Below are 57,671 nucleotides of genomic sequence, written 5' to 3'. Positions count from 1 at the left end.
TCTTTGAATCATACAATTTCTGGACTTTAATGTATAACACCTTATCACTGAGTGTGTTGCAGTTGTTAATTACATTCCCGCTGCCAATTGTTGTGGCACTCATGCTCAATCAATTGATCTTTAAGCGGTACAAAAAATTTGTCCAGACCATCATTTATGCACCTCATTTCATTTCCGTTGTTGTTCTTGTCGGAATGGTGTATGTATTCTTTTCCAATAACGGTCTGATCAACAATTTTCTTATGATTTTTGGCTTGGATAGCATCAACTTCCTGGCCGATGCGAACTGGTTTAAACCACTGTATGTCGGTTCAAGCGTATGGCAGGAAACCGGCTGGGCAGCAATCATTTATCTGGCAGCCCTCGCTGCGGTCAATCCGGAACTGCACGAAGCGGCCATTGTGGACGGAGCGAGTAAGTTCCAACGAGTCCTTCATATCGATATTCCGGCGATCCTGCCGATCATGATTATCCTACTCGTTCTTTCAGTCGGAAACATCATGAACATTGGTTTCGAAAAAGCTTACTTACTGCAGACACCACTCAATCAGAGCTCGTCTGAAATTATACCGACATACGTGTATAAGGTCGGACTGCAGCAGGCTCAGTACAGCTTCGCGGCTGCCGTGGGACTCTTTAATGCCATGATCAACTTGATCCTGCTCTGGTATGTCAACCGGATTGCCAAGCGTATCTCAGGACAGGGACTATGGTAGGGGAGGAGTGAAACGATGGATTTGTCATCTATAAACCGATCAAAACAAGATAAGATATTCGATTTTTTCAACATTGCCCTGCTTACTCTCCTTTTAATTGCGGTTATGTATCCGCTCTATTTTGTCATTATTGCGTCGATCAGTAATCCGGACCGTATTTTTGCAGGAGATGTATGGTTGTTTCCGCGGGACATTACGTTTGAGGGGTACATCCGGATTTTTCAGGACGGTAAGATCTGGACGGGGTATAAAAACACCATCATATACACCACGCTTGGGACTGCACTTAATATTGCTCTCACGTTGACAGCCGCCTATGCATTATCTCGAAAGGACTTTTACGGACGCACGTTCTTCATGGTTATGTTCGTATTCACGATGTTCTTTTCCGGTGGTCTGATTCCAACTTATTTGGTCGTAAAAGACCTTGGGATGGTCAACACGATGTGGGCACTGATCATTCCGAAAGCTGTGGCAGTGTGGAACATCATTGTAGCCCGGACGTTTTTTCAGGCAACGATTCCTAATGAAATGCATGAAGCGGCAAAAGTGGATGGCTGTTCGAACACAAAGTTCTTCCTCAAGATCGTTCTGCCGCTGTCTAAACCGATTATTGCCGTTATGGTTCTGTTTTACGCAGTGAGTCACTGGAACTCGTACTTTGACGCTCTGATTTATCTGAATGATGAGAGTCTTTACCCGCTTCAGATGGTACTACGTAACATTCTGATTCAGAACGAGGCGGCGGCCACGATGGTTGGCGATCTCGATTCATTTGCTGCCCAGCAGCGGATCGCTGAACTTATTAAATACGGGGTCATCATCGTCGGGAGTCTTCCCCTTCTCATTGTATACCCGTTCATCCAGAAGTATTTTGTTCAGGGAGTCATGATTGGCGGGATCAAAGGATAATGGCTGTTTGATGTTTTGATTTGGTTATTCCACCGATGAGCGTTATTTTACCTCGCTGGTGTTAGCAAGATAAATTCTTAAGGGGGTTTGCAAGGTGAAGAGAAACGTTTCGAAAGCATGGTTAGGGTTATCTGCAGGGATTGTGGCACTTGGGTTGACAGCCTGCTCCGATGAGAGCAGCGGGGAAGAGAAGGAGTCAGCGGAGTTCAATTCAGAAGGGCTTCCCATAGTAGAAGAAGACGGGTTTACGCTTGAATTTGTGTCACCAAAAGCACCACTGGCACCGGACTTTGATGAGATGGTGATTTTTGACTGGCTGGAGGAAGACACAAACATCACCATCGACTGGACCAATATTCCGGCTGATGCCTATGAGGAGCGGAAGAATCTCATGCTTGCCGGCGGTGAGCTGCCTGATGCCTTTTATAATGCGTCGTTTTCTGATAACGACTTGGTGACATACGGGCAAAATGGGACGATAATTCCACTTGAGGATCTAATTGAAGAATATGCACCAAATTTATCGGCACGAATGGAAGAACGTCCGGAACTAAGAAGTGTTGTAACAGCGCCGGACGGACACATTTACTCCCTGCCATCAGCAGAGGAAGCAGGAATTGGGGACTTCCCGAACTTTTTGTCCATCAATACGAAATGGCTGGATGAACTAGGTCTGGATATGCCAGAAACACTTGACGAATATGGTGATGTGCTACGTGCATTCCGTGATGAGGATCCAAACAATACCGGTAAGGATGACACGATCCCACTGAGCTTTATGTACAACTTCTGGACCGGGAACATGGGGGATCTATACGCGTCATTTGGTGTGCCAAACAATCCGGATTACCGGATTGTAAGAGACGGTGAAGTTCTTTTTACAGCCGTGCAGCCTGAGTTTAAAGAAGCGACAGCCTACTTCCACGAGTGGGTAGAAGAAGGTCTCATTGACGAAGAATCGTTCACGCACGATGTGAGTCAGTATTTTGCAAAAGGAAAAACAGAAGATGCCCGCCTCGGTTCTTATATCTGGTGGGAAACAGAAGAAATTGTCGGACCTGACAGAGCAGGGGACTATGCCCTTCTCGGACCGCTTGAAGGGCCGAATGGTCATCACATGGTCGGACGTGCGAACGCTTCTGACATGGGGCGCGGCGCATTTGTCATTACATCTGCCAATGAAAACCCTGAAATTACGATGCGTTGGGTAGACCAGCTGTACGATCCGGAAATGTCCGCCCAGATCAACTGGGGCCCGGAAGACGATGTGTTTGAGCGTGACGAAAACGGCACTCTTGTATGGGCGGAACTTGAAGAGGGTGTTTCCATGGGTGAATACCGCCAGCTAGTGGCACCAAACGGTCCGTCTGTGATCCTGGCAGAGCATTTCGGAACGGTGGTGGAGATGGATCCTCGTGCCAAGCAACGTCTCCTTGATATTCAAGAGTACTACGAGCCGTACGCGGTAGATGAAAAGTATCCAAACATTTTCTTTGAACCTGAAGAGCTTCAGCGGATCAACCGTCTTCAAACAGACATTATGAACGTGGTGGAAGAGAGACAGGCGCTCTGGCTTATGAATGGCGGGGTTGAGGAAGAGTGGGACGATTTTGTAGCCCAGCTCAACCAGATGGGACTTGAAGAGCTTATGCAGATTTATCAAGACGGCTACGATCGCTTTTATGAGAACCAGTAGAGCAGTCTGAGTTTGGGGGCCGGATGAATATGACCGGCCCCAAATTATATAAACAGAAGAAGGTGATGGTGATGGGGTTTCTCGATTCAAAGCTCTACCAATTTCTTGAACATATCGCGAATTTTTTCTTTCTTAACCTGGTCTGGATTGTTTGCTGCCTTCCTTTAGTGACGGCATTTCCTGCCACGACAGCGATGTTTGGCGTTCTTCGGGACTGGCATAAGAACGATAACAGGGCTGTGGTCGTACCCTTCTTGCGGTATTTCAGGAGAAACCTTAAAACAAGTATGGTGGTGTCGCTGCTATGGACAGCTGGGTTTGCCGTTGTTTACGTAAATATGCGCATTATCGACCCTTTTGCATCCTTATTTGAGTTTGTTCTTATGGCGCTCATCGGCCTTGTTATCATTGGCTTCGTGTTTACGACAGTGTATTTATTTCCGGTTCTTGTTCACTTTGAGCTGCCGTTCCGGTTCAAAGTCAGAAATGCTTTTTTCATTTCGGTGAGCCAGCTTCCGTATACTCTTTTGGGAAGTGCGGTTATGCTTTTTACTGCTTATTTTGTTTACCATTGGCCGGTGCTTTTACTCTTTATAGGTACATTGAGCGGTTATCTCATGTACTTGATTTGCTACAAGGCGTTTGAAAAGATCGGAGCAGCGTATGAGTATGAAGCACAACTTGCTGGAAAGGCGTGAGGAGATGGGAAAGCAGAATGGAATGTTAGCACGATGGCGGTTTGAAGAAGGTAATGAGCGTTATGTCACAGATGAGATAAAAGGTCTCAAAGACAAACTTTCCTATGTTTTTCATGATGCTCGGTTTCAGCCGGATCGTGTCTGTAAACGAAGAAAAGGCATTCACGGACAGGCGCTTTGGTTTGATGGTTTTTCTACGTTTATCACGCGTGAAAAAGAGCAGATCGCTCTTCCGGCAGAAGGCTTTACCCTATCAGCCTGGGTGGCACCGAGCTCTTTTGGAGGTATTGAAGACGAGCGGCTTTCCGCAATTGTAAATCAACAGAACCGGGCTCGTGGAACGGGGTTTATTCTGGGGTTCCATAAACACGGACGATTAGGTTTTCACGTGGGGCTCAACACCGGATGGCAGGAGTTGACCTGTGAACGAACCTTTCTAAAGAAAAACGAATGGTCGATGGTTACAGCGGTCTTTGACGGGGCTCTGGGAGAGATCAAGATTTTAGTAAACGGACAGACAGCGGAAAGAAAACATGTGCTGCAGGGAGCAACATTGAAGCTCGCAGATGTGGATTTATACATCGGAAAGAATAACGATCCTTTTATGGTGGAAAACACGTTTTCCTTAAACATGTTCAGTGGATTGATGGATGAGGTGGCGATCTACGATTCGGCATTATCAAATGAAGATGTTGCGGATCTTTACCAGGAATATCTTCCCGCAGGGAGACACCCGGTGCTGGAAAAAGAAACGATTGCGATTCAGCGCGACGAATTCACGAATGATGTCCACCGTCCCCGTTTTCACGCATCGCCTCCGGGGCACTGGATGAACGAACCTCATGCGCCGTTTTATTATGAAGGAAAATACCACCTGTTTTATCAGCACAACCCACAAGGCCCATATTGGGGGAACATTCACTGGGGTCATTGGGTAAGTGACGATTTAATTCACTGGGAGGACGCCCCTGTGGCACTGGCGCCTGAACTTGGGGCGGTGGATCCTGACGGTACATGGTCAGGTTGTGCTCATATGGATGAAAATGGAGAGCCGGTGCTGTTTTTTACGGCAGGCAATCATCAAAAACTGCCAAACCAGATGGTGGCTCTGGCGAACCCGGTGGACGTTGCCGATCCGACACTCGCAGAGTGGAACAAGCGGGATGAGCCGGATCTGGTCCAGCCGGAAGGGTACGATTTATATGATGATGGGTTTCGTGATCCTTTTGTTTGGAAAGAGGGCGGAACGTGGTTTCAGCTAGTGGCCTCGGGTATTAACGAAAGAGGGGGCACGGCTCTTCTATTCAGCTCAGAGGATTTAAAGGAATGGGCGTTTCACGGTCCCCTTTACGTGAGTGAATATGAACGTTTCCCTTATCTGGGGATCGTTTGGGAGCTGCCCATTCTCCTTCCACTTGGTAAAGATACAAAGGGGGAGGAAAAGCATGTCTTTATTATCAGCCCTGTAGGTGAAGGTGCGGACGTGGAGGTGTTTTACTGGATCGGAAAGTGGGATCTGGATACGAAACGTTTCCTCCCTGATTTTGAAGAGCCGCGTCTGTTTGATTACGGTGACTTTCATTTTACGGGACCGAGCGCCATGGCGGACCCTGTGAAAAACAGGCTTGTCTTGTTTACGATTGCCCAAGGGGAGCGGCCTATTGAGTATGAATATGCTGCGGGATGGGCACATAACGCAGGGATGCCGGCAGAAATCTTTTTGAATAAGGACAATGATATGGGAATAAGGCCGATCGAAGAGGTGAAATCTCTTCGTGGAAGACAGCTCGTGGATGTACAGGGAATGACCCTTGCTGAGGTGAATCAAAAACTCGAAAGGGTGAAGGGCGATATGCTGGATATTGAGTTGGAAGTTGAGACGGTTGAGTCGCCCGTTGGAATTTATGTCCGGCAGGCTCCAGACCGTAGTGAAGAGACACTGTTTTATTACGACGGTAAACATGAAGCGTTTTATGTAGACCGAAACTCTTCCACTCTTGATGCTTCGGAAAGAACCGTGGGTATTCAAGGAGGAAAAGTGCAGCTTAAAGATGAACTATTCTCTCTTCGTTTGATTCTTGATCGGTCTTTAGCAGAAGCGTATGTCAATGAAAAAAAGAGCCTTACTACAAGAATATATCCGGCACTGCTGGAATCAAAAGGGCTTTCCCTTAAAGGGGATGAGGATGTGTATGTCCGCTCTCTAAAAGTGTGGGAGATGGACGGAATTTACAGGAGTGAGGAGTGTTAGCGTGACGTTGGATGATAAACTAGCCAAAAAAATAGAAAAAGCAACTTACCAGGAGCCTTACCGCCCACATCTTCATTTTACACCCGAAAAGAAGTGGATGAATGATCCAAATGGAATGGTTTTCTACGAAGGGGAGTACCATTTGTTTTACCAGTTTCATCCCGATTCCATGCAATGGGGCCCCATGCACTGGGGGCACGCGGTGAGCAGGGACCTTCTTGAATGGGAGCACCTCCCTGTTGCCCTTGAGCCTGATGAACTGGGAATGATTTTTTCAGGAAGTGCCATAGTGGACTGGCATGATACATCCGGACTTTTCAATGGTGGCCACGGCTTGGTAGCCATTTATACAAGCGCTTCTGAAAGCACTCAGCAGCAGAGTATAGCATACAGCACCGACCGGGGACGCACGTGGGTGAAGTACAATGGCAATCCGGTGATTCCAAATACAGAGCTAAAGGATTTTCGTGACCCGAAAGTGTTCTGGCATCATGAGACGAACAGATGGGTGATGGTGCTTGCTGCTGGGCAGGAAATAATGATCTATTCTTCACCGAACCTGCTAAATTGGACGTATGAAAGCTCATTTGGAAAATGCGAAGGCGCTCACGGCGGTGTCTGGGAATGTCCGGATCTGTTTGCCATAGAGGTAGAAGGAACCAAAGAGTTAAAATGGGTTATGCAGGTGGACATCGGAGACGGTGCTATTGCCGGGGGATCGGGCGGACAGTACTTTGTCGGTGAGTTTGATGGACGGACGTTTGTAACGGAACCGAAAGTAACGGGGACACTTGACGGTGGTAATGCTGTCCGCTGGGTGGATTATGGGAAGGACTTCTACGCGACCCAGTCGTTTTCCGATATGCCCGTAAAAGACGGTCGACGGATATGGATGGCGTGGATGAGCAACTGGCAGTATGCCAATGATGTTCCGACAAGCCCTTGGCGAAGTGCCATGTCACTTCCAAGAGAGGTTTCACTGGTACAGGAGGAACACGTGTATGAGCTGATCCAAAAGCCAGTGGCTGAACTGTTTAACCGCTCCGAAAACATATTTGTAGACCGCACAATAAGTATAGAAGAAGAAAACACGTCAATTATCCCTCAGCCGGATGGCCCTTTTGTGCTTGATTTGATGATGAAAGGTGTTAATGGAGGTGAACCGGAACAGGGGCAGATGGTCGTTACGCTGTTCCAGTCGGACAGAAAAAAAGGCTGTAGTGTCACGGTAGACTTCGAACAAGGAGAGGTGGCTTTTGACCGTGCCGGCATGAAGAACAGTGAGTTTCATGAACATTTCCCGGCAGTTACAACAGCTCCTTTCAGTGCCAAAGCTGGTGCGTTGCACCTTCAACTCGTCGTGGATCGTGGATCTGTAGAAATCTTCATCGATGGGGGACGAAGGACGATGACCAACCTCATTTTGCCGGAACAAGCTGACAGCTATGCCATTACAATTTCCGCATCAGGTAAAAAACCAGAGGTTGACTGCTTGGGGTTTACGATAAAGTCAGTGTGGTAGGTTAGTATTATCTCACTTGGCTCCAATCCGTAACTCCAGTTACACATTCTTCGGGTGGGCCGGCGATCACTCCGAAAGCAACAGATCGGCAACCATCACAATGGGCGGAAACGGAAGTCTAACGGTTATCTTTGAAAGTTGATACAACCTTTTGGGAATAAAATACACACAAAAAAGGAGAAACAGCCAACCTGGCCGTTTCTCCTTTTTCATTAATTTATATTGGCGTAACATCTTATCAATTAAACAAACTCACCAACCAACCTAACAGAATACCTACAACCCCAAAGTCCGAATCTCCAAATGTCGTACCTTCGAATCCAAGCGTACCTAGGACTGGCATGAGTAGGGCTGGTAAGAAGCTGATTAGGATTCCGTTTGTGACGGCTCCTAAGATCGCCCCTCTTCGTCCACCCATAGCGTTTCCGAATACGCCAGCCGCTGCACCTGTGAAGAAGTGAGGCACAAGGCCTGGTACGATGAGAGCTAGACCGAACATCGGTAGGAAGAACATGCTTCCAAGTCCCGCGAGAAAGCTGAAGAAAAATCCGATAATAACAGCGTTTGGTGCGAAAGGAAAGACGATTGGTGCATCCAATGCTGGCTTCGCATTTGGTACGAGCTTGTCGGCAATTCCTTTAAAGGCTGGAACGATTTCAGCAAGTAGCATACGTACCCCGGCAAGAACCACATACACACCGGCAGCAAATGTAATACCCTGCATTAGTGAGAAGACGATGAAGTTCATCCCTTCACTTAGTTCAGTTTCAATGAATGGTGCACCTGCAAAGAGGGCGACGACGATAAACAGAATTGCCATCGTAAGAGATACGGCTACTGACGTATCTCGCAAGAATCCGAGTGACTGAGGTACTTTAATGTCTTCAGTCGTTTTTTCTTTGTTACCAAGGTATTTCCCGATTGTACCTGAAACGAAGTAACCGATAGAGCCGAAGTGACCAAGGGCAATGTCATCGTTTCCTGTAATTTGTCTCATGTACGGCTGCAATAGAGCCGGGAAGAGAGCCATCACAGATCCTAAAATGAAGGAACCAGTAACAATCAACGGAATGCCTGACATGCCACCTGTACTTAAGATAACTGCGATCAAACATGCCATGAAAAGCGTGTGGTGTCCGGTTAAGAAAATATATTTAAGTGGCGTGAGTCTAGCAATGACGATATTGGCTACCATACCGAACAACATAATCATGGCGGTCTCTGTACCGAATGCTTGCTGCGCTACCGCTACAACGGCTTCGTTATTCGGAATAACCCCTCGAATGGCAAACGCCTGCTCGAACATTTGGGAGAAGAAGTCGAGAGACGAGATCAAAACCCCTGCTCCCACTCCCAGAATGACAAAGCCCATGATCGTTTTCAAAGTCCCGGATACGGTATTGGCCACGTCTTTTTTCTGTAAAAGAAGACCGAGTAAAGCGAAGAGACCAACGAGAATGGCCGGTGTACCCAGAATGTCATTCATAATGAGTTCTGCCATGACTTATCCCTCCTGAATGTGAGTTTGTAACGCTTCCTTCAGTTCATTTTGATCTAGCAAGTTTGTAAGGGGAATGATCTTTTTGCTTCCATCGTCCAAGTTCGTAATGATGTCACGAGATCCAATGTAATAATCAGCCGATTCTGTTCGTGCTGTAGCAAGGTCCGTATGTGACACCTCTGCATCAATCCCTAGTTCACTGATTGCCTTCTTCACGTTCATCTCCACCATAAAGCTGCTTCCTAGTCCATTTCCGCATACAACTAATAATTTCATTTCAAATTCCTCCTAAGTGTTTTTGTTTTTTACTCACTATATTGATCAATAATTCCTTGAATCTCGCTAATCTGTGTAGCTGCTCGTAACTTTTCAATGTTGTTTTCCTCAGACAGCATCGTTGATAGTTGTGAAAGTGCCTTAAGGTGTGTCTCGTTATCAACGGCTGCCAAGACGAAGAATAACGATGCTTGGTGACGCTCTTCATCTGAAAACTTCACCGGTTCGTCTACTTTCATGACGCTCATTCCAAGCTTCTCCACCCCGTCTTCAGGTCTTGCGTGTGGGATCGCCACTTGTGGAGCGATAATGACGTATGGGCCAAGCTCCTTGACTTTCTCGATCATGGCAGACACGTAGTTTGGAGTAATGGATTGATTATCGACTAAAGGCTGTGCTGCCCGTTCGATCGCTTCTTCCCACGTCTCTACGCGATCGACAATTTGAATCGCGTTCGATTGGATGATTTCATTTAGCATCGGTTTATACAGCTCCTTTACTTGAAGTGGTTTATTTGAAAGAATATCCTCAATCTCTTTTTGTAACAGTGTCTGATCGTGAATGGTCGCGTGTCTTTCAACGACCCTAAGGATTTCTTTTACATTCGGTTGTGTTGGATTAATTTCTTTCACATGTAGGAGACGATTGACATTCGTCAAAATTCGTTCTTTTTCCGTTTCCGTTAAGACGGCATTCACGTGAAAGGTCGGTACATTTCTATTTTTTAAAGGAATGGTCGTAAAAATAAGGTCTGGATTGATCGTGGCTTCTTCAACAGAGGTGACGACTTCAAAGTCAATCGTTGAAAATAGTCTCTCGAGTTGGGTGCGTAACATTTGAGACGTCCCGATTCCGCTGGAACAAACAATCAAACCTTGTTTCCTCTCAGCCGCCGTTTGGCCCTCTTTTCTCATCCACCCGCCAAAATGCATCGTAATGTAGGCGGTTTCATCTTCGTCAATTGCCTGCCCCACAAAGCGTTCTAAATGAGGAACGACTTTTTTTGTGAGCTGAAAGATATCACTGTACTTTTCCTTAACAGACTCTGTTAATGGATTTCTCGCAGGCAACCGGTATTTCATCCGGTAATAAGCAGGGTAGATGTGAATGAGTAAGTTGTCTTGAACCTCCCTGTAATTTCGAAATTGCATACAGGCATACCGCTGAAAATCCACTACCATGGTACGAACAACCTCGTCCAACCCTTTGATAGTATAATCATTTTGTTCTGAATTAATCCGATGACTGACTAGGAGGATCGTAATGAATGCTAATTCCTCGTCAGGGATGTTGACTTGAAGAGCCTCGCTCAAGTCATGGCTCACACGCTTGGCATCTTCATACAGGGAACTTCGTCTAAGGGAATGAGCTTCTTCAATTGCATCGATGTTCTGACGATTCATCATACGGTGAAGGGAAAAGGTCATGTACCAAATCAATGGATGATAACGGCCTGACTCCCCGTGAGCCCCGGTGTGAGGAAAGTGCTTTTTCATTACCTCTTCAACCAAGTCCATGCGCTGCGAGATCTCAGGACTAGCCTCTTCCCACAAGCTCATCATCTTCTTGAGTACTTCAACGTCCAAGTCTTCGTGAACGGTCGTAATAAACAGTCTTCTAATATCGAATTCTTTTCCCTTAATCTTGTAGCCCTCAGAGCGTGAGGAGGTGAGATCCACTCCATAGTCATTGGCTCGTTCTCGGATCTCCTTTACATCGCTTAAACAAGAGTTCCTGCTGGCACTTGTCGTTTCAATCATGTGTTTCAAAAAAACGTTACTGTTTTTGGTTAACAAGAGAAACGTTGAAATGGCCCTTCGCTCATCCGATGAAAAGTAGTAGTCATAGGACTGGTTCAATGTGAAGTGTTTGGGCAGCTCGTCTTTCGTCGTTTGAGTCAAATAAATCCCAACCTCTTTCACTCGTTGAACCTTATCGAGGTTCTTGTCCACTAACCAATCATCCACTTTGTTCAAGTTGTAATAAACAGTCCGGCGAGAGACCTTTAAATGTTCTCCCAGTTCCTTGGCTGAAACCGGATCGGCTTTCAGTGCAAGAAGGTCTAATAACTGAGCGCTCTTTTGATCTAATATCAATTTCACCCACCACCTTTCCTAACAATGTGCTAGCTAGCTGAATCAAAATCAGGAATACTGTGGAATGACTTAACTCCATGATAAGTAGGATAAACAAAATTCGGAAGTCCGAAACATGAACATGGGTGTGTGCAAAGTTGGACTGAAGGGCCGGGTGGGGGCCAAATGGGGACGGTTCTGCTGCTTCCTTGGCCAAGTGGGGACGGTTCTTTTGCTTCATTTGGCAAGGGAATTAGTGATTTGTAATTCAAGAGAACATGAGTTGGTTGCTTTATTCCACAAGGTTATAAGTAGATCTCGAGGCAAATATTGTTATGTTGTTTTGTTTCTATGAAGGGTGGTAAACGAGTGGGGATAAGCACCAAAGACGATTTAATTAGGATATAAGTCAGTCTACTCCTGCACTTTGGGAGCGAAGAGGTGAAGTTTTTTCGTAGGAGCGGAACAGAAGTGAAAGGAGAGTGTCACGATTTTCTTATTTTCCCTGTTGAGTAGTGAGATATAGTGGGAATAATAAAAGAAAGAGTAACCATGGTTAGGGGGATGGATTGTGCTTATTCAGTGTACACAAAAGTTGTTAAAAGAGATTAAAGTGAAGCCGAGTGAAGTGTCTGAAGAGGAGCGGTTGTATTGTTGGCATGCTAATGTGATGATGATGGGTCGTAGAAAAGCGCTTGTTCTGATGAATGACAGTAGTTCATCGAAATAGGTCATGTTGAACATATCTCTGATCTGTTTGGACCGTTGAGAGGTCGTACTCTGTTTGGTGTCGAAAAACTCATAAATATCATTTGCAGAAACGTAAGGGTGTTCTTCTTGTCAAACAATAAATTAACACTTCCCAATGCATGGATCATGGCTGCCGCCCAAATTTCAATTCTGCCCAAGAGAAAGGGAACCTCTCTTTTACGAGCCATTTTTGAAATGAACTTTTCAATGATGTGATCATATTCATCGTTTAGATATTCTTGACTGAAAAGGCTTGTTAAACGAATTAACTCCTTTTTTCTTTGCTCTGTTTTTTCCTTCTTATCCTTCACAATTAGCCACTCCTTTTGATGGACAGGATTTTGAGATTATACAAAAAATGAAATGATTACGTCTTCTTTACAAGGTGTTTTTTCCGGTTAATTGTAAGATTAATAAAGGTGTTTATCAAGGTGGTGAATTGGGGACAGTTCTGTTGCTTCATTTTGAAGAAAAGAGCAGAAGCGAACTTTTATTTGTCGGTCTTTGTCTTGTTAATTAAACGTTTATTTAAACGGATGACGTTCGACATGGAATGAGGGATTATAGCAGTGGTAGATCATTTTTACGTGCGGATTTGATAAAACGCTTAATAGATTAATAGAAAGGACAATGATGATATACAAATTAACCCTTTGCTACTGACACTACTTACCGATGAGGTGGCTTATTGGCGTACCTACCAGGAAGCTTCGCATTTTTTTAGAAAGAGAAAAGCGATCACTGAGAAGACAGGGAATTGGCTGCGATGGATCTAACGATCATACCGGATGACGTGGAGTCGTTCTATCCATTGGCGGAGATGTTTATGGGCGAGCGGGCGAAGGAGCTTCCGTCGAGAGAGCGGGTGCTGAGTGGGTCTAAGTAGGGACGGTTCTAATGTTTCTCAAGGAAGCGAAAGTACCGTCGCTGCGCTTATGAAAAAAGTACGTAAAATAAGTGCATAAACAGAACGAATGTTCCGTCATTTGTGGTACACTATTTTTAGAATACTCCTCTAGGTTTTCATCGTTAACTCCTCTGTTATTATCTCTGCCCCTGTTGACATTTTCCTTATTGTACGCTTGTTTACGTTTGGTTTTTTATCTATACTTTTATAAAAGCTGAAAAAATGTGAGGAGGTAAGAAAGTGGAGAATAAAAAGTTGGATTTGATTGTAGCAAAGTTAATGGGCATAGAAGGACAACTTGATCAGCATAGCGATCGTTTTGACACGATGGAGAATCGGTTTGGTACGATAGAGAATCGATTCGATACGATGGAGAAGCGATTCGATTGGGTTGAAGAAGAGCTGAAGAGATTTGATGAAATGGAAAAGCGATTTGATGAAATGGAGAAGCGATTTGATACGGTTGAAGATACCTTAGTCAGAGTGGAAGAAAGTCACATTAAGGATATTGAAGCCATTTTGCACCAAATTGACAAGAAGATGGACACGCGCGATTATGACATTCAAGTGTTGAACAAGCGAATGTTTAAAGTGGAAAGTGACATTGAGCGATTAAAAGAGAAATGATGATCCCCTTATTTCCTACATTCCTAAAGCATTAAATCCACCTTTCATCCCCTATGGTCAGCCTCACATTTGAACCATTCGCTTATTTTACTAAATAAAACCAACTTTATTTTTAGTGAGGCGGATTAGGATGAGCATGGAGGAACAGTTGCGTCAGGCACTTCAAGAATGTGAAGAGTTACGAAAAGAGAACGCCCGTTTAAGAGCGTTGTTGCAAGAACAAGATATCGCCCCAAAACCACGCCAACCTTTAAAGTCCAATGCTGAAGTGATCCAAGAGAGACTATCTATATTTAAGGGTCTTTTCAAAGGAAGAACGGACGTGTTCCCAAAGCGTTGGGAATCTAAATCCGGTCGGACCGGGTACTCTCCTGCCTGTGATCATCAATGGCATCCTACCTTATGCAAGAAACCTCAGATTAAATGTATTGATTGTAAGCGTCGTAAGTTAACTCCTATGACTGATAAAGTGATTTTTGATCACCTCAAAGGGGAGCGGACGATCGGAATTTACCCATTGCTTGAAGATGACACGTGTTATTTCTCGGCTTTTGATTTTGATAGAAGGAGCTGGAAGGAAGACGTGCGTGCTCTTTTATCGATGTGTAAAGATAGTGTTCCGGCATACCCGGAGATCTCTCGTTCCGGTAACGGATGCCATGTATGGGTCTTTTTCTCCGAGCCCGTCCTAGCCAAAACCGCGCGTAAACTCGGCAACAATATTCTTGAGCAGACATTATCCGAGATTTTTCAAGTGGGTCTCGATTCCTTTGCCCGCATGTTCCCGTCTATGTTGGGGACGTTTCTTTTGCTTCCTAGGAGACAAAAGAACCGTCCCCACCTTGCCGCTAGTAAATCCTAAAAGTCTCAATCACTCTTGGCAGCTCATCCTGTATCATACTTTGAATTTCCATTAACTTATCCTCGTTTTCCGGCTCCAAGATCTCAGGTGTGGGTTCTGGGGTGATGTTGTAGGAGAACATGTATTGTTCAGTTGAACCGAGGTAGATCCATGGTGACCCTTCGAGGTATTCGGGTCCATAATCTGCTGGGAGTACATCGATGGAAAAGAAGAATTGTTCGATAGTATGGTCAGGTGTATAGAAAATACTGAATGACCTGATGGTGTCCGGTGCATCGTTGCTTTCTGTGATTGTCGTGATGTCTCTCCATGATTCAAGAAGGTCTAGGGAAAAGCCGTATTCAGAGCTCTCTAACACGTAGTTATCGCCCTCTACTTCCAAAACTCTGTCGACTACTTCCTCTGTAACATTCTCTTCTATTTCTTCCTCTTCATCTTCAGAGGTGACGTCCTCATCTATTTGCTCATCGGAGTGTTGTTCTTCTTTTTCAGGAGGAGGTTCTTCTTCTGCCTGCGAGGCGGAGCCATCATCATTTTCATTTGTTTCTTCTCCTGGCTGTGGTTCATTCTCTTCCGTTCCACTCGTTTCTTCTCCTGCATTGGTACAAGCAGTGCAAATAAGTACCAGTAAAGCCGTTGCTACTAAAAGCTGGCGTTTCCTCATCTGATCACCCTCCATCGGAACAATGTCTTTATACTCTAAATTTTACCATACTAACCGTGTCGGAAAACGTCTAAATGAGAGTAAGGTGGGGACGGTTCTGTTGCATCCTTTGGCAGTGGGGGAACCGTCCCTATCTTGGCGTGCCGAGGAAGCGGAAGAACCGTCCCCACATGGAACCCCACCTTTACGCAGGGTGTCAAAAGATGTAGGTTTATGGTATGTTTTATTTATAATTCATAATTTTTACAGGTTGCGGGAGGTGGGGGACCGATGGATAAAGTTAAGATCTTGATTATAGCCGTTAGCGTGCTTCTTTTGATAGGAGTGGGGACATTTACGTTTAACGCTGCCCAGTCGGAGGATCCTGATCATTTACTTTCACAAGCGAATGATTACTTTGAATTAGAAGACTATGAAGCTAGCATTCACTTTTATCAGGACTATTTGAGTGTGGACCCTGGGCACCTAGAGGCACGCTTAAATCTTTCAAAAGCATACTTTATGCTTGAGAGGTGGGACGAGGGGGAAAGTACGCTTCTCCAAGGTGTTCGGATCAAACCGAGGGAGTCGGCTTTTTATATTACATTGGCAGATATGTATTTTCAAAGGGAAGAGATTGAAAAGGGGATCCACATCACATTAGATGGACAAGATGCTGGTCGCTCTAGTGACTTCGAGCCATTGGTTGAGGAGATAACAGAACGTCTATCCGTCCAGTCCACTCGCTCTCGCCTTCAACTTAACTATGAAAATTCCCTTGCGTTGATTTGGGACGAAGATACCTCTCTTGATATGGAAGTAGTGTGGTCATTGGAAGACGGAGAAGGGGAATTTATTGTCGATGAAGAAGACCGTATTTTTATCTCACCTGAAAAGGTTGGTGAAGTAACGATTGAAGGGGCAATTGGTTCACTTGTAATTATAGAAGACTTTGAAATTGCAGAACAAGTGTTGGATGAGCTTGAGGTCACGCCTCGATCAGTAAACATGAGCAGGGGAGAAGAGGTCTCCTTTACGGCGTCCGGGCTTGATTTAGCAGGAAAAGAAATGGATGTTATGCCTGATTGGGTATTGGAAAAAGAATTAGGTACGCTATCGGAAGCCGAGGATGGTGAATTTTCTTTTACTGCTGAAAAAAGTGGAACGGAGACGCTAACGGCAGAAGTAGATAATGTGATAACAGAGGTCACGATCGTTATAGATGATGACCAAGTGTACGTTTCTTACGAAGTTGAGGGCGAGGGAACCGTTAGCCTCAGTCCTCTGAAGGACGGATTTCCTTATGGCACAGAGATTACCCTTCGAGCTACACCGGCTGAAGGTTGGGAGTTTTCTGGCTGGTATGGAGATGTGCAAACTATGACGAACCCTCTGTCCGTGACGTTAGAAGAGGACCTCGCTGTGACAGCTGTTTTCACCGAAGTATCCTTTGATCTTATTGTAGGGGTAGAAGGCAGTGGAAGAGTGATTCAAAATGCTCTCGAGTATTCCACTGGTGACACAGTAACGTTGACAGCTGTGCCTAACAGTGGATGGAAGTTTGAACGTTGGGAAGGTAGTGTAAATGGATCCGAGAAGTCCGTCTCTGTGACCATGAACAGAAATCACAACGTACAAGCCATCTTTTCAAGAGAGCAAGTGGAAGCGGATGAAAGTGAATCTGAAAATACAGAGAGTAGTAATGAGGAAACGAGCATGCCTTCAGAGAGTAGCTCCGGTTCTGACAGTAGTTCAGGAAGTCACTCTGGCTCAGGTAGTAGTTCAGGAAGTCACTCTGGCTCAGGTAGTAGTTCAGGAGGGACGTATGGTGGTAACCAGGGGCAACAAACAGCAACTTCAGCGCCTACAAGATACACCCTGAGCACGGAAGTTTCGGGAGAGGGAAGAATTGCAAAGAGCAACTCCAAATCTAATTACAGCAAAGGCACAGCCGTTTCTCTAACAGCAGAGGCAGCATCGGGGTATGAATTTGTTCGTTGGGAAGGGTCAGTATCCGGGTCGTCACCGTCAATCACGGTTACAATGGACGCAAATAAAAGTGTCAAAGCCATCTTTACCAAGGTGACTGTATCAGCGCCAGTTTCGGAATTTACTCTTTCTACTGGTAGTCAAGGAGGAGGATCCGTCACGGTATCTCCATCAGGATCCACATTCCAGGCCGGCACAGGCGTCTCAATTACAGCTGTTCCAGAGTCGGGGTATACGTTTGGAGGATGGTCAGGGGACCACACGGGGAGTAGCAGCTCGGCGACAATAACAATGGATAGAAACAAAAGCGTAACGGCGATTTTTGAAGCGATCAAGGAAAGTTTGGATGATTAATAAATGAAGACTGTCTCTTTGGAGGCAGTCTTCACTTTTTGGAATGAGGGGTTTGGACTTGCGGTTTAGTTTTTATTCATAAATCTCTCCACAACCTCATTAAACTTCTCACTATGCTCCCAGAACATCATGTGGCCTCCGAGGACTTCGACTTTTGTTTTAGGGGTCAACCTATTTGAGTACGCTACCGCAGTTTTAGACCAATGCTCTGCCACGATATTTAACGTAGGCACAGCTTCACTCGCCTGTTTCGCTTCCTCTCGGTAATCGGCAAACATGCCTGATGCAAATAGGTTGCCGGCGATATAAAAGGGAGTCTTTAGGGATTGTTCGACAAGCCATGTTAATTCTTCGGGTTTAAGCTCTCTTTGAATCATCACTTGGTAGATGTAACTAGCGATAAATTCTCTTTGCCCTTTGGAGTCTAGTAAATACGCATTGTAAATGCCTGCGATGTCGTCGAGTGCTCCCTCAGCCCAATCTTCTGTTTTCGTGGATAAAGATTTCGGTGGCATATCCACAAAAATCATCGCTTTTACTTTATCAAATCCCTGCTGTTTCACATACTCCCATGCAGTCAAACATCCGAATGACCAACCTACAAGAGTGGCCTGCTTTACGTCCAGTGCCTCAAGTACTTCGTGAAGGTCCGTGCCATGAGTGACATAATCGTTCCCGTGAAGAACCACCGTAGATCGCCCGTGACTCCTTGGATCGACCACAATTACCCGGTTGGTTTTTGCAAAGTGCGTCACCTGTTTTTCAAACACTTCTGTCGTAAACGTAAACCCCGGTATAAAAACGATCGGTTCACCCTGCCCAGCCTCTTGAACAAACAGTTCCACACCTGAATCGACCTTGATGTACGTTTCCTTTACTTTAGTCATCTGTTTCCCTCGCCTCGTTAGAAGTTTTATTACATGGATATTCCAAGTGGAGGGCGTTGATTCATTAGCATGAAGGATCGTTCTCCTTCTTCCAAAGTAGGAGAACCGTCACTGCATTACCAAACTATTTCAAAAGTAAAGGGTTGAATTTCAACTTCCCAATCATCTGAAGATCCTTCAATAACGAATGTTAACTCACCACCTTCATGATCAAGCGGTGCAAAGGTGAAGATGCCTTCTGATTGAATACCAGGGTTGATTGTTGATTGAATCTCAGGATAATCGGCATCGTAATTGTATTCTACATCAAATTGCCGAGAGCCTTGAATGAGCTTGGTATCATATATCCAGACGTTGATCTTTTCATTGGAGTCGTTTTCTACTTCAACGTACACTCGTGTTTCGTTTGCTGCGAATTCGATCTTTTGAACCTTAACAATGTAGCCGTGTTGACTAATTTCTTCGTTTATTTCTACTTCTAAAACTGTTGGGGCTATGGCTTCTTTATATGTGAGAACGTTAATTTCTTCAGCTCTTATGACTGGTGCAGTGACCACTCCACCAAATGCATTTTCTCCCTCAAATTCATCTGCTATAGTACCTAAAACTTCTACGTAATCGTCTTCTTTCACGTCTAAAGTTGAGTCAGTGTAACCAATAATCGTGTTGTTATTAAGCGCATCAGGGTCCTGCCAAACTTGAAGATAAACTCCATCAGCGTCTTTTTCAACAGAAAATACTCGCCCTGTAAAGTGCACGTCTCGGCCCATATAGCTCTTAACATCACTAAACATAAACCTTAATTCCTGTTCTGAAAGTGGAGCTTCGTTAGAGGAAATATCATCTTCTTCACCTTTAACATGACTTGTTTCTCCCGCGTGATTTTGTTTCTCCTCCTTTAAAATCGTTTCTTCTGAGCAACCGGACGACAAGAAGAGAAGTGTGACTATTGAACTTAGCACTACACGCTTCAACTCTTCACCTTCTTTCGTTTATGATAGGAGCTGTTTCGTTCCGGACTATTTTATACAATTATTGGATGGGCTAGAACTGAAATCGTTGTGTAGAAGGGAGATGGGTGAGGAGAACCTTACGTTTCTTACCTCGCTCCAACCCCACCTTCCCCCCACACAAAAAATACGATACGATTATACTAAGAAGAAAGAAGGGGGTGGTCCGGTTGAGGATAATCATCATGGTTTTATGCTTCATCATCATGGCAAGCACGATAAGTGTGACGCCAACGAGTGCCGAGACGGATGGACCTCTTCGTGTCGGGTATGACCCGGAGCTTCCGCCACTTCATTATTATGATGGTCGAGGGGAACGGGGATTTGCGATTGACTTGATGGACGAGCTGGCAGAGAGGATGGACAGGTCGATCGTCTACGTGGAAGTGCCGAGACGGGAGACGGTGGCCTATCTTGAAAACGGTACCATTGATGTGATGCTTAGTGCTTTTTTCAATGACCAAGAAGCTAGAGAGATGGAGTTTACGGATTCTTATATGAGTACGTCTGTTGGGCTATTTGTTCACAAAGACAATGATGAGGTGGACGGGCTGGCTGACTTGGGACAAGTGATCACGGCTATGGAGAGGGATACGCTCGAATATGAATTTCTCCGCAACATCCGAGGCATTCATTATCATACGGCGAGCACCCCACGAAATGCGATTGACCTTCTTGTATCGGGGAGAGCGGGGGCTTTTGTAGGAAACATGCTCACTGCTGAATATGAATTCGAGCAACAAGGGGTTCGGGATGAGTATCAGACGGTGGGGAGTTATTTGCTACCGGTCGAGTATTCCATGGTTGTCCAACAAGAGAATTACCTGTTGATGGACCAGATCAACCGAGCCCTTCGCGAGGTGCGTGGGGACGGGACGTACAATGAGATTTACGACAATTGGTTTGCCGGTGAAAGTGACCTTGCCGATCGGCTATGGCTGACCATTCAAGTGATCGGAACGGCGTTCGTTCTGATCTTAATCCTGTTTCTGATCGGAGTGAAATGGAACAGGCAGCTGAAACGGGAAGTGAACAAAAAAACCAATGTCCTCAACCAGCTCAACCAGTCCCTTCAGCACCAGGTTGAACAGACACAGAGCAGCGATGAGTTTAAGAAGCAGATTCTCAACAGTAGTCCACGGGGGATCGCGACTGTTGACCCGAACGGAGTGATTACCTCTTTTAATACGAAGGCAGGGGAAATGGGCGGTTTAAAAGAAGAGGTTGTGTCAAAGCATTATAAGGAAGTAAGGATCTTAAACGAACTTTTGAAAAGTAAGTTTGATCAGGTCCTTCACTCAAATCAGCTTTACCTCGGGGAAGACGCAGAATGGAAACGTGATGACGGACGTGTCTATTACCTCAGGTACTATGTGTATCCTCTTTTTGATTTAGATAAAAATAGAGCTGGGATCATCGTAACCTTTGAGGACGTGACCGAAGAGAAGCAGCTGAGACTACAAGTGTTTGAACAGGAAAAAAATCAGGCCCTTGGTCGCGTGGTTGCGGGGATCGCTCACGAAATCCGAAATCCTCTTACGTCCATTAAAGCGTTTGTAGAGCTGATTCCAAGAAAGTACAACAATGCGCGGTTTCAAAAGGAAATTTCCACCTATGTGCCTCAAGAAATTGAACGGGTAAACACCTTGATTGAAGGGTTGATTGATTACGCCAAACCGAAGCAAGTGAACAAAGAAATCATGGATGTGGGCTCCTTTTTGGAAGAGTGTACGATTTTATTTAAACAAACGGCAATCAACAGCGGGTTTGATATGGTTTGTGAATCTGAAGAAGGTTTATTTATAGAAGCGGATGAAAATCAGCTGAAGCAAGTGGTGATCAATTTGATTTTAAACGGTATTGACGCCATGACCATGAAGGAGTCGTCTGAAGATCAAACTCTTAAGCTCAAGGCGCATGTTGTTGGCAAACAGGTAATTATTAAAGTGGAAGATGACGGAATCGGGATGAGTGCCGAAGAAAAAGAGCAAGCCATCGAACCGTTTTTTACAACAAAAGCAAAAGGAACGGGGCTAGGCCTTGCGATCGCACAACAATACTTGAGAGATAACAACGGGCAGCTTCGGATCGAAAGCGTCAAAGGTGAAGGAACGGCCATTTATCTGACGTTCGAACTAGTAGAAAGGGGGACAACAGCATGAAAAAAGTGATCATTATTGACGATGAACCATCGATTTGTTCGTCGTTGGCGTTTGCGTTGGAAGATGAATATGACGTGGTGACCACGACCAATCCTGAGGAGGGCTTGGCCAACATCCGGGACAATCACTTTGATCTGTGCCTCTTGGATCTTAGAATCGGGAACGTGGACGGGCTTGATGTGTTGAAAAAAATCAAGGCGATTCGCCCGTCCGTGATGGTGATTATGGTAACGGCTTACGGCACGATCTCCTCGTCTGTAACGGCGATTAAAGACGGCGCCTACTCGTACATTACGAAGCCGGTGAATATGGACGAGCTCTTTTCCGTCATAAACCAAGCGTTTCACTACCGCCAGCTTAGTGATCAGGTCGAATATTTGAGCCAAGAGCTTGAGAAAAAGTACCGGTATGAAGGGATTATCGGAAAAAGTGAGCCAATGCAACAAGTGTTCAAGATGATTGAAAAAGTGAAGAAAGTGGACACGAACGTCCTCATCACTGGCGAAAGCGGGACTGGAAAAGAGCTTGTGGCTAAAGCGATTCATTTTGGAGGCAAAAGAAAGAAGGAGCACTTTGAAGTGGTCAACTGTGCAGCAATTCCCGAGCAGCTTTTGGAAAGCGAATTGTTTGGCTACGAAAAAGGAGCCTATACAGGAGCGGTTTCTTCAAAGGAAGGGAAGTTTCAAATCGCCAACAACGGGACGATCTTTTTAGATGAAATCGGAGATATGCCCATGAACCTGCAGGCGAAGCTGTTGCGCGTGCTTCAGGATAAACAAGTGACAAAGCTTGGCTCGAATAAAACGGAAAAAGTAGACGTAAGGGTCATCGCGGCTACAAACAAGCCATTTGACGACATGATTCAACGAGGAGACTTTCGTGAAGATCTGTATTTTCGCCTGAATGTCTTGCAGATCCCACTTCCACCTCTCCGGGAAAGAAAAGACGATCTGCCGGCCCTCATTGATTACTTTCGCACGATGTTTAATGAAGAGATGGATAAAGAAATCAAAGGCTTTACAAAAGAAGCGAAAAAGATTCTTATGAACCATGATTATCCGGGGAACATCCGAGAACTGAGCAACATTGTCGAGTCGTCCATGGTATTGGCCGATGAGGAGCTCATTGACGTGGTGGACTTGCCGCCTGGGATTAAGAAAGGACTGGCTCTTCCGTCACAAGAGACAGGTACGCTCGATAAGTACGTAGGGATGTCTCTTAAAGAATTGGAGACGAAGTTTATCCTTGCCACGCTTGAGTACAATGAGGGACACCGGAAAAACACGGCTTCCATGCTCGGGATCAGTGAGCGTAGTTTAAGAGACAAAGTAAAAGCAACAGAAACCTAACATAGAACGGCAAAATTTGCTGGAGGGGCAGATTTTGCCGTTCTTTTTTGACGAAAGGAGAAGGTGGATAAAAAGAAAGCGCTATCATTACGGGCTTTTTGAAACTTGGCACAACTCTTGCATTATTCTGAATATGAAAGCAAAACTTTATTTTAGGGGGAATCATTATGAAGAAATTAGCAGGATTACTCGTAGCGACGATGTTACTGGCCACCGCGTGTGGAGATGATGATGCAGTAGATACAGGTACAGACGACAACGGCGAAAGCGGCGAAGCGTCAGAAGGCGTAGAGCTTGACGATTTATTTGTAACCGTTGCCACAGGCGGAACATCCGGCGTGTATTACCCGATCGGTGGTGCCATTTCCAACATTCTTGAAGGTGAGCTAGGGGTTGACTCTTCTGTACAAGCCACTGGAGCGTCCGTGGAAAACATCAATTTAATTGAAAATGACAGAGCTGAACTTGCGATTACAATGGCCGATGCGGTTCAACAAGCATACGAAGGAAGCGGCGCGTTTGACGGTGAAGAACCGACTGATAACCTCCGCGGAATGGCTTCTCTTTATCCAAACTTCGTACAAGTTGTAACAACAGAAGACTCTGGGATCGAGTCGATTGAAGACTTGGCCGGCAAAAGTGTCGGAGTCGGCGCACCGAACTCTGGTGTTGAATTGAACGCTCGTATGGTGTTCGAAGCGTACGGCATGTCTTACGATGACATTAATGAAGATTACCTGTCTTATGCTGAAGCCATTGATCAGATCAAAAACGGCATGGTTGACGCAGCATTTGTAACGAGCGGTGTACCAAACGCGACGGTGATCGACCTTGATACAACGCACAATGCGAAGATCCTTCCGATCGAAGGTGAAGCGATGGAGTACCTTGAGGAAAACTACCCGTTCTTCTCACCGGAAACCATCCCTGCAGGCGCGTACAACAATGACGAAGACATTCAAACAGCAGCCATCATGAACGTCCTTCTTGTATCAAACGATATCTCTGAAGATGCCGTGTACGAGATGACAAAAGCACTCTTTGAAAACCTAGACTCGATCCAAGGCTCCCACAACGCAGCCCAAGACATCACGCTAGATACGGTTGACCTAGGAATGCCAGTACCACTCCACCCAGGCGCAGAACGCTACTTTGAAGAAGTAGGAGCGTTGGATTAAGAAACGATAAAGTTGAGTCGAAAGTAAGAACATTAGACTCTATTTAGGGTTGATGACAAAGATCTACATTTTTACTCCATTAAGTTGGTTTGCTGATTTTAGACAAGTAATGCGTAGTTGAACGGAATATGCGACACTCCTGCGGAATTACGAGAAAGGCAAGACCCCACAGGGACGAGCGGTTACTTCATGAGTATGCTTCGAGTTGCTTCGACGCAGACTCTTCGTAGCTCAGCTGGTAGAGGAAGAAGCACAATGCTCTCGCCCGAGGAGGCTTGCCGCGAGTCCGCGGAAAGGGAGTATATTCCGTTCAACGAAGCTTACTAACATCATTTGGGTTGAGTAAGCAATTTGAATTTTATCCTCTTTTAATCATTTTAGAAGGGAATTTGAAAGAGAACGTTACAGAAATCAAACCCGAGTCACAAAAGAGGTGCACATGATGAGGACCACAACTTTACTTGCCTTCCTTCTCCTTATGGTGGCATGCACTCCCGAAAAACAGCTGTACATGGTTATTCAAGACCAAGACAATGACAGCATTTATGTAGAGGAACAAGTGACCGAAGGAGACCGCATTACCCTAAGCTGGATTCACTCAGTGGAAAAAACACCTTGGAGTGAAGTGTACGAAGTCACTCACGAAGGGGGCCTCATGTTGACCGAAGCCATTTTCGAATCGTTCGGTGCAGGTGTGGATCACGCCAACGGAACGATGACAGTGGAAGACGGTAAGGTTGTGGTGAAAGATATCGATGAGCCTGTGGAAAAGATTACGTGGATTCACTCCCAACAAGCGGAGCATACGGTCCACTTACGAGACAAAGAAAGCACAGGTCCAAACGATTTGCCCCATCATCAAGCGATCGAGATAGTAATTGAAGAGAGGTGAACGTGTGATGGCTGACAAGAAACAACCAACCATCGATGAGCCTGAAATGTCAGGTGAACAGAAAGAAGTATTAGAGAAGTATTCCGCCGAATCACGATACCGAACGTTCTCAAGCAAAGCAGTTGCCATGTTGGTATCCGGACTGGCGATCTTTTTATCCCTTTATCATATGTATACGTCCTATTTTGGAACGCCAGTGACGTTGCAACACAGGTCTCTTCACGTGGCCATTATATTAGCACTTGTCTTTTTACTTTATCCACCGTTTAAAAAAGCCAGTCGTACAAAGCTTCCGTGGTACGACATCCTATTTACACTCATGGCGTTCTCTACTACCATTTACATTTTTGTCGATTACCTCGGGATCGTCAATCGTGGTGGAATGCCAAATAACTACGACCTTATTTTTGGCGGTATGCTCGTACTGTTAGTACTTGAGGCTGCACGCCGTGTAACGGGTTGGGGACTTCCGGTTCTTGGGATTTTGTTCCTTTTATACGGATTGTTCGGTCGCGAAATGTCTGGAATCTTCAGACACCGTGGATATACGTGGGATGAGCTTGTGAACTTCATGTATGTGACTACAGAAGGGGTTTACGGGACGGCCATCGGTGTATCGGCCACCTATATCTTCTTGTTCATCTTGTTTGGTGCGTTTTTGTCCAAATCCGGAATGGGTCAGTTCTTTAACGACATGGCTATGGCCATCGCCGGGGGCACGAAAGGCGGTCCGGCGAAAGTAGCGGTTATCGCCAGTGGCTTCTTAGGAAGTATTAACGGAGCGGCTGTAGCAAACGTGGTAACAACCGGTTCCTTTACGATCCCGTTAATGAAAAAAATCGGCTATAGCCGTAACTTTGCCGGTGCCGTAGAAAGTACGGCATCGGTCGGGGGGCAAATCTTGCCTCCGATCATGGGAGCGGCGGCCTTCATTATGGCCGAAATGCTCGGGATTCCGTACAGCCAAATTGTCTTGGCTGCTCTCCTTCCGGCACTACTTTACTACTTGGGCATTATTGTCCAGATTCACCTCCGTGCAACAAAACTCGGCTTGAAGGGGATTTCAAGAGAAAACCTTCCAGACGTGATGGATGTGTTAAAAGAGCGTGGGCATCTTCTTATTCCACTTGCGTTCTTGTTGTACATGCTCTTTTTCAGCGGAAGAACGATCATTTTCTCCGCATTCTTAACGATTTTAGTGACTGTATTGATTGCTATGATCCGTAAAACGACGCGTATGTCTTTCCGTGACATCCTTGATGCTCTTGAAAACGGGGCGAGAATGGCTGTTGGTGTAGCCGTAGCCTGTGCGTCCGTCGGTCTTGTAGTGGGCGTTGCGACAATGACTGGGTTTGGTCTGAAGCTTGCAAACGGCATTGTTGCACTTGGAGGAGATAGTCTGTTCCTCACGCTCTTCTTTACAATGATCGCGTGTATCGTGCTCGGAATGGGACTACCATCGATTCCAACGTATATCATTACAGCGACGATGGCGGCACCGGCCCTTGTTGCATACGGAATTGAGCCGCTCGTTGCTCACTTGTTCGTGTTCTACTTCGGTCTATTTGCCAACATCACACCACCAGTCGCTTTGGCAGCATTTGCGGCGGCGGGGATATCGGGAGGAGACCAGATGAAGACCGGTTTCGTGTCCATGAGGCTCGCCATCGCCGGTTTCATCATTCCGTATATGTTCGTTTACAACAACTCGCTTCTGTTAATCGACACGACCTTTATGGAAGGGGTACTTGTGGTCATCACCGCGGTGGCAGGTGTCATAATGCTCGGTACAGCGGCCGAAGGGTACTTGTTTGCCCATATTAATCCGGTCATTCGAATCGTCTTGTTCGGCGGCGCGCTTTTGTTTATGAACCCGAACCTCATCCAAGATGTGATCGGCTTCTCCATCATCGCGATCATCTGGTTCTTGCAGTGGAAGAAGGGTAAAAAACAAGGAAATTTCGAATCCGAATCAGAAGCTAAAACGGTTTAGAAGGAGTAGATCCATATGGACTTACAGTTGGATAAAAAATCAGTCGTCATCCTCGCTTCGAGCCAAGGGCTAGGCAAAGCATCAGCTCTCGCTTTTGCAAAAGAAGGTGCAAATGTGACCCTTGCCAGTCGAGATGAAGGAAAGTTGAAAGAAGCAGCCGAAGAGATTTTTCAGGCCACCGGGAATAAGCCGTCGTTTAGGAAATGCGACGTAACACAACCGGAGGAAATTAAAGCCCTTTTTCGCCAAGCGGTTAAGGAGTTCGGTACAGTCGATGTGCTCGTAAACAATGCCGGCGGACCGAAAGCGGGCGGGTTTGAGAGCCACGAAGATGAAGATTGGCAAACAGCTTTCGAGCTCAACCTTCTTAGCTTTGTGAGAGCTGTGCGAGAAGCGCTACCTCACATGAAGCAAAATGGAGGAGGGAGGATCGTCAACATCGCTTCCTCTTCCATTAAGGAACCTGTGGAAGGCTTGCTTCTGTCAAACACGTTTCGCATGGGCATCGTAGGACTCTCAAAGACCCTTGCTAAAGAATTTGGAGAGTACAATATTCTCGTCAATACAGTCGGTCCTGGTCGAATTGCCACCGACCGAGTTGCCCACTTGGATGAAATAAGGGCAGAAAAGCTCGGTATGAGCTATGAAGAAGCAAAACAGCAGCATGAAAAAACGATCCCCGTCGGGCGCTACGGAACGCCTGATGAATTCGCGAATACGATCGTTTTTCTCGGCTCATTCGCTAACACGTATGTAACCGGTCAATCTATCGTTGTGGATGGCGGGTCGACGAAAGCGTACTAGTCTAAGTAGGAACGGTTCTCTTGCTTCTTGAGTTAGGTGCCAGGCACTGTGTGAACACTTCACATGGTGCCTGGCACCTTTTTTATATTTCTGATAAGCTCGTCCTAGGTACTATGAACATGAGATCATAAACCTCTAAGTAAAGTTGGTGGAACGATGAAGAAGTGATTTATAAAACGTTTAAAACACTACTCGAAGATAAAGAAGAGTATAAAAAGATGAGTCAAGCAAGCAATCCATATGGAGATAGGTTTGCGAGTAAGAGAATCGTGGATATTTTGGAAATATGTGAAGCGCGGGGGGATCTAATTTCTCCGTGCTTTTTTGCATCATACTGGTTTAGCAAATAATCCCCCCATCTATTTTATTTTTGGTACCATTACATTCAGTGATGCTATATAAGGAAGGGATAGTATGTTTTTACATAAGTTAAAAGTAACGTTAAAGTCATTGATTGCATTTGTCATTTTATTATGGATTTGGGGACCGATTAGCCAATTCTTTTTAAGTTCTAATTTGACTCGTACATATGATCTATGGGGTATGTTTTCGTCTTTCGTCTTTCTATTGGTCAATTTTATTTGGGGTTCCGATTATTTTAATTACAGCAGTACCTGTTACATGTGTGGCCGGAATAATTACGAAAAATCTTAACGGTCCTGTGAGGGTGCTCATTAACTTTGTTGTGCATGTTGTACCAGCATTCCTCCTGGGTCAATTCTTCTTTGGAGGGTTTGATAGCATTGTAGCCTTGACCACGGTTATGGGGGTGTTTTTCTTTGCATTTGACGAGTGGCCTCATACGAATGGGAGAAAGCAAAGTAACATGTTAAAAGTAACGCCGGTAGTCATGATTTTTGTTGCACTTACGCCTACGTGGTTAACAAACTATCATGTGTCAAAAGAAAGTTCCCAGTTAGATGAAGTTGGTTTTCCTGAGGCTAACGTATTTATTAATGATGAAAAGGTTATTGGCGAACAAGTAAGCAAAAGCTTTAGCTCAACTGGGTTTCGGGATGACGAGAGAAACCCTATTGGTGAGCCATATCTCTTACCTAAAGGCATCTTGCAAGATCCTCAATATAAGGTAAATCAAGTTGAAGAAGGAGACCGAATTCGAATTGATTTTAGTAATCAACTAAGTCATAACTATACTCTTGAGATTGCTTATCTTATAGGGGGAGAGGTTGTTACAAAAGAGATCTCTTCAAAAAATAATGAGTTGGTCGTTCCAACTAATTTAAAAGCACAAGCGATGCCTGTTAGTGCAACGTGGAGGAGACATAACATCTCGTTTCAACTATGGGTGAAATAAAGGTCAATTCTTGTAGTCTGAGAAATTATTTCTTGGGAAATTGTCAGCATATGTCTTATTAATTAAACGTTTATTTAACCTGAAAAAAGAGGCGATATTTGCAATAAGCTGTTATTAAAAACACCGTTTCTTTGTGCTTAACATATTGATAATCATCAACGATTTCGGAGGATGAACGGTGAAAAAAAGGAGATCGGACGTATACATTAAGCATGTGCTCGAGCCTCAATATACATTTACTAAAGAGCACTTTCTCGGTCACATCTTGGAAATTAATATTGCTCATATTACGATGCTCGGAAAACAAAAGTTAGTAGATAAAAAGGAAGTACGTGCACTTAGAAAAGAACTAGAGGACATGAAACAGAAAGGATTCCAAAAAGAATACTCTGGGGAGTTTGAAGATCTTTTCTTTATGATCGAACACGAGTTGAACAAGAGGCTAGGAGAAGACGTTGCAGGAAATCTTCACATGGCATTCAGTCGAAACGATATGGATGCAACGATGTATCGGATGTTTTGGCGGAATCAGTTGATGAAATGGATGGAAGGTCTTGTGTCGTTAAGGAATGGAGTATTGGCATTAGCCGAGCAACATACCGATACGGTAATGCCTGCTTATACTCATGGTCAACAGGCCCAACCCACAACACTTGCCCATTATTTGCTGGCCGTTGAAGAGAATCTGAAACGGGATTATGACCGAGCGGTTGCCCTTTATGAACGTATCAATGAATGTCCAATGGGGGCTGTTGCTCTATCAGGGACCGGCTTTTCGGTTGATAGACAGTTTATGAGTGATCGTCTCGGTTTTACTCGAGTGATGGGAAGTACGTATGATGCGATTAGTGCTGGTGATTATATGTTAGAACTGGCGTCGGTGATTTCCATCTCTCTTACAACACTATCAAGGTTTGTTCACGATTTGATGTTTTGGGCTAGTAATGAGGTCGACGTACTAAAACTCGATGACTCTCTTGTTCAAATCTCGAGTGTGATGCCACAAAAAAGGAACCCGTCCGCGCTTGAGCATACTCGGGCGTTTATCAGCAGGAGTTTCGGGCAGTTAAGGGGAGTTGGTGACCTTCTCCATAACGTCCCGTTTGGGGATATTGTAGATGTTGGTGATGACATTCAAGAAGGGTTATATAAAGGCTTTACGGGTGCCATGAGTGTAGTAAGTCTTTTAACTGAAGTCATCGGCAATTGCTCGTTTAACAAGCAACTGATGTTAAAGCGGTGCGAAGAAGGGTTTTCGACAACCACCGAGATTGCTGATCGTCTTGTGAGAGAGTTTGGTATTCCATTCCGCCAAGCTCATGGAATAACCGCATTATTTATAAAGGAGTTAAGTGAAAAAGGAATCATACCTGTGGACAGTAAGGCAAAAGGTGTTCTTGAAGGTATTGTTGCTGAGAAAACGGAAAAAATGCTACTGATTTCAGAAGCGTTGTATCACGAAATGATCGATCCAAAGATGTTCATCGCTGTACGAACCACGCCGGGAGGGCCGGCGCCAGAAGAGGTAAAGAAGCAGATAAAGAGGGCGAAAGCTCGTTTGTTGTGTGGTGGGGACGGTTCTTCTGCATCTTAGGAAGCAAAAGAACCGTCCCCCTTTGACCTGGCACCTTTCTATTTCCACAAGTTTCTTTTATAATAATGGAGTAGTTTATTTCTGAATTTTTAAAACATTAACCGTTATTTTGTAAGCGCTATCAAATAATCTGTAGGAGGAAAAAGAAAATGAACATTTCCAACATCTTGGTTGTGGGCGGAGGCATTATGGGTAGGGGAATTGCCTATGCCGCTGCAGTGAAAGGATTCGACGTTACACTTACAGATATTTCTTCTGATGTGATTGAAGGGGCAAGAAGCGAGATTGCGAGTTTCGTAGAGCAAGGTGTGAATCGTGGAAAGATAGACCCCGATGAAGGAAAAGAAGTTCAAAGTCGCGTTACATATACGACCGATTTGCAAAAAGGGGCGGAGAGTGCGGACTTTGTAATTGAAGCGGTGCCCGAGAAGTTGGAGATTAAAAAGCAAGTGATGGAGACACTGGATCGCGTTGTGGACAAGAACGTTATTTTAGCTACAAACACCTCCACCATGAGCCCTACAGAAATCGGTTCATTTACAAAACGACCTGAGAACGTGATTGCCATGCACTTTTTTAACCCAGTGCCAAAGATGAAGCTTGTTGAAATCATCCGTGGCCTTGAAACATCCGATGAAACGGCTGAGATCACCGAAGCTGTCGCACGCATGATGGGGAAAGAAACGGTTGTGGTCAATGAATTTCCAGGCTTTGTGACGAGTCGTATCAGCTGCCTTGTTGGTAACGAAGCGTTCAACATGCTGATGGAAGGGGTTGGGACGCCGGAAGAGATCGATAAGGCTATTGAGTTAGGTCTCAATTATCCTATGGGACCATTCAAGCTGGGCGACATCGTTGGACTTGATACGCGTCTGCGGAACTTGGAGTACCTCCATGAAACCCTTGGTGAACGGTTTCGTCCAAGCCCACTGCTGAGAAAGTATGTGAAGGCAGGCCGTTTGGGTAAAAAAACCGGAAAAGGTGTGTATGATTATACCTCAACTGAACAAGTGAGCGAAACTTTGACAAAGTAGGTGACGACGATGAAGAGAGTTGTAATAGTAGACGCCGTTCGATCTCCAATCGGCCGCTATAAAGGTAGCTATAAACACTTGCGTCCAGACGACATGGCTGCGCAAGTGATTACTAGATTGTTGGAACGAAACCCAGCAATCGATCCAGGGGAAATAGAAGAAGTGGTGCTCGGAAACGCCAATCAAGCGGGAGAAGATAATCGTAATGTAGCCAGAATGGCCGCCTTATTGGCCGGTCTTCCACAAGAAGTAGGAGGTACGACGGTCAATCGATTGTGCGGATCGGGATTGGATGCGGTGGGGTATGCATACCGGGCGATTGCGATGGGAGAAGGCGATATGTTCTTGGCTGGTGGCGTGGAAAGTATGACGCGTGCTCCAATGGTCATGGCTAAGCCTGATAAAGAGTTTCCTCGTGGCAACATGGAAATGTACGATACTACCATCGGGTGGCGGTTCACAAACCCTACTTTGGAAAAAGAATACGGTGCCCATTCCATGCCGGAAACCGCTCAAATCGTAGCGGATCGCTTCGGGATCTCACGGGTGGAGCAAGATCAATTAGCTCTAAGGAGTCAGGAGCGAACAGTGTCAGCCGTAAAAGAGGGGCGTTTTGAAGACGAAATCGTCCCAGTGGAAGCCTGGTTGAATCGAAAAGAGAAAGTGACAGTTACAACGGATGAGCACCCACGCCCAAACACATCAATGGAAAATCTCGCTAAGCTTCGACCTCTTTTTGACGACGGCTCGATTACAGCAGGAAATGCATCCGGGGTGAACGATGGAGCGTCGGTTTTGCTTGTGATGAGTGAAGAGAAAGCGGAGGCACTGGGACTTGAACCACTGGCTGTAATTCGCTCAATGGCGGTCGCCGGGGTGGAGCCTCAGGTAATGGGAATGGGACCGGTTCCTGCTACTCGGAAGGCGTTGGAACGAGCTGGTTTCGGAATGAAAGACATTGGTCTGATTGAACTAAACGAAGCGTTTGCGTCTCAGGCTTTGGCTTGTATGCGAGAGCTGGATCTAGACGATAGCATTGTCAACGTGAATGGGGGAGGAATTGCACTTGGTCATCCCCTTGGAGCTAGTGGTGCGAGGATTCTTACAACGTTGATTCATGAGATGAAAAAGAGAGATGTGAAAAGAGGACTAGCTACCATGTGTATTGGCGTAGGGCAAGGAATTGCCATGGTGGTTGAGCGATAAGTTTTGGGAGCCAGGCACTGTCTTTACGTATTCACACAGTGCCTGGCTCCCATCGGTCTTCTCGGAGCGTGTATTCTGTTCGGCTTTGTTTAATCGCCTCTTTTGTTAATTCGAAGGTGAGGAACTGTTCTTTTCCCCCATAGTTGGTTGCATTGTTGTCATAATCAATCCAAGGTGGACAGAAGATGGAGTTGCCGTATGATTGGCCCGCTTGATTAAGGCTTAGCATATACACTTGATTTTCTAGCGAGCGTGTTTGAACGAAGGCATGCCAGCTAGGATACGACTGGTCTTTATAGAAGGCAACTGGATGTAGGAGGCAGTCGACGTTTTTGTCCAAAGCATAGGACCTGGCCAGTTCGGGAAATCGCATGTCATAGCAAATCATTAGTCCGAACGTGAAGCCTTTAATTTCAAACTCGGATAAGTGATTTCCTCTAGTAAAATATTGTTTTTCTGCAGATGCCCCGAATTGGGCAAGATGAATCTTGTTGTAGTGAATAACGTAATCTCCTTGTGGATCGATAACAACCTGAGAGATAAAGAGGCTACCATTCTCTTTTAGCGGTAGCCCGTAACAAACATGAGCCTGTAGCTCTTTTGCAAGAGTAGCAAAGGCCTTGTAGGAATAGCCAAATCGCTCCTCTGCGAGCTCATTTATGTGTGCAAATGTGTTGATGTTATATGAGATGGTTGAGAGTTCAGGAAAAACAAGAAGGTCAACATCTTTGCCAATAAGAGCTTCTTTGGTTCGCTTCATTACTTCATTGATATGAGCGTTTCTTTCAGCAACAGTTGTTAGAGAAGGAATGATTATTTGACAGCCGGCGATTTTCATAAAAGAACCCTCCTCATCAAGTGGGATGCTACGAATCGGTTCAGTGTATGTTGCAATTGCCTTGTTCATGTTTTCTTCTAGCCACGAAAATAGTACATGATTCGCAGTGTAAATAAACGTTTGTTTAAAATGGTCATACGTGACAAAGGTGTTTACTAGTAAACAAAAAGCTACAGAGAATGACGCTCTCTGTAGCTTTTCATGTTGGATTCTGCCTTTTTAGTGTGCTTGGCCACTTTTCTTTTCAATATATGGTCCTGGTGGTGGAACACTTTTTTGATGAGGATGCTTCGCTGTTGATGATCTGTTTCACTGCATTGATTGTATTTGTGCAAATAGAGATCGACCATTATTTCGTGCCACAACGTTTTCATCTTCAGTCCTCCTCTTTTTTAACCGCACGAAGGGAGTATTTGGAGAGCGCCACCTAGTGGACCTGTTATCCCTTTTCCTTCGCTATGTGTTTATTATTACCCATAACTTCAGCGAAAGAGGTCGAATATTCAGTCGATAAGAAAAACACATACTCTGACTTATATGAGCTGCGTTAAAGTAGGTCAGAGGATAGAGCTTGCAATGTGAGTATAATGTTCCTTGTATAGGTACAACCATCTGGTTTGACATAAGTCTGCTTTTTCTGGGTTGTAATACACCTGTGATGCTTTGTTAAAATTCATTGAAACTATTCCCCTTCTAATATCGTTATATATAGACATCAAGTGAATTAAAGGAGCATCTATGAAAAAAACAATAACTGTCTTTCTTCTTAATATCATTCCCATTCTTATCGTTATGAGTGTCATCTTTATTGCTTCTTCTCAGTCATCGGATCAACAAGATCTCAGTCCGGTTCTTGATCGTGTGACGGATAGAAACTTTGTGAAAGAGAACGTAGCAATGGTGATGGATCGGGTTGATCGCATCGTTGAGCGAGGCATTTCAGTGGCTAAAAATAGACCGAATGTGGCGCTGGCTGGAATTGTTGCTGTTGCACTGGTCATTGCAGCCGTGTTTTTCAGATTGTTCCGCTCATCAGACTCACGATTAAAAAAAGCGATGAAAGCCTTTATTTATACAGGGATCTTATTTATGTTCGCTCTAGCTGGACTCGCACTCTTAAAAAGTGACGCTATCATTGAGCTAGTTAGAAGCCATGGTTCTTTTAATACGATTGTAGCTGTGTTGGACAGAGTCCACTTTACATATGCCGGGTCGGAAATTTCATTGGAGCGCCTGGGTGTTGATGGTTTACTTACTTTTCTCATTCGAAAAGCTGCGCACTTGACCCTATTCGGATTACTCGGATTTTTTGTGTTTTTGTTGGCATACCGATTTAACAAACGGACTGTTGTATCATTTGTGATTGCTATGACGGTCGTTGTTGCCTACGCGGCGTTGGATGAATACCGACAAACCTTCATTCCGTCGCGGTCCGGTATTGTGGAGGACGTCATTCTCGACTCTGTAGGAGGGTTCATCGGTACAACAGTGGCCTTAATGAAAGTGACAACTTCAAGCTGGTGGGACCGGAAGTAACCGACTAGGTGCCAGACCCTGTGTGGACCATTTCACACAGGGTCTGGCACTTTTTTTTGAAGAAATTAAAATTCTTCATTTTTCTCACTATTCTATAATTAAGCCATCTTTAACGTTGTGATTGGAGATGACCTTTGTCTTCCTATAGATAGCAAGCACATTCTCTCGTATAGGATTAAATGCTTGATAAAACGATAAAAAATAAGCGGTTTTAGAGGGTTTAAGCCATGTCGGCCAGCCTTTACATATTCTTTCATCGTGTTAAAATCATGAACCAGAAGCAAAGACGAAAGCATTGAAAAAGTTAAAGATCGAACTCAACGCCTTTCTAAAGACAACGAGGAGGACGCAACGAATGCATCAGTTAACGAACGAAAAAATCAACGAACTTATTTCTATGAGTGATGTAATTAAAGCCATTGAAGACTTTTATATAAACGGGGATCAAGAAAGTGTACATGTCCCAGAACGCATGCACGAAGAAGATGGAGACAACACGATCTTGTTAATGCCCTCATTCTTTGAAGGTTACTATGGTACAAAACTTGTTGGCGTAGCACCAAATAACCCGAACCTTGGAAAAGACACGATTAATGCCCTGATGCTTTTGAGTAAACGGGAAACGATGGAGCCGGTTGCACTGATGGATGCTCAAGGCATAACCGCCCTTCGAACCGGTGCACTTGGAGGCATCAGCATGAAGTATCTGTCACGAGAGGATTCTTCCACAGTAGGCATTATCGGTACAGGGGTTCAAGGTTTCAGTCATCTGCAAGCGGCTTGTGCTGTGCGTCCGATTAAAAAAGTGTACGTGTACAGCCGTAAACGAGAGAATGTAGATCGCTATATTGAAAAAGTAAACAAGCACTTCCCAGAGCTTGAGGTAACATTTGCGGAAACGGAAGATCTCATGAAGCAATCTGATATTATCGTCACAGCCACCAGTAGTAAAACGTCTGTACTACCGGAATTGAGTGAGGAAGAACTTGCTGGGAAACACATCGTCGGCTGTGGATCTTTTCGTCCGTTTATGCAAGAAATTCCTGACTATGTGTTTGATCGAGCGGAACATGCTTATGTGGATACATTGACTGCCCTAAAAGAATGCGGAGATATGATTAGTGCCAAAGAAAATGGCTTAAAAGACGAGCACATCTTCACATTGGAAGATCTTATCAAAGGTGGGGAGCGCTTCGCTTCGGAAAAAGAAGCGTTCACTGTCTTTAAGTCAGTTGGAATGGCAATCTATGATCTTGTCACTGCGATTCTCATCTATAAAAAGCTAGAGAAATAATTCTTCGGTGCCAGGCACTGTGTTCATACATACACACAGTGCCTGGCACCAGTAATGGAAAAGGAAGTGGAAAAGACATTGGATACGTACAACATGATGGACAGCTTAAGAGAATCCAAAAAGTATTTAAATGCGAAAACCATTAGTGCTGGTCTCTTGGCAACAATCTTTGGCTGTACAGGACCGGCACTCATTATTATTGGAGGCGCATCCGATGGCGGTCTTACGGAAGCGCAGACAATTTCTTGGATCTTTGCGATTTATTTCTTTGCAGGACTTTTAGGTTTATATATGGCTCTTCGTTATCGTCAACCAATATCAGGTGGTTGGTCGATTCCAGGTGCTGTTTTAATTGCAGGAGCTTTAACGCAATTTACCCTAGCTGAAGCCATGGGAGCATATATCGTGGCCGGTCTGATCGTTCTTATTCTTGGAGTGACCGGTTGGATCGGGAAAGTGATGTATTGGATTCCGGCCCCAATTGTAATGGCGATGATCGTTGGTGCACTGATTCGTTTTGGAACCGACATGATTTTGGGCATCGAACAAGCCCCGCTCATTGCCGGATCCGCCATTCTCTTGTATTTGGTTTCATCAAAAATTACGGATAAAATTCCGCCGATCATTATGGCATTTACTGTCGCGGTCATTCTCGCCATTGTTCTTGGCGAATTCCAAATGCAAGGGATTGAGACGCAATTTACAGTCCCTCAACTGATGGTGCCTGGATTCAGCCTAGAGGCGATCGTCTCCATTGCAATTCCGTTAGCCTTATTGGTTGTTGGTGCTGAGAATGCCCAAGCAACTGGGGTTCTAATGGCGCAGAAGTACAAGCCGCCTGTTAACGCCATGACGATTTTTAGTGGTTTAGGAGGTATCATTACAGCTTTCTTCGGCGGCCATAATGCTAACGTAGCAGGGCCGATGACAGCAATTTGTGCGTCTAAAGAAGCAGGTGTCAAAGAAGGTCGGTATACTGCGGTTGTTGTAAATGGATTTACCTTTATGGCGTTTGCCATCTTTGCCGGGTTGCTCGTACCATTTGTGACCGCCATGCCAGGTGTTCTTATTGGAACTGTAGCTGGACTTGCAATCATTGGTGTTTTATTAAGTTCGTTGCAAAGTGCTTTTTCACAGAAAAAGTTCCAAGTCGGAGCCTTCTTCGCATTGATTATTGCTATGTCAGGAGTCGAATTTTTCGGTATTAGCTCACCATTTTGGGCGATTATCGGAGGAATTCTCGTTTCTCTAATTGTGGAAGGAAATCAATTTAAGGAACGAGCAGAGAATGAAGTGAAAGAAGCAGCTTAACGTTGTAATGAAAGGTGCCAGGCCCTGTGATCAAAATTTCACAGAGTGCCTGGCACCTTTTATATGACAATGGAACTGACAAGACTTAGTGGGTAAATTTACTCATGAAGGGAGTTGTTGGTGTGTAGCCTTATGTATCTATGAACCTATTTATTTTGAAAATACTCAATTGTATAATAAAGATGAAAACGTTTGCACAGAAATATTAAGAGGTTGTTTCTGGACAAACATTATTTTTGAGCTTTTGTGCAAACGCTTTCACTAAATGCATGGATGGAAAAAGGAGGGTTTGGTAGTAGTCTTTTTTGATTATTATTTAAAGGGGATGAAAGGGATGAGAAGGAAAACGAAACGTTATTCGTCGTTGTTTATGGTTTGGGTGATGCTGATTAGCATGCTGCCGTTTTTCGTACCGGCGGGGCAAGTGAGTGCAGATGAAGGAGTTACGAACAGTTATGAGAATCGTACAGTGAAACTTACGTACGAGCGGGAAGATGGGAAATTTGACGGTTGGGATGTTTGGGTTTGGAATACTGGGGTGCAAGATGACAACATTGATTTTACAGAGTTTGGGGAAAACACAGCCACTGCCTCTATTGAAGTAGGAGCGAACACGAGAGAGATCGGCTTTATTGTTAGAAAGGACGATTGGTCTGACCGAGAACCGAATGGGCAAGAAATGGACCGGTCGATCCGAGTGAATCAACAAGACCCTGTAACCAAGGTACATATCAAGCAGGGAGAAACAGATTTCCATACTGTACCGACTGTTTCTGGTCCGGATGTTGATGACGGAACAGCAACGTTTTTCTATCGGGATCCTGCTCTTTATTTAGATGATGAGATGGACGCGATTGATAAAGTGGAGCTCAGTATTCTCGGAGGAACCCATGAGCTCGACTATGAATCGAAAAATGAGAGGTTTGTCTACACGTATGAGAGCCTTCCAGAGGGGGAGCACGAATACACTTATTTGGTAACAAAAGACGGTGAAACAACTGAAGTGTCCGATCCGTACAATACGGTGGATGGGAAGTCAGTGGTGAGGAACTTCTCAGCAAACGTTGAGATTTCAGGTGCTGTTGAGCCTGGTGCGATTGACTATAATGATAATGCTGTTCTTTCAGTAAATGTTGAGAGTGATGCGTCCATTAGAGAGGTATATGCAGATACGACTTCTCTTGGTGGACCGGAACGTCTTAACATTGATCTTAAAATAAATGAGATTACACTTTCGGTTGCTCATGACGTAACCGCTGGGACCAAAGAGATTCCGATTACTGCAGTGGACGAGTATGGCAACCGCCATCAAGGATCTGCGGAACTTGAAGTAAAAACCCGTCAGTTCGTTGGTGAGGACGACTTTGATTGGGATGAAGCATTGATTTATTTCATGCTTACTGACCGATTCTTTGACGGTGACAAAAGCAATAATGATCCATATGGAATGGATTACGATACGGACAAGCGAGGAACATACCAAGGTGGAGACTTCAAAGGAATTACCGAGCAGCTCGATTACCTTGATGAATTAGGAATTAACACGATTTGGATTAGCCCGATTGTAGAGAACATAAAGTATGACGTTCGCTTTAATACGACTGAAGGTCCAGAAGACCAGCCTTACTTCGGCTACCACGGTTATTGGGCAGGCGACTTTACGGAGCTCAACCCACACTTCGGTTCGATGGAAGACTTCCACGAACTGATCGACGAAAGTGCTGAGCGTGGAATGAAGATCATGGTTGACGTGGTTCTTAACCATACTGGTTATGGGTTAAAAGAAATGGATGGCGACCTTCCTGAAAGCGAGCGACCGGAAGGGTACCCAACAGATAATGAGCGTGCGATCTTTAGTGACATGCTTCGTCAAGGTCCGAATGTTGGAACTGATGAAGTTACAGGTGAACTTGCAGGACTTCCGGACTTCATTACAGAAGATCCTGAAGTAAGTGAGCAAATCATTGAATGGCAAACCGATTGGATTGAAAAATCTCGTACAGCTAATGGGAACACAATCGATTACTTCCGAGTGGATACGGTCAAACACGTGGAAGATACAACGTGGATGGCGTTTAAGAACGAACTTACCCGTGAAATGCCTGAGTTTAAAATGATTGGTGAAGCATGGGGTGCCGGCCAAAACAATGATTATGGCTATCTTAGAACTGGCACGATGGATTCACTCCTCGATTTTGATTTTAAGTATACGGCTAGAGACTTTGCCAATGGGAATCTTGAGCAAGCGAGCAGCCGACTTGAAGCCCGTAATCAGCAATTGGACAACACAGCTACATTAGGCCAGTTCCTCGGAAGCCATGACGAGCAAGGGTTTCTTGAAATGGTCGGTGGTGATGAAGGAAAACTGAAAGTAGCCGCAGGCCTTCAGATTACAGCTAAAGGTCAGCCCGTCATTTACTACGGTGAAGAACTTGGTTTAAGCGGTGACGATAATTATCCTTTCTATGACAACCGCTACGATATGGCGTGGGACGAAGTAGAAGAGAACGACATTCTTGAGCATTATCAAAAGCTCCTTTCTTTCCGCGGAGAGCATTCGGCTATTTTTGCTCGAGGAGATCGTAGTACGGTAGCTGGTTCTAATGAAGAAGAATTTCTTTTGTTTGAAAGAAGTTACGATAATGAGGAAGTGTATGTTGGATTTAACACGTCAGAAGAAGAGCAGAGCGTTACTCTTGAAGTAGACTCCTTCGGGGCGATTGTAACGGACGCCTACAGTGGAACAGGATACGATGTAAATGAGGATGGTCTCGTTACGATTAACATTCCTGCTATGAGTGATGGAGGTACTGTTCTTTTAACAGTAGAAGGGGGTTCGTTTGTTGTAGATGGGACGGTTGACCCTGTGGAAGGTGAGACGCTCAGAATTCACTACGAACGCTCGGACAATAATTATGAAAACTGGGGACTATGGACGTGGGATGATGTAGCAAATCCTTCAGACAATTGGCCTTCAGGAGCAACACCTTTTGAAGTGGCAGGTAGCGGGGAGTTCAGTGCGGCTCAAGCCAGTTCCTCAGGTGCGTATGTAGACATTGAGCTAAAAGAAGGGGCGGAGAAGATTGGCTTCCTTGTCGTGGATCGTACAAACGGAAACAAAGATGGGGACGACAAGCATCTAAATATTCTTTCCCCTAATATGGATGAAGTTTGGATTAAAGAAGGGACGGACCGTGTCTGGCTTTATGAGCCGGTGGACTTGCCGGAAGATACGGTTCGTATCAACTATGAAAGAACGGATCAGGAGTATGACCCGTGGAGACTTTGGACGTGGGGAGATGTAGCTGAACCATCTGATGGTTGGCCGGATGGAGCTACACCATTTTCTAACGACCAAGTGGGAAAATACGGCGCTTATCTTGACATTGATTTGATTGAGAACGCACAGCAAATCGGTTTTCTGACGCTCAATCCAGCTACTGGTGAACAGAGGGGAGATATGAGCTTTGACCAACTTGCAGACAACGAACAGCTGTTTATTCGAGAAGGTGATGAGACGGTGTACACGAATCCTTATTTTGAACGACTTGAGGGGCTTGTGTCCGGAGAACTATTAAGTAATGAACGGATTGAGCTCACATTCACGTCAACATTGTGGCTAGATGAAGAAACGTTGGCGGAAGAGATAACAATTGTGGATAAAGACGGGAATGACGTTGCGTTTGACAGCGTCACAATTGAGAGCGAAACAAAAGTGTTGATTCACGGTAATTTTGACATTGACCAGGCACCGTTTTCAGTTACATTTAACGATCGTACTATTCAGGCGGCAGCAGGCTGGCGCTTGATCGATGAAATGTATGCGTATGACGGGGAGCTTGGTGCGACATTGCATGAGGACGGCACGGCTACACTTAAGCTGTGGTCACCGATAGCAGATAACGTTAGTGTGATTCTGTATGATCGTGATGACCAGTATGAGGTCGTGGCTGACGATATTGACATGAACGATGGCGATCGTGGTGTGTGGGAAGTGACTCTCGACAAAGGGAACACCGGGAAGTCTGATCTCACCGGTTTTTACTACCATTATGCGATCGAGCGTGATGGGGAGACGAAAGTTGCTCTTGATCCGTACGCGAAATCCATGGCCGCATGGAACAACTTTGACGAGAACTTGGATGAGGACAAAGTGATCGGGAAGGCTGCGATCGTGGATCCATCTTCTCTCGGACCGGATCTTGAGTTTGCCGACATTGATGGATTTGAGAAACGAGAAGACGCGATTATTTATGAAGTTCATGTTCGCGACTTTACTTCTGACCCAACGATTGATGAGGAATTGGAAGCACAGTTTGGAACGTTTGCCGCCTTTGTAGAGCGTCTCGACTACATTGAAGCTCTTGGGGTAACTCACGTCCAACTGTTACCTGTGATGAGCTACTTCTGGGGAGACGAGTTGGCTAACGGGGAAAGAGAGTTGGAGTGGTCTTCAACCGGAAACAACTATAACTGGGGTTACGACCCACACAGTTATTTCTCACCAACGGGTATGTACTCTGAAAACCCTGAGGATGCGGAACTTCGTATTAAAGAATTGAAGAACTTGATCGACGAAATTCATAACCGTGGCATGGGTGTAGTTCTTGATGTTGTTTACAACCACACGGCACAAGTGAAGATTTTTGAAGATCTTGTACCGAATTATTATCATTTCATGGATGCGGATGGTACGCCGCGCACAAGTTTCGGTGGCGGTCGCCTTGGTACGACGCACGAAATGGCTCGTCGTATTTTAGTCGACTCTATTACGTACTGGACGGAAGAGTTTAAAGTGGATGGTTTCCGTTTTGACATGATGGGTGATCATGATGCGGAAAGTATTCAGATTGCTTACGATAAAGCAAAGGAAATCAACCCGAATGTCGTCATGATCGGAGAAGGTTGGAGAACGTTTGTAGGGGATGAAAACGGTGGTGATGTAATGCCTGCAGACCAAGATTGGATGCAGCATACAGAGAGCGTTGGTTCTTTCTCTGACGACTTCCGAAACGAGCTGAAGTCAGGCTTTGGAAGCGAAGGACAGCCGCGTTTTATTACCGGTGGGGCACGTAGCATTCAGCAAATTTACGACAACCTGACTGCAAATCCTCATAATTTTACTGCAACGAACCCCGGAGACGTTGTGCCGTATATTGAGGCGCATGATAACTTGACGTTGCACGATGTGATTGCACAGTCGATTAAGAAAGATCCTGAGTATCATCAAGAAGAAATCCATAAGCGTATTCGTTTAGGAAATACGATGGTTTTGACTGCGCAAGGGACGGCTTTCCTCCATGCAGGACAAGAGTTTGGCCGTACGAAGCAGTTCAGGGCGGAGACAGATACGGCACCATACAAGTCTACGTACATGACTGACAAAGATGGCAATCCGTTTGTGTATCCGTACTTTATCCACGATTCGTACGATTCAACGGATATGATCAACAAGTTTGACTGGACGATGGCAACGGACGAAGAGGCGTATCCGATCAACAATCTTACGCGGGAGTATACGACCGGGTTGATTGAGCTTCGTCGTTCTACCGATGCGTTCCGTCTAGGAACGATGGAGGATATTGATGAGCGGGTATCCTTTATTGATGCGCCGGAGATTGCTGAAGAAGACTTGGTCATTGGATATAAAGCAGCGTCCACGGACGACACAGGAACGTACTATGTGTTTGTGAATGCAGACGATAAAGAACGTACGCTTACGATTGGTGAGGACATAACCGAAGGTACCGTCATTGTAGACGGAAATGAAGCGGGTGTTGTTGAAGTTTCCGATCCAACAGGTTTTGAGCTTACTTCTGAGCAAATCAAGATCGATCCACTCACGGCGATTGTTGTTCGTGTTGGTGGAGACGTTCCAGATGAAGAAGACGAGGAACAGCCGGGAGGACCAGGTAACGGCAATGCACCTCCGCATGCCGGCCAGCCAGGACCACCACCACACGCAGGACAACCGGGAAAGCCGGATCATGCGAATGGAAAGGGGAAACCGGACCACGCCGGGAACCCTGGTAAAGGGAACGGAAAGAACGGTAAAGGAAATTAAATAGAGTAAGAGAGAACCGGGAGCCGATATGGCTGCCGGTTTTCTTTTTTGTATGGTAACTTCGGTTCATAGTTACTTAAAGACACAAAAAAACAATGGAAAAAATGTGAATTTAATAGTAAAATAAAACTAGTTCTAAAGATCTGTTGTTTTATCAAGACCTACATACGTTTACAACGAAATAAGGGAGGAATAAGATGTTTTGTTCATCTTGTGGAAGTCACTTTAGTAGTCAAGACAAATTTTGTGGGAAGTGCGGGTCTAAAGTAGGGGGTACTCCATCACAGGCCCATAAGGAGATGGCGGCAACTTCAGAACCTGGCCCACACAATCCTCAATCATCCGCTAGTCAGCAAGCAAGTGCCCAATTACAAAATTTAAAGGAAAGCGAATTTGTTAAGCAAGGGCAAGCGGTAGGGAAAGCTTATTTTTCATTTGCTTTAACTGCTTTTAAATCACCGTTTACATTTGCAAGAAATATGAGTGAAGCGTCTATTGTTAACGGGCTCATTTCCATTATCTTATTTGCACTCATCGTACCCATGACATCATGGTGGGCTTCTAGAAACGCTTACTTCTCAGTTCCGTTTTTTGAGACCGTTGTCATTCCGGCTGTTGTATTAACATTAGGTGTTTTACTTATGGTTGGAGTAATGAATGGCGTTTTAAAACTCATGCAGGTAGATGCTGATTTTAAAATGGTTGTTTCACGTTTTGGTGCACTTTTGGTTTTCCCTGTGGCAATCGGTTTAGTTGGATTTATCTTCGCATTGCTTTCAGCCAAAGCATTTGGGAGTTTGATAGCCTTTGTAAGTCTAATGTTTTTCCCTCTCACGTTTTTAGGTACGATGTTTTCATTCGATAAGAAACGTCCTGGAGGACTCGATGCTTTTTACGGAATCATTCTAACCAATGTTTTAATCACCATTATTGCATTGATCCTTATGCTTATTGTGGCCGACGCTGTAATTAGCAACCTTATTCCGTCGGGTATCGGACTACCTTTTTAGGAAAGAAGCTGTAGAGACACAATTCTCTGCAGCTTTTTTTTGTTGGTTTATTTTGTTTGTGTACCGGGTTTACCTTTCAATGTGCATACATAAAAAAAGGAGATCTCTTTTCTAATTTATTCACGTAATAAAGCTGCTCCTAATCAGGAGCAGCTTTGTCTTTAGTATTCTTCACTCGATAACTCGTTGGTCTCTACCAACTCCACAACTTTTAACCCGTCACCTGAAACTTGCTTCACTGTATAAATGGACTCAAAGCTTTTTACTAATGAAGGTGAACTTTCATAATGGATTAAATATTCTTCCTGTGTAGTGACTGTGTGGTGTTGATCCTCCTCATTTTTAACATCAATCACCTCAACACCCAAGAACTCTTGGGTAATTCCTCTATCATTTAAATAGCCGATATAATTCACAACCACATTTCTGTACTCATCGGCATCGGATGCAATGAAGGTGACAACTTCAGTTGAATCATGAGAGTTGATGGCTTCTACATTTGCAGAAATAAATAAATCTAATAGTGTTTCAAACGGTTGTGTCGAATCCTCAATACTTGCTTCAAGCATTTTTTCCCTTTGCTTATCTGTATCAAAGGTAAAGGAGACGGTATCTGAATAGTCAAAGCTCCATAAGGAATCTCTGCTTTGTACTAACCATTTACTGTTTTCTTCATCATAGACAAGCTCGTAACGGTATGCAGTAGTGTCCGGATAAACATCTGTATTATCACTGTTCGCCCTTAGCCACTCTTCTTCAACTGAAACTGCCACTTCCCAATCACCGTAGTTCCGATAAACATCGAAGGTGAGCTGATTGTATGTTGTTTCATCCAAAAAGCTAGCAGGCTGGTTGCTACGATTATGGATGAAATTATTGAAATCACCTTGGTGAGAAGCAGTCACCGAACTTAACGTGTTCGGGTTGCTTGTCATTTCACCTTCACTTCGCTCTTTCATGTATGTGTGTAAGGTTTCATATATATGTTCCTTTTGTTCATCCTTCATTTTAAAGTCTGGGGTGTAGTAGTCACTTGTAATAGCTGTTGGATCAGTGCTTAACGTACCAAAGGGGGTGTCGGTTTCCATATGTATCAACATTGAACCATCTAGTAACACTGGGCCAAAATGATTTCCATCCGCCGTGATTCGTCGGCCTTCTTCATCCTCATTAATGTAAAGCATTGCTTCGTCTACTTCTAAATCAAAATAGATCTCATCCATCTCTAAATTCAGATAAACCTCGTCACCGTAAAAATGTGAAATCGTAACTTCTTCCTCTAATGAAACAAAGTCTGTGTCCAGCTCTCCTTTTAAGTCATAAAAACCAGGTAAGAAGGTGCCGAGTTGGAAGACTCCATTTTCATAAGGAGCATCTAGTTCTTCACCATCAACATAAATGACCATATCAGGAGCATTCGTGTAAATGTTTAGTTCCAAAGGTTGAAGGACAAACTCATATTTGTCAAAGAACAAAAAAGAGCGACCAGTTTTCTCAAACGTTAAGAAAGGGTGGTAGGGAAGATGGGATTGATCTGCAAAAGCAAAGTTGGAAGAATTCTCTTCTTGAGCTTCAATTCTGTTCATTTGTTCAGTTAAGTATGAATAAAAATCGGTTTTTGCATACAAGTAGGATTCATTAAAATAGTAGAGAAGATCTTCAGCTGTTTTTTCGGTTATATCCAAGTCATCATAATCTGACGTAAGGTTCCTTTGTATGTAATTTATATCTTCCGATTCAAGTGCATTAACAAACTTTTCAGCCTTTTTTAGTGGGTCATTAGCCGAATTTCCAACTTGATAAAAGCCAATTGAGAAGGCAGCTACTGCTACTGCTGAAGCAATACCTATTTTTTGTTTTTTCGTTAAAACTATTTTGGGCTTGTAATCGTTGTGTTCTTTCTCTACTACCGAGTGTTGCTCTGACTCTGTGCTCTTAGTTACCCCTTGTGTGGACTTAGCTCCGCAGGATGTACAAAAAGTCGCATTCTTATCTTGATTTGCGCCACAGGAAGTGCAAAATGACATCGTTATCGCTCCTTGTTCGTTTATGAATCTATTATACTAGAACTTTAGTCATGAAAACATAGGAGTTTTATATTGTTCGAAGCGACACGCCTGATCCTTTACGTTCTTAAAATCTACTTATCGTCTCAGTAAAAAGTTTGATTGGCTCCCAAACTGTAACCATTACGATCTCCGCATACTTCCTTCTTCTACCAATAGACATACAGTGTTGGACACTAAACTGGTGTAAAACAATCACCTATTAGAGACAAACAACATCTAAGGAGGGACACACACATGTATTGTCCAAAATGCGGAGAACATCATGATGAACATGCTAGGTTTTGTAAAAATGACGGAACACCGCTAGTGAAGGAAGGGGAAGAGGCAGCTGAAACTCAAGAACAATTGCCTGTGATAGAAGAACAACAAACGGCACCTTCTCAAGGGGAGAGTCGGCAACTTTCACTGAATACCGTAAAGAATTTCATTACAGTAGAAGATGCAAAAGCGGGATTACCTTATGTAGCTGGTACCATTGCCCTGGTTTTTGTTTGGGTTGCTTTAATTCACCAAGGCTTCTTACGAGGGTTTGAGTACGACATGTATGATATGGCGGGTTTTGAAGCATTAGCCATTATTCCCGAATTCTTCGGTTGGTTTAACATTGCAGATACGTTTCTTTACATGTTCGGTGTTACACCTGATCTCATTTTCACATCAGAGTGGTTCGACGAAAGCTATACGCTAGGGCTTAACTTTTCAGTAGCCGCGTTCTTTTTCCTTGCAGTCTTACCGGTTGTTGTCTCAGGCTGGATCAGCCAAACGAAAGCAAATTGGAATCAAGAGAATAGACTAAAACAATCAATTATTTTTGGTATCGGATTCGGAATCGTCTTCTTTTTTGTGGCCCTCCTGCGAAGTAACGCAGGCGAGGCAGAAATCTTCATGGAGCTGATGAGCTTTACAAAGAGCTATTCGTTAGGTAGCGCATTTTTTACTGGCTTAGTTGTTGGAACCGTCGCATATGGGGCAGGTGTCCTCATTGGATCAAAGCAGTGGCAGGATAGGTCTGAACTGAGGAGAAGCAATGTGTATGTGAACGGCGTGTTGCAAGGAGTGCTATCGGCACTTGCTTCGTTACTCGTCTTATCCGTTCTGTTCATCTTGTTTTTCCGCTCTACTGAAGGAACGATTCATGCTGCATTTTTGGATGGGTGGCCGACCTTTGCTGCCCTTGTATTTATGGTTCAATTTGCCGTTTACTATTTTGGAGCGGCCCACTTTACACCTATTCATGTTCAACAGGAGTTTGCTTCTACAGAGCAGCTAGCTATTTTCTCTGTAGAAATGGAAACGTTTATGGGTCTTGGAAACGTGTTTTCCTTAATGAGTGTTGCGGTCATTGTCGGGGTGCTCGTTTGGTTTGGGAGAAAGCTCTCGGGAACATTGAACAATGAAGCAGAAAGATGGAAGCTACTAGGTGCTCATGCAGTTACCTACGGAGTCGTGGTTAGTACAATCGTTTCATACTTTGCATTTAACCTAAGAGGCGATGCGATGAGTCAGCTAACAATAGGAAATGACGTGGTGACAGCCTTTTTCATGGCAACGATCATTGCTTTTTTAGCAACTTGGTTGGGGGCGAAATTAAAGAGCTAATTTGAATTGAATTAATAAGTGAGTTCCAAAAAGAACAAAAAAACTACCTTCATCATTATGACGGTAGTTTTTGTATATGGTTAAGCTTGTGTCATTTTTTCGCGAGTTTGAACGCTGGTGTCATTCGTTGTAAGGGTCAGTTGGTAGGCTGAGAAGGCCATAAAACAAGAAGGGCATTGGTATGGAAAACTGTTTTTCTTATCCAAATGCGCAATTCTAACATCAGGGCTGTCATTGCCATATGTATTCTTGACGATTGTATGCCAGTCGTCAATCAGGGTCTCTTCTCGACAGTTTGGACAGTCGATATGGGTAGCTTCAAGAGCTTTGGCTTCTTTCAATTTTTTCAAAAACACGTTATGCACCTCACTCAGTTTTTACCTGATATTTATATCATACCCATTTTTTAGATTGTTGTAACCGCTTTTTTATAATTAGATGGAATAGTCACGAATGGTTTTGTTAATAGGGTGGACTATATTATTACTAAATGTTTTTTTAAATAAGTCATATTGATCCCTTTTACTAATCACTGTGCATAATCCTTCTCATAGCTCCTGACAATATTTGAGAAAAATCAGAAAATTAGCCTTATGTATGTCTTTTTGATAAGATAGTAAAAATAAGTGAGCAGCATTCTTTTTCCTTGATAGGGACAGAAAATGTCCCTGCTGACGAAAAGTGATCCTGCCATAAGCACAAAAGGAGATGATTACGATGCAACAAACAGCAGACAACAGCACCCTTTTGCGAAATGACGTAAAAATGCTAGGAAGCATTCTTGGAGACGTCCTTAAACAGCATGGAGGTACTGAGCTTTTTGACAAAGTTGAAGCCATTCGCGAAGCGGCAAAAGACCTTCGAAAAGAATACAGTGATGAAGCGTACAATAAATTGAAAGATCAAATAGAGAGTTTGGAATCACCAACGCGCAAACATGTGATTCGTGCCTTCTCTACATATTTTCATCTGATTAATATTGCGGAGCACAACCATCGGATTCGTAGGTCCCGCCAGTATCAGCTGGATGACAGTATTCTTCAGCCTTTCTCGATTGAAAGTGCCGTAGCTGCGATCAAGGAAGCGGACTATCCTGACGATGTGATTCAACAAGTATTGAACGATTTATCCATTGAATTGATTATGACGGCTCACCCGACCGAAGCAACGAAGCGTACGATTCTTGAGATTCAAAAGCGAATTTCTACTATTATTCAAAAGTTCGACAATCCTCTACTTACCTCAAAAGAGCGTAAGAAATTGGAAGAAAGCTTGGCAAACGAAGTAACGGCTCTTTGGCAGACGGACGAGCTTCGTCAAGTGAAGCCGAGCGTTATTGATGAAGTGAAAAACGGTCTTTATTATTTTGACCAAACCCTCTTTAGCGTACTTCCGGCTGTTCACCAAGAGCTTGAAGACCAGCTGGATGACTACTTCCCAGATCATCAATGGAAAGTGCCGAATTTCTTACACTTCGGATCTTGGATCGGTGGGGACCGAGACGGGAATCCTTATGTAACACCTGACGTCACATGGGAAGCGTTGAAACTGCAACGAGAGCTTGCTGTGAAAAAGTACGACGAGTCATTGGTTGAACTGATGCGTCGTTTCAGTCAATCCGCCAAGTACGTACCGGTAAGCGACGAGCTTCGCAAGAGTGTGGAAGAAGGAGAGCGTGCTTATTTACGTAAAGGGGAAGCGTGGAAAATCGAGACGGAATTTTACCGCCGGAAGTTTGCGATCATGCTTAAACGTCTTCGTCACGTGGACAAGTCAAAAGCAGGATACAACGAAGCGGAAGAATTACTCGAAGACCTTCAAATGATCAAACGAAGTGCTTTGGAGCATAGCCAACCGGGACAAAAATTGAAGAAGCTCGACAAGCTCATTCGTCAAGTGGAACTGTTTGGTTTCCATCTGGCTACCCTTGATATTCGAAACCATAGCGGTGAACATGAAACGGCCATTGCTGAAATTCTAAAGATGGTTGGCATTACTGACGATTACCGCAATTTGTCAGAGGAAGAGAAGCTTGAGACTCTTGAGCGTGTGTTAAAAGATCCTCGTCCTTTGATGTTATTGAACGAAGATTACTCTAAAGAAACGCAAGAGATCTTCAGTGTATTCCAGCTGATTAAGAAAGCGCACGATACATTCGGCCCTCGTTCCATTGAAGTGTATCTCGTAAGTATGACGCAATCGGCCAGTGACCTTCTTGAAGTGCTTGTTTTGGCAAAAGAAGCGGGCATTTATCGCTTGCACATGGACGGGCGTGTGGAGAGTGGGCTAAACGTGGCACCGCTTCTTGAAACGGTAAATGACTTGATTGCTGGTCCAGAGATTATGAAGACGCTCTTTAATATGGATGTATACCGTAACCACATCAACGAGCGCGGCAACCATCAAGAAATTATGCTCGGTTACTCTGATGGAAGTAAAGACGGTGGTACGATTACAGCGAACTGGAAGCTGTTTAAAGCTCAGCAAGAGATTCACGACATGGCGAGCAAATTCGACATTCGTCTTAAGTTCTTCCACGGACGTGGCGGATCTCTTGGACGAGGTGGCGGACCGCTTAACCGTAGTATTTTATCTCAACCGGCAAAAACTCTAGGGGATGGGGTTAAAATTACGGAGCAAGGCGAAGTTCTTTCGTCTCGCTACATGCTAGGCGACATTGCCTTCCGTAACCTTGAGCAGGCAGCATCAGCCTTGCTTGAAGCTTCTGCCCGTGCAACGGAGGACGCAGATCCGGTTAAAAAAGAATGGGAAGATGCCATGGAGGAGATTTCAGAAAAGTCTCTTGCTAAGTATCAGCAGCTGGTTTTCGCAGATAAAGATTTTCTTACGTACTTTAAGCAAGCGACTCCGTTGGAGGAAATTAAAGAGCTTAACATTGGCTCACGTCCAACGAGCCGTAAAAACAGTGAACGTTTTGAGGATCTGAGAGCAATTCCTTGGGTGTTTGCCTGGACGCAGTGTCGTCATATGTTACCAGCATGGTACGCCGCAGGTACTGGGTTAGCAGCCTTTGCTGAGAAGTCCGAAGAGAATGTGAAAATGCTTCAAGAAATGTACGAAGCATGGCCGTTCTTCCAAGCAACGGTGAACAACTTGCAGATGGCGCTGATGAAAGCCGACATGCAAACGGCAAAAGAATACGTTGCACTAGTGGAAGATCACTCCGTGTCCGAACGCATTTTCGGGGACATTGAAGAGGAGTATAATCGTACAAAGAACGTTCTTCTCGACATTTCAGGAGACAAAGAGCTCCTTGATCACACGCCGAACATCCAAGGGTCCGTCCACAGACGTAATCCTTATGTAGATCCACTCAGCTTCCTACAAGTGGACCTCATTCGCAAAATGCGTGAATCAGACGATCAATCTGATGAATTATTAACAGAAGTGCTACTAACCATCTCAGGGGTAGCAGCAGGACTCGTAAATACAGGCTGATCCTTTTTTAACGGTGCCAGGCACTGCGTGAGCAATCTCACACAGTGCCTGGCACTTTTTTTGTGCCTGACACCTAAACAGTGAATCTAGTAAACTTCTAAAATTCGCACATGGATATATTATCAATATAATGTAAAAATAAGTATTTTTACTCATGTTTTAATAGGTAGAAAAGAACTTATCTGAACTATCAGAAAAATATAAGATGTACTAGAGTTTATACTACTAATGAAGTAAAGGGAGGCTGTCAATGAAAAGGTTTATTGCTGCACTTACGGTTACTATGATGTTTACGTTTGGTACATTTGGAGGATCGGGTTTGGCTCAACCGGTGGAAGGCTACAAAAATGCAGGACAAGGGTATGAAACGGCATTTGATCAGAGGATTATTAATAGGATCAATGTAGACAACATCTATAACAATATTGAATATTTGCAACAAACCCCACGGGTGGCAGCCACGGAAGAAGAATATGCGGCAGTTCAGTACATTAAGTCCGAATTTGAATCGTATGGCTATGAAGCAGAAGTGCAACCATTTGAGTTTTTTGGCTTTACGGCCCCTCATACAGTAGAGCTTTCTGTGAATGGTGATCATTTGAACCCTCTCTCGTTTACATACACTCCGAGTGGTGAAGTAACAGGGAATTTAAAATATGTAGGATTAGGAAGAGTGGTAGATTTAGAGGGGAAAAACCTTGATGGAAAAATCGCTCTCATTCAGAGAGGGGAAATATCTTTCGGGGATAAAGTTCTTAACGCCGCAAACGCAGGAGCGGAAGGGGTTATTATCTTTAATAACACGACCGGCAACCTCAACGGAACGCTCGGGCAAGCAAATGACAAGTATGTTCCTGCAGTATCCATTACCCAAGCTCAAGGGAATGCGCTGGTTACACAGCTAGATCAAGGAGAAGTAGTAACAGCATCGTTAACGGTATTGGGTGCAGAATCTAGTATGCGTACGTCACATAACGTTATTGCCTCTAAAAAGCCGACAAATAAAAACAAAGATAATGGACAAGTAGTTACTGTCACCTCTCACCACGATTCAGTTCCAGGTTCACCAGGAGCAAACGACAATGCTTCAGGAACAGCGATGGTCCTTGAATTAGCCCGTGTGATGAAGAACATGCCAACTGACACAGAGCTTCGTTTTATCACATTTGGAGCTGAAGAGCTAGGGTTGATCGGATCTAGATATTATGTGAATAACCTACCAGAAAAAGAATTGGACCGCATCGTAGCAAACTTCAACTTGGATATGGTTGGAAGTCAAGATGCGGGAGATTTAGTGATGCGAACAGTAAATGGTCAGTCCAACTTAGTGACAGACCTTGCACAGGCATCAAGCCTTCGCTTGAACGGTGAGCCAACACCATTCGGACAAGGAGGAAGCAGTGACCATGTACCTTTTGGTGAAAAAGGAATTTCAGCTGCCCTGTTTATTCACTCTCCTCTAGAGCCTTGGTATCACACACCTGAAGATACAATCGATAAGATCAGTAAAGAAAAGTTAGAAGATGTCGCCCAAATCGTTGGAATAGCAGTCTACGATTATGCAAGTTTTGATAACCAAGGACCTAAGCCAAAGAAACAAAAGGTCCATAACCTGCCAGCAGACATGTACCACGAAGTTAGTATCCGATAGTATTACATTGTATGTGCCAGGCACTGCGTGAGCATTCTCACACAGTGCCTGGCACTTTTTGTGGTGCCTGACACCACGTGTGAGCCTTCACAAAGTCCAGGGCACGGCGAGAGTGATATTCCTGTCCTCATATGAATAAACATGCTGTAGGTCGTACATGAGGGGAGTTTTCATCTTTGAGAAGAAGGCGATCAATCCCGTTTCAAATGATCCTGATCTTTTTGCTAATCGCTAGTATGGCAGTTGGAATGGTTATTTATATCATGACAGCAGAGAGTAGGCAGGCAGGAAACGTAGTAGAGGAATTTTATCGACTCGAGCAGGAAGGAAAGTATTCGTCGTCTTGGGAACTCTTGCATTCCTCCATGCACAACCGTTTCACGAGGGAAGCTTATATCCAAGACCGGTCTCACGTTTTTATTAATCATTTCGGCGTAACCACATTTGAATTCACACTGACGAAACCCAAAAGACTAGACAACTGGCAAAAGCATGAAGATGCCGAACTCCTTGATGTCTATCACCTTATTGCAACGAAAGAGTATCGAGGAAAGTACGGATATTTTGAATTTGTCCAATATGTTTATGTGGCTCGTGAAGATGATGAGTGGAAGATTCTATGGGACTATCGTAAAGATCCGAGGTAGACATGAGTTAGCGTTATTACGTTAGCTTATGTCTTTTTTATTGGATTCATTACGTTAGACCTACTAAAAAGTGGTGTAATCTACTATTAAAGTGGGTAAATTGTCTTTACGTGCTCAAAGTAGTGGGTTAAAATAAATAATTATACATAATTTGTAAAGAGGTGAAAGAAGCTTGAAATTAGAAGAACTAGCACTCTCACAAGAAGACTTGAAAACGCTTCTATCGGAGTTAAAGCAGATGGGATCAGAGGAATCAGCTACTACAGAACGACTTGTTGAAGAAATCACTTTTCGTTTTAAAGAATCGATTAACTAACCTTCACTAGAGTGGGGGTCTTTTTTTGTGTATTACAACACATGTCGACTATTGTATAGATCAATTTGTGAATTACATTATATGCTAAGATAGCAGGTCTTTGTTGGTAGATTTTGCTGAAAAATAGAGTCTTTCGATGTATAATGGAAAGATATTCTATACGAAGGAGTTTACTTATGTACAAGGGCATATTTGCAATTATTCTTTTAGTATCAATTGGAACTGTTATATTCGGAAAATTTCACTACGATCAAAAATTACTGGACATCTCTGCTGGGGCAACCGAAGTAACTGCAGCTCGGGAACAAAAAGTAACGGAGGATAGTCAAGTTGCGGCAGAGCCTTCCTCCTCATTACCTTCAACAGATATGGAACCTTTAGTCGCTTCTCTTCCGGAGCAATTGGGAGACATGATCACGAACGCCTATAAAAATAATGAGAAGCTAACTTTGGTCAGTGTCGGATCCGGAGCAATCATTGATTATCATGAGGAAGGCATTGTCCCTTGGACGGATCGGATAATAGATAAGCTTAACGAACACTATGGTAACTTTTTCGAATCTCAAGTCGCATCCTTTGGTGATATGCATAGTCTAAATTTCATTATTAATGAACACCACAAAGAAGTTGCAAAATTGAATGGTGAAATCTATTTAATTGAACCCTTAATAGGAAATAATTTATACCGTGTTGGAACAGATGAAGCTATCATTCACTTGCGGAATTTGATCAGTGAGATAAAAGAAGAGAACCCAGATAGTTATATCATTCTTCAACCTTCTCAACCTATACCTAACGTAGCGAATCTGAGTGATCATATGGCTGAGGTAGCGTCTTACGCAAGAGAGGCATCAATTTCTTACATTGATCACTGGCAGGACTGGCCTTCTTACAATGATGATGAGCTGTTACGTTATATTGAGGATCATGGGTATCCGAATCAAGAGGGGCATGATTTGTGGGCGGAGCGTATTTTAAGTTGGTTCAAGGTTAAATAAGTGGTTATAATTGTTCGTTTAACGAATAGATTTTGAAGTCAAATAAAAACGACTCAGTCCATCCTTGAATAACGATTTATATTCCTGTAGATACTTAATCTTGTCGATTTATAATACAAAAAGAGGTTGTCCTGATTAAATACCAGGATAACCTCTGCTTTTATCTATTGTAAAAATTCATTACACCTTCTTTAATTGCTTCAGCTGCTGCCTGTTTAAATGCGGCAGTCTGCATTCGTTCTGCTTCTTGACGGTTTGTTATAAAGCCTAACTCTACAAGTACACTTGGGACTTGGGTGTGGCGAATAACATGAAAATTCGCTTCTTTAACACCACGGTCCTGCGTACCTAACTTTGAAATTAATCGTTCCTGAATGGCTTCAGCTAATGCTCTGCTATCAGCGCTTTGATGGTTATTATTCCAATATGTTTCTGTTCCGTGAACGGATTCCTGGCCAAAGGCATTCGCATGAATACTAACAAAAGCATCTGCACCAGAATCGTGCGCAATCTTTACTCGGTCTTCCAGCTCAATAAAGTAATCACCTGTACGTGTTAATACGACTTGGATGTCGGTGCCTTCCATAATATTATTCACGATGTGAGCTACGTCGAGGACAATGTCTTTCTCCTGAAACCCAAAAGCTACAGCTCCGGGGTCGCTTCCTCCGTGACCTGCGTCAATGACGATTGTTTTACTAGCAGGACTTCTAAAACTGATGAAAGAACTATGAACATAGCCGTAGGAAGTTCCGTATACAATTTTGTACCAATCTCCAACTGTTTCAGCGATCTCTACTTCTGATCCTCTGTTCAAAGAACCAATGATCGAATGAGAGCTGGATGGTCCGCTTCTTACATTTAGGCTAGAATTAGCAGTTACATATCCTATGATCTTATCAGTTTCAATTACTTCAGCTAGCTTGGTAAATGTTTGTGGTCCTGCGATACCATCAGCTGTTAAACCATAAGCAGTTTGAAAAGCACGGACTTGTCGTTCCGTTTGTGCCCCGAAAAAGTCTGTTGGATTGGAGGAAACAAAAAAACCGACTTTCTCAAGGTCTTTTTTTAACTGGATGACTTTTGGGTGGTAGTCCCCTAGCCTTAAAACAGTTGCATCTGGTACTGGTGAGCCCGTCTTTTCAAGCTCATTCAATGTTGGTTGGTTCGCAACGCCAGATACTTCAATATTGTTTGCTTGTTGAAATTCACTTACTTTTTCCTCTGTTAGGGGACCGAAGTAAGTGGTTTGGTTTCCTGGAACGGGAAAACCTGCATTTTCCAAATTGTTTTTTAACGTAACAACATCTTCGTGATACATCCCGATTCTTAGGACAGAGTCTTTAGCATTAGCCAGTGTTTGGAATGTTTGTGGCCCTGCAACTCCATCTGCATTAATTTCGTATCCCATTTGGAAGGCTTTAACCTGTGTTTCGGTTTGTGTACCGAAATAGGGAGTGGGGTTAGAAGATACAGTATATCCAATGTAATCAAGATCTTCCTTCAGTTGAATAACTTGAGGATGAGAATCACCAATTCTAAAGGTAGAATGAGTTGGGTATTGAGATACAGCATCTTCTAATTTCTGCAGAGTAGCGGGGTTTGCTATTCCTGTAGGCTGAAGTCCAACTTCAATCTGAAATTTCTTTACCTGTTCTTCTGTTTGTGACCCAAAG

General features: G+C 44.2%; 42 protein-coding genes and 2 pseudogenes (2 of these 44 cut by a window edge). 32 read left to right on the top strand and 12 right to left on the bottom strand.

Translation table 11 applies throughout. The annotated features are described in order from the left end of the window. The 6 genes from G476_RS0119005 to G476_RS22540 all read left to right on the top strand — a co-directional run. A protein-coding gene (locus tag G476_RS0119005; protein ID WP_035187551.1) for an ABC transporter permease crosses the window boundary here: on the top strand, window positions 1–716 show its 3' portion. 241 nt of this gene lie to the left of the window's left edge; 716 of the gene's 957 nt are visible here — the last part of the coding sequence; the start codon falls outside the window, past its left edge; the stop codon is at window positions 714–716. Window positions 717–731: 15 nt separating this feature from the next. Beyond that, window positions 732–1,628: a carbohydrate ABC transporter permease gene (locus G476_RS0119000; RefSeq protein ID WP_026691489.1), complete on the top strand. Its 897-nt coding sequence runs from the start codon at window positions 732–734 to the stop codon at window positions 1,626–1,628. Between the two features lie 94 nt (window positions 1,629–1,722). After that, a complete protein-coding gene (locus G476_RS0118995) occupies window positions 1,723–3,324 on the top strand; it encodes an ABC transporter substrate-binding protein (RefSeq protein WP_026691488.1) in 1,602 nt (533 codons plus the stop codon). 29 nt (window positions 3,325–3,353) lie between these two features. Next, window positions 3,354–4,022: a YesL family protein gene (locus G476_RS0118990; RefSeq protein WP_026691487.1), complete on the top strand. Its 669-nt coding sequence runs from the start codon at window positions 3,354–3,356 to the stop codon at window positions 4,020–4,022. Between the two features lie 4 nt (window positions 4,023–4,026). After that, window positions 4,027–6,273 carry a GH32 C-terminal domain-containing protein gene (locus tag G476_RS0118985; RefSeq protein WP_051314946.1) on the top strand — a complete coding sequence of 749 codons (2,247 nt, stop codon included), beginning with the start codon at window positions 4,027–4,029 and terminating at the stop codon, window positions 6,271–6,273. Between the two features lies 1 nt (window position 6,274). Continuing rightward, window positions 6,275–7,795, top strand: a complete 1,521-nt coding sequence (locus tag G476_RS22540; protein ID WP_051314945.1) for a glycoside hydrolase family 32 protein — start codon at window positions 6,275–6,277, stop codon at window positions 7,793–7,795. A 238-nt stretch (window positions 7,796–8,033) separates the two neighbouring features. On the opposite strand, the gene G476_RS0118975 is transcribed toward G476_RS22540, so the two are convergent. The 3 genes from G476_RS0118975 to G476_RS0118965 are packed head-to-tail and all read right to left on the bottom strand — an operon-like array spanning window position 8,034 to window position 11,668. Further along, a complete protein-coding gene (locus G476_RS0118975) occupies window positions 8,034–9,296 on the bottom strand; it encodes a PTS ascorbate transporter subunit IIC (protein WP_026691485.1) in 1,263 nt (420 codons plus the stop codon). Between the two features lie 3 nt (window positions 9,297–9,299). After that, window positions 9,300–9,572: a PTS sugar transporter subunit IIB gene (locus tag G476_RS0118970; protein ID WP_026691484.1), complete on the bottom strand. Its 273-nt coding sequence runs from the start codon at window positions 9,570–9,572 to the stop codon at window positions 9,300–9,302. Window positions 9,573–9,601: 29 nt separating this feature from the next. After that, window positions 9,602–11,668 (bottom strand): BglG family transcription antiterminator, encoded by a 2,067-nt coding sequence (locus G476_RS0118965; protein ID WP_026691483.1) that lies wholly within the window; start codon window positions 11,666–11,668, stop codon window positions 9,602–9,604. Window positions 11,669–12,218: 550 nt separating this feature from the next. On the opposite strand from G476_RS0118965, the gene G476_RS23725 reads away from it, so the two are divergent. Further along, on the top strand, window positions 12,219–12,377 hold the full coding sequence (locus tag G476_RS23725; RefSeq protein WP_156906643.1) for a DUF6933 domain-containing protein: 159 nt from the start codon (window positions 12,219–12,221) through the stop codon (window positions 12,375–12,377). A gap of 47 nt (window positions 12,378–12,424) precedes the next feature. Here the strand turns inward: G476_RS23725 and G476_RS22535 are convergent. Beyond that, a pseudogene (locus G476_RS22535) lies at window positions 12,425–12,708 on the bottom strand (DUF6398 domain-containing protein); the annotation flags it as partial. A gap of 836 nt (window positions 12,709–13,544) precedes the next feature. On the opposite strand from G476_RS22535, the gene G476_RS22530 reads away from it, so the two are divergent. Both G476_RS22530 and G476_RS0118950 read left to right on the top strand, forming a co-directional pair. Continuing rightward, window positions 13,545–13,931 (top strand): hypothetical protein, encoded by a 387-nt coding sequence (locus G476_RS22530; RefSeq protein WP_051314943.1) that lies wholly within the window; start codon window positions 13,545–13,547, stop codon window positions 13,929–13,931. A 130-nt stretch (window positions 13,932–14,061) separates the two neighbouring features. Then, the gene (locus tag G476_RS0118950) at window positions 14,062–14,793 is read left to right on the top strand and encodes a TOTE conflict system archaeo-eukaryotic primase domain-containing protein (protein ID WP_026691482.1); all 732 of its coding nucleotides are present in this window, start codon (window positions 14,062–14,064) and stop codon (window positions 14,791–14,793) included. Here G476_RS0118950 and G476_RS0118945 read toward each other — a convergent pair. After that, on the bottom strand, window positions 14,780–15,457 hold the full coding sequence (locus G476_RS0118945) for a hypothetical protein (protein WP_026691481.1): 678 nt from the start codon (window positions 15,455–15,457) through the stop codon (window positions 14,780–14,782). The two genes, G476_RS0118950 and G476_RS0118945, sit on opposite strands and share 14 nt — an antisense overlap. A gap of 270 nt (window positions 15,458–15,727) precedes the next feature. On the opposite strand from G476_RS0118945, the gene G476_RS0118940 reads away from it, so the two are divergent. Beyond that, window positions 15,728–17,779: an InlB B-repeat-containing protein gene (locus tag G476_RS0118940; protein ID WP_026691480.1), complete on the top strand. Its 2,052-nt coding sequence runs from the start codon at window positions 15,728–15,730 to the stop codon at window positions 17,777–17,779. A 65-nt stretch (window positions 17,780–17,844) separates the two neighbouring features. Here the strand turns inward: G476_RS0118940 and G476_RS0118935 are convergent, their stop codons facing one another. Both G476_RS0118935 and G476_RS0118930 read right to left on the bottom strand, forming a co-directional pair. Then, complete coding sequence (locus G476_RS0118935) at window positions 17,845–18,666, bottom strand: alpha/beta fold hydrolase (RefSeq protein WP_026691479.1); 822 nt, start codon at window positions 18,664–18,666, stop codon at window positions 17,845–17,847. A gap of 116 nt (window positions 18,667–18,782) precedes the next feature. Continuing rightward, window positions 18,783–19,640, bottom strand: a complete 858-nt coding sequence (locus tag G476_RS0118930; RefSeq protein WP_026691478.1) for a hypothetical protein — start codon at window positions 19,638–19,640, stop codon at window positions 18,783–18,785. Between the two features lie 206 nt (window positions 19,641–19,846). Between G476_RS0118930 and G476_RS0118925 the strand changes: the two genes are divergently transcribed. The 11 genes and pseudogenes from G476_RS0118925 (at window position 19,847) to G476_RS0118870 (ending at window position 33,203) form a co-directional block, all read left to right on the top strand. Continuing rightward, window positions 19,847–21,838, top strand: a complete 1,992-nt coding sequence (locus G476_RS0118925; RefSeq protein ID WP_026691477.1) for a transporter substrate-binding domain-containing protein — start codon at window positions 19,847–19,849, stop codon at window positions 21,836–21,838. After that, complete coding sequence (locus G476_RS0118920; RefSeq protein WP_026691476.1) at window positions 21,835–23,187, top strand: sigma-54-dependent transcriptional regulator; 1,353 nt, start codon at window positions 21,835–21,837, stop codon at window positions 23,185–23,187. Before G476_RS0118925 ends, G476_RS0118920 begins: the two co-directional genes overlap by 4 nt. 167 nt (window positions 23,188–23,354) lie before the next feature. Then, window positions 23,355–24,365: a TAXI family TRAP transporter solute-binding subunit gene (locus G476_RS0118915; protein ID WP_026691475.1), complete on the top strand. Its 1,011-nt coding sequence runs from the start codon at window positions 23,355–23,357 to the stop codon at window positions 24,363–24,365. 439 nt (window positions 24,366–24,804) lie between these two features. Next, entirely contained in the window at window positions 24,805–25,257 is a 453-nt protein-coding gene (locus G476_RS23050) for a DUF1850 domain-containing protein (protein WP_084405843.1), read from the top strand. Window positions 25,258–25,264: 7 nt separating this feature from the next. Continuing rightward, window positions 25,265–27,250: a TRAP transporter permease gene (locus G476_RS0118900; protein ID WP_026691474.1), complete on the top strand. Its 1,986-nt coding sequence runs from the start codon at window positions 25,265–25,267 to the stop codon at window positions 27,248–27,250. Between the two features lie 15 nt (window positions 27,251–27,265). Further along, the gene (locus G476_RS0118895) at window positions 27,266–28,054 is read left to right on the top strand and encodes an SDR family oxidoreductase (protein ID WP_026691473.1); all 789 of its coding nucleotides are present in this window, start codon (window positions 27,266–27,268) and stop codon (window positions 28,052–28,054) included. A gap of 155 nt (window positions 28,055–28,209) precedes the next feature. Then, a pseudogene (locus G476_RS23385) lies at window positions 28,210–28,404 on the top strand (UDP-N-acetylglucosamine 2-epimerase); the annotation flags it as partial. A gap of 317 nt (window positions 28,405–28,721) precedes the next feature. Further along, window positions 28,722–29,369, top strand: coding sequence for a hypothetical protein (locus G476_RS0118885; protein ID WP_205620310.1), 648 nt, complete (start codon window positions 28,722–28,724; stop codon window positions 29,367–29,369). Window positions 29,370–29,547: 178 nt separating this feature from the next. After that, window positions 29,548–30,963 carry an argininosuccinate lyase gene (gene argH, locus G476_RS22520; protein WP_051314941.1) on the top strand — a complete coding sequence of 472 codons (1,416 nt, stop codon included), beginning with the start codon at window positions 29,548–29,550 and terminating at the stop codon, window positions 30,961–30,963. A gap of 149 nt (window positions 30,964–31,112) precedes the next feature. Beyond that, window positions 31,113–31,997 carry a 3-hydroxyacyl-CoA dehydrogenase gene (locus tag G476_RS0118875; RefSeq protein ID WP_026691470.1) on the top strand — a complete coding sequence of 295 codons (885 nt, stop codon included), beginning with the start codon at window positions 31,113–31,115 and terminating at the stop codon, window positions 31,995–31,997. Between the two features lie 9 nt (window positions 31,998–32,006). Beyond that, window positions 32,007–33,203: a thiolase family protein gene (locus tag G476_RS0118870; protein ID WP_026691469.1), complete on the top strand. Its 1,197-nt coding sequence runs from the start codon at window positions 32,007–32,009 to the stop codon at window positions 33,201–33,203. Window positions 33,204–33,234: 31 nt separating this feature from the next. Here G476_RS0118870 and G476_RS0118865 read toward each other — a convergent pair whose 3' ends face one another. Next, window positions 33,235–34,041 (bottom strand): carbon-nitrogen hydrolase family protein, encoded by an 807-nt coding sequence (locus G476_RS0118865; RefSeq protein ID WP_035187451.1) that lies wholly within the window; start codon window positions 34,039–34,041, stop codon window positions 33,235–33,237. 170 nt (window positions 34,042–34,211) lie between these two features. Continuing rightward, window positions 34,212–34,415, bottom strand: a complete 204-nt coding sequence (locus G476_RS0118860) for a hypothetical protein (RefSeq protein WP_026691467.1) — start codon at window positions 34,413–34,415, stop codon at window positions 34,212–34,214. Window positions 34,416–34,779: 364 nt separating this feature from the next. Here G476_RS0118860 and G476_RS23045 point away from each other — a divergent pair, with 364 nt between their 5' ends. The 5 genes from G476_RS23045 to G476_RS0118835 all read left to right on the top strand — a co-directional run bounded on the left by G476_RS23045 (window position 34,780) and on the right by G476_RS0118835 (window position 45,256). Continuing rightward, on the top strand, window positions 34,780–35,577 hold the full coding sequence (locus G476_RS23045; RefSeq protein ID WP_051314940.1) for a VanZ family protein: 798 nt from the start codon (window positions 34,780–34,782) through the stop codon (window positions 35,575–35,577). Window positions 35,578–35,932: 355 nt separating this feature from the next. Continuing rightward, on the top strand, window positions 35,933–36,871 hold the full coding sequence (locus G476_RS0118850) for an ornithine cyclodeaminase family protein (protein WP_026691466.1): 939 nt from the start codon (window positions 35,933–35,935) through the stop codon (window positions 36,869–36,871). A gap of 78 nt (window positions 36,872–36,949) precedes the next feature. Continuing rightward, complete coding sequence (locus tag G476_RS0118845) at window positions 36,950–38,182, top strand: benzoate/H(+) symporter BenE family transporter (protein ID WP_026691465.1); 1,233 nt, start codon at window positions 36,950–36,952, stop codon at window positions 38,180–38,182. Window positions 38,183–38,516: 334 nt separating this feature from the next. Next, on the top strand, window positions 38,517–44,246 hold the full coding sequence (locus tag G476_RS22510; RefSeq protein ID WP_245579701.1) for a pullulanase: 5,730 nt from the start codon (window positions 38,517–38,519) through the stop codon (window positions 44,244–44,246). A gap of 197 nt (window positions 44,247–44,443) precedes the next feature. After that, a complete protein-coding gene (locus G476_RS0118835) occupies window positions 44,444–45,256 on the top strand; it encodes a zinc ribbon domain-containing protein (RefSeq protein WP_156906641.1) in 813 nt (270 codons plus the stop codon). Window positions 45,257–45,417: 161 nt separating this feature from the next. Here G476_RS0118835 and G476_RS0118830 read toward each other — a convergent pair whose 3' ends face one another. Beyond that, the gene (locus G476_RS0118830; protein WP_026691463.1) at window positions 45,418–47,283 is read right to left on the bottom strand and encodes a zinc ribbon domain-containing protein; all 1,866 of its coding nucleotides are present in this window, start codon (window positions 47,281–47,283) and stop codon (window positions 45,418–45,420) included. Window positions 47,284–47,559: 276 nt separating this feature from the next. Between G476_RS0118830 and G476_RS0118825 the strand changes: the two genes are divergently transcribed. Further along, on the top strand, window positions 47,560–48,924 hold the full coding sequence (locus G476_RS0118825) for a zinc ribbon domain-containing protein (RefSeq protein WP_026691462.1): 1,365 nt from the start codon (window positions 47,560–47,562) through the stop codon (window positions 48,922–48,924). 80 nt (window positions 48,925–49,004) lie between these two features. Here the strand turns inward: G476_RS0118825 and G476_RS0118820 are convergent, their stop codons facing one another. Beyond that, window positions 49,005–49,280, bottom strand: a complete 276-nt coding sequence (locus tag G476_RS0118820; protein ID WP_026691461.1) for a hypothetical protein — start codon at window positions 49,278–49,280, stop codon at window positions 49,005–49,007. A 361-nt stretch (window positions 49,281–49,641) separates the two neighbouring features. Between G476_RS0118820 and ppc the strand changes: the two genes are divergently transcribed. The 5 genes from ppc (at window position 49,642) to G476_RS0118795 (ending at window position 55,995) form a co-directional block, all read left to right on the top strand. Further along, window positions 49,642–52,383, top strand: coding sequence for a phosphoenolpyruvate carboxylase (gene ppc / locus G476_RS0118815; protein ID WP_026691460.1), 2,742 nt, complete (start codon window positions 49,642–49,644; stop codon window positions 52,381–52,383). 250 nt (window positions 52,384–52,633) lie between these two features. Then, complete coding sequence (locus G476_RS0118810) at window positions 52,634–54,034, top strand: M28 family peptidase (RefSeq protein ID WP_026691459.1); 1,401 nt, start codon at window positions 52,634–52,636, stop codon at window positions 54,032–54,034. 176 nt (window positions 54,035–54,210) lie between these two features. After that, window positions 54,211–54,681 carry a tetraspanin family protein gene (locus G476_RS0118805; protein WP_026691458.1) on the top strand — a complete coding sequence of 157 codons (471 nt, stop codon included), beginning with the start codon at window positions 54,211–54,213 and terminating at the stop codon, window positions 54,679–54,681. Between the two features lie 172 nt (window positions 54,682–54,853). After that, entirely contained in the window at window positions 54,854–54,997 is a 144-nt protein-coding gene (locus G476_RS23720; RefSeq protein ID WP_156906640.1) for a hypothetical protein, read from the top strand. Window positions 54,998–55,173: 176 nt separating this feature from the next. Beyond that, window positions 55,174–55,995 (top strand): SGNH/GDSL hydrolase family protein, encoded by an 822-nt coding sequence (locus G476_RS0118795; protein WP_026691457.1) that lies wholly within the window; start codon window positions 55,174–55,176, stop codon window positions 55,993–55,995. Window positions 55,996–56,155: 160 nt separating this feature from the next. Here the strand turns inward: G476_RS0118795 and G476_RS23040 are convergent, their stop codons facing one another. Continuing rightward, a protein-coding gene (locus G476_RS23040; protein ID WP_051314938.1) for a peptidoglycan-binding protein crosses the window boundary here: on the bottom strand, window positions 56,156–57,671 show its 3' portion. 398 nt of this gene lie beyond the right edge of the window; 1,516 of the gene's 1,914 nt are visible here — the last part of the coding sequence; its start codon lies beyond the right edge, outside the window; the stop codon is at window positions 56,156–56,158.

It is taken from the genome of Alteribacter aurantiacus DSM 18675 (assembly GCF_000429705.1).
GTDB classification, from domain to species: domain Bacteria; phylum Bacillota; class Bacilli; order Bacillales; family Salisediminibacteriaceae; genus Alteribacter; species Alteribacter aurantiacus.
The sequence above is the reverse complement of the archived record's forward strand: the minus strand, read 5'-3'. Positions and strand labels throughout refer to the sequence as shown.

Bases quoted from the DNA above. Each gene is read 5' to 3' on its own strand.
- G476_RS0118945 (WP_026691481.1), bottom strand. From the start codon at position 15,457: ATGAGGAAACGCCAGCTTTTAGTAGCAACGGCTTTACTGGTACTTATT.
- G476_RS0118915 (WP_026691475.1), top strand. From the start codon at position 23,355: ATGAAGAAATTAGCAGGATTACTCGTAGCGACGATGTTACTGGCCACC.
- G476_RS0118975 (WP_026691485.1), bottom strand. From the start codon at position 9,296: ATGGCAGAACTCATTATGAATGACATTCTGGGTACACCGGCCATTCTC.
- G476_RS0118895 (WP_026691473.1), top strand. From the start codon at position 27,266: ATGGACTTACAGTTGGATAAAAAATCAGTCGTCATCCTCGCTTCGAGC.
- G476_RS23045 (WP_051314940.1), top strand. From the start codon at position 34,780: ATGAAAAAAACAATAACTGTCTTTCTTCTTAATATCATTCCCATTCTT.
- G476_RS23050 (WP_084405843.1), top strand. From the start codon at position 24,805: ATGATGAGGACCACAACTTTACTTGCCTTCCTTCTCCTTATGGTGGCA.
- G476_RS0118875 (WP_026691470.1), top strand. From the start codon at position 31,113: ATGAACATTTCCAACATCTTGGTTGTGGGCGGAGGCATTATGGGTAGG.
- G476_RS0118970 (WP_026691484.1), bottom strand. From the start codon at position 9,572: ATGAAATTATTAGTTGTATGCGGAAATGGACTAGGAAGCAGCTTTATG.
- G476_RS0118900 (WP_026691474.1), top strand. From the start codon at position 25,265: ATGGCTGACAAGAAACAACCAACCATCGATGAGCCTGAAATGTCAGGT.
- G476_RS0118870 (WP_026691469.1), top strand. From the start codon at position 32,007: ATGAAGAGAGTTGTAATAGTAGACGCCGTTCGATCTCCAATCGGCCGC.
- G476_RS0118990 (WP_026691487.1), top strand. From the start codon at position 3,354: ATGACCGGCCCCAAATTATATAAACAGAAGAAGGTGATGGTGATGGGG.
- G476_RS0118935 (WP_026691479.1), bottom strand. From the start codon at position 18,666: ATGACTAAAGTAAAGGAAACGTACATCAAGGTCGATTCAGGTGTGGAA.
- G476_RS0118920 (WP_026691476.1), top strand. From the start codon at position 21,835: ATGAAAAAAGTGATCATTATTGACGATGAACCATCGATTTGTTCGTCG.
- G476_RS0118985 (WP_051314946.1), top strand. From the start codon at position 4,027: ATGGGAAAGCAGAATGGAATGTTAGCACGATGGCGGTTTGAAGAAGGT.
- G476_RS0119000 (WP_026691489.1), top strand. From the start codon at position 732: ATGGATTTGTCATCTATAAACCGATCAAAACAAGATAAGATATTCGAT.
- G476_RS0118830 (WP_026691463.1), bottom strand. From the start codon at position 47,283: ATGTCATTTTGCACTTCCTGTGGCGCAAATCAAGATAAGAATGCGACT.
- G476_RS0118795 (WP_026691457.1), top strand. From the start codon at position 55,174: ATGTACAAGGGCATATTTGCAATTATTCTTTTAGTATCAATTGGAACT.
- G476_RS0118950 (WP_026691482.1), top strand. From the start codon at position 14,062: ATGAGCATGGAGGAACAGTTGCGTCAGGCACTTCAAGAATGTGAAGAG.
- G476_RS0118865 (WP_035187451.1), bottom strand. From the start codon at position 34,041: ATGAAAATCGCCGGCTGTCAAATAATCATTCCTTCTCTAACAACTGTT.
- ppc (WP_026691460.1), top strand. From the start codon at position 49,642: ATGCAACAAACAGCAGACAACAGCACCCTTTTGCGAAATGACGTAAAA.
- G476_RS0118825 (WP_026691462.1), top strand. From the start codon at position 47,560: ATGTATTGTCCAAAATGCGGAGAACATCATGATGAACATGCTAGGTTT.
- G476_RS0118940 (WP_026691480.1), top strand. From the start codon at position 15,728: ATGGATAAAGTTAAGATCTTGATTATAGCCGTTAGCGTGCTTCTTTTG.
- G476_RS0118835 (WP_156906641.1), top strand. From the start codon at position 44,444: ATGTTTTGTTCATCTTGTGGAAGTCACTTTAGTAGTCAAGACAAATTT.
- G476_RS22510 (WP_245579701.1), top strand. From the start codon at position 38,517: ATGAGAAGGAAAACGAAACGTTATTCGTCGTTGTTTATGGTTTGGGTG.
- G476_RS0118810 (WP_026691459.1), top strand. From the start codon at position 52,634: ATGAAAAGGTTTATTGCTGCACTTACGGTTACTATGATGTTTACGTTT.
- G476_RS0118860 (WP_026691467.1), bottom strand. From the start codon at position 34,415: ATGAAAACGTTGTGGCACGAAATAATGGTCGATCTCTATTTGCACAAA.
- G476_RS0118850 (WP_026691466.1), top strand. From the start codon at position 35,933: ATGCATCAGTTAACGAACGAAAAAATCAACGAACTTATTTCTATGAGT.